The organism is Pseudomonas sp. W2Aug9 (assembly GCF_023127755.1).
Lineage (GTDB): Bacteria > Pseudomonadota > Gammaproteobacteria > Pseudomonadales > Pseudomonadaceae > Aquipseudomonas > Aquipseudomonas synxantha_A.
This window is the reverse complement of record NZ_SPKL01000037.1, coordinates 170,950-215,554: the sequence shown is the minus strand read 5'-3', so window position 1 is coordinate 215,554 and position 44,605 is coordinate 170,950. Positions and strand designations below refer to the sequence as shown.

General features: G+C 61.2%; 38 protein-coding genes (1 of these 38 cut by a window edge). 15 read left to right on the top strand and 23 right to left on the bottom strand.

What is annotated here, in order from left to right; all coding sequences use genetic code 11:
* Positions 1 to 303: 303 nt before the first annotated feature.
* Positions 304 to 2,946, top strand: coding sequence for a bifunctional lysylphosphatidylglycerol flippase/synthetase MprF (mprF, locus tag E3O56_RS25570; protein WP_005791060.1), 2,643 nt, complete (start codon positions 304 to 306; stop codon positions 2,944 to 2,946).
* Positions 2,946 to 4,226, top strand: coding sequence for an AcvB/VirJ family lysyl-phosphatidylglycerol hydrolase (locus tag E3O56_RS25565; RefSeq protein ID WP_103734883.1), 1,281 nt, complete (start codon positions 2,946 to 2,948; stop codon positions 4,224 to 4,226). The genes mprF and E3O56_RS25565 overlap by 1 nt, the downstream gene beginning before the upstream one ends.
* Before the next feature lie 137 nt (positions 4,227 to 4,363).
* Here the strand turns inward: E3O56_RS25565 and recJ are convergent, their stop codons facing one another.
* Positions 4,364 to 6,073 carry a single-stranded-DNA-specific exonuclease RecJ gene (gene recJ / locus E3O56_RS25560; protein ID WP_248129162.1) on the bottom strand — a complete coding sequence of 570 codons (1,710 nt, stop codon included), beginning with the start codon at positions 6,071 to 6,073 and terminating at the stop codon, positions 4,364 to 4,366.
* Positions 6,074 to 6,171: 98 nt separating this feature from the next.
* Positions 6,172 to 6,714, bottom strand: a complete 543-nt coding sequence (locus tag E3O56_RS25555; RefSeq protein WP_003193952.1) for a YaeQ family protein — start codon at positions 6,712 to 6,714, stop codon at positions 6,172 to 6,174.
* A gap of 137 nt (positions 6,715 to 6,851) precedes the next feature.
* On the opposite strand from E3O56_RS25555, the gene E3O56_RS25550 reads away from it, so the two are divergent.
* On the top strand, positions 6,852 to 8,051 hold the full coding sequence (locus E3O56_RS25550) for a CaiB/BaiF CoA-transferase family protein (protein WP_148852652.1): 1,200 nt from the start codon (positions 6,852 to 6,854) through the stop codon (positions 8,049 to 8,051).
* Positions 8,052 to 8,221: 170 nt separating this feature from the next.
* Here the strand turns inward: E3O56_RS25550 and E3O56_RS25545 are convergent, their stop codons facing one another.
* On the bottom strand, positions 8,222 to 8,506 hold the full coding sequence (locus E3O56_RS25545) for a DUF3509 domain-containing protein (protein WP_032803962.1): 285 nt from the start codon (positions 8,504 to 8,506) through the stop codon (positions 8,222 to 8,224).
* Positions 8,507 to 8,712: 206 nt separating this feature from the next.
* Here E3O56_RS25545 and E3O56_RS25540 point away from each other — a divergent pair, with 206 nt between their 5' ends.
* Complete coding sequence (locus E3O56_RS25540; RefSeq protein ID WP_078822230.1) at positions 8,713 to 9,375, top strand: response regulator transcription factor; 663 nt, start codon at positions 8,713 to 8,715, stop codon at positions 9,373 to 9,375.
* On the opposite strand, the gene E3O56_RS25535 is transcribed toward E3O56_RS25540, so the two are convergent.
* The 6 genes from E3O56_RS25535 to xerD all read right to left on the bottom strand — a co-directional run bounded on the left by E3O56_RS25535 (position 9,344) and on the right by xerD (position 19,402).
* Positions 9,344 to 10,588 carry an EAL domain-containing response regulator gene (locus tag E3O56_RS25535; RefSeq protein WP_248129161.1) on the bottom strand — a complete coding sequence of 415 codons (1,245 nt, stop codon included), beginning with the start codon at positions 10,586 to 10,588 and terminating at the stop codon, positions 9,344 to 9,346. The two genes, E3O56_RS25540 and E3O56_RS25535, sit on opposite strands and share 32 nt — an antisense overlap.
* Positions 10,589 to 11,016: 428 nt before the next feature.
* Entirely contained in the window at positions 11,017 to 14,586 is a 3,570-nt protein-coding gene (locus E3O56_RS25530; RefSeq protein ID WP_248129160.1) for a transporter substrate-binding domain-containing protein, read from the bottom strand.
* 129 nt (positions 14,587 to 14,715) lie between these two features.
* Positions 14,716 to 16,125, bottom strand: coding sequence for a threonine synthase (thrC, locus tag E3O56_RS25525; protein WP_122733557.1), 1,410 nt, complete (start codon positions 16,123 to 16,125; stop codon positions 14,716 to 14,718).
* A gap of 67 nt (positions 16,126 to 16,192) precedes the next feature.
* A complete protein-coding gene (locus E3O56_RS25520; protein ID WP_005791086.1) occupies positions 16,193 to 17,497 on the bottom strand; it encodes a homoserine dehydrogenase in 1,305 nt (434 codons plus the stop codon).
* 128 nt (positions 17,498 to 17,625) lie between these two features.
* Positions 17,626 to 18,357, bottom strand: a complete 732-nt coding sequence (locus E3O56_RS25515) for a thioredoxin fold domain-containing protein (protein ID WP_005791088.1) — start codon at positions 18,355 to 18,357, stop codon at positions 17,626 to 17,628.
* A 148-nt stretch (positions 18,358 to 18,505) separates the two neighbouring features.
* Complete coding sequence (gene xerD / locus E3O56_RS25510; RefSeq protein WP_078822235.1) at positions 18,506 to 19,402, bottom strand: site-specific tyrosine recombinase XerD; 897 nt, start codon at positions 19,400 to 19,402, stop codon at positions 18,506 to 18,508.
* A 107-nt stretch (positions 19,403 to 19,509) separates the two neighbouring features.
* Here xerD and E3O56_RS25505 point away from each other — a divergent pair, with 107 nt between their 5' ends.
* Positions 19,510 to 21,318 (top strand): sodium:proton antiporter, encoded by a 1,809-nt coding sequence (locus E3O56_RS25505; protein WP_032879635.1) that lies wholly within the window; start codon positions 19,510 to 19,512, stop codon positions 21,316 to 21,318.
* On the opposite strand, the gene E3O56_RS25500 is transcribed toward E3O56_RS25505, so the two are convergent.
* From E3O56_RS25500 to ffh, 6 genes are all read right to left on the bottom strand, one after another.
* Positions 21,319 to 21,732: an acyl-CoA thioesterase gene (locus E3O56_RS25500; protein WP_005791095.1), complete on the bottom strand. Its 414-nt coding sequence runs from the start codon at positions 21,730 to 21,732 to the stop codon at positions 21,319 to 21,321. It lies immediately after the preceding gene.
* A gap of 81 nt (positions 21,733 to 21,813) precedes the next feature.
* Entirely contained in the window at positions 21,814 to 22,164 is a 351-nt protein-coding gene (rplS, locus tag E3O56_RS25495) for a 50S ribosomal protein L19 (protein ID WP_003175895.1), read from the bottom strand.
* Between the two features lie 45 nt (positions 22,165 to 22,209).
* Positions 22,210 to 22,983, bottom strand: coding sequence for a tRNA (guanosine(37)-N1)-methyltransferase TrmD (gene trmD / locus E3O56_RS25490; protein WP_173664496.1), 774 nt, complete (start codon positions 22,981 to 22,983; stop codon positions 22,210 to 22,212).
* Positions 22,965 to 23,501, bottom strand: a complete 537-nt coding sequence (gene rimM / locus E3O56_RS25485) for a ribosome maturation factor RimM (protein WP_003175898.1) — start codon at positions 23,499 to 23,501, stop codon at positions 22,965 to 22,967. Before rimM ends, trmD begins: the two co-directional genes overlap by 19 nt.
* 5 nt (positions 23,502 to 23,506) lie before the next feature.
* The gene (gene rpsP / locus E3O56_RS25480; protein ID WP_003175899.1) at positions 23,507 to 23,758 is read right to left on the bottom strand and encodes a 30S ribosomal protein S16; all 252 of its coding nucleotides are present in this window, start codon (positions 23,756 to 23,758) and stop codon (positions 23,507 to 23,509) included.
* A gap of 251 nt (positions 23,759 to 24,009) precedes the next feature.
* The gene (ffh, locus tag E3O56_RS25475) at positions 24,010 to 25,386 is read right to left on the bottom strand and encodes a signal recognition particle protein (protein ID WP_017139724.1); all 1,377 of its coding nucleotides are present in this window, start codon (positions 25,384 to 25,386) and stop codon (positions 24,010 to 24,012) included.
* Between the two features lie 241 nt (positions 25,387 to 25,627).
* Between ffh and ccsA the strand changes: the two genes are divergently transcribed.
* From ccsA to E3O56_RS25460, 3 genes are all read left to right on the top strand, one after another.
* Entirely contained in the window at positions 25,628 to 26,431 is an 804-nt protein-coding gene (ccsA, locus tag E3O56_RS25470; protein ID WP_177327411.1) for a cytochrome c biogenesis protein CcsA, read from the top strand.
* A 12-nt stretch (positions 26,432 to 26,443) separates the two neighbouring features.
* Positions 26,444 to 27,682, top strand: a complete 1,239-nt coding sequence (locus E3O56_RS25465; RefSeq protein WP_005791125.1) for a transporter associated domain-containing protein — start codon at positions 26,444 to 26,446, stop codon at positions 27,680 to 27,682.
* A 365-nt stretch (positions 27,683 to 28,047) separates the two neighbouring features.
* On the top strand, positions 28,048 to 29,358 hold the full coding sequence (locus E3O56_RS25460) for an MFS transporter (protein ID WP_005791128.1): 1,311 nt from the start codon (positions 28,048 to 28,050) through the stop codon (positions 29,356 to 29,358).
* A gap of 95 nt (positions 29,359 to 29,453) precedes the next feature.
* Here E3O56_RS25460 and purT read toward each other — a convergent pair whose 3' ends face one another.
* From purT to E3O56_RS25435, 5 genes are all read right to left on the bottom strand, one after another.
* Positions 29,454 to 30,635 carry a formate-dependent phosphoribosylglycinamide formyltransferase gene (gene purT, locus E3O56_RS25455; protein ID WP_019817237.1) on the bottom strand — a complete coding sequence of 394 codons (1,182 nt, stop codon included), beginning with the start codon at positions 30,633 to 30,635 and terminating at the stop codon, positions 29,454 to 29,456.
* A 69-nt stretch (positions 30,636 to 30,704) separates the two neighbouring features.
* Positions 30,705 to 31,172 carry a preQ0 transporter gene (locus E3O56_RS25450; protein ID WP_005791131.1) on the bottom strand — a complete coding sequence of 156 codons (468 nt, stop codon included), beginning with the start codon at positions 31,170 to 31,172 and terminating at the stop codon, positions 30,705 to 30,707.
* Positions 31,173 to 31,323: 151 nt separating this feature from the next.
* A complete protein-coding gene (locus E3O56_RS25445; RefSeq protein WP_032879631.1) occupies positions 31,324 to 31,539 on the bottom strand; it encodes a DUF1289 domain-containing protein in 216 nt (71 codons plus the stop codon).
* Positions 31,536 to 32,060 carry a gamma carbonic anhydrase family protein gene (locus tag E3O56_RS25440; protein WP_032879630.1) on the bottom strand — a complete coding sequence of 175 codons (525 nt, stop codon included), beginning with the start codon at positions 32,058 to 32,060 and terminating at the stop codon, positions 31,536 to 31,538. The genes E3O56_RS25445 and E3O56_RS25440 overlap by 4 nt, the downstream gene beginning before the upstream one ends.
* Positions 32,061 to 32,095: 35 nt before the next feature.
* Positions 32,096 to 32,698, bottom strand: a complete 603-nt coding sequence (locus E3O56_RS25435) for a CoA pyrophosphatase (protein ID WP_078822240.1) — start codon at positions 32,696 to 32,698, stop codon at positions 32,096 to 32,098.
* 147 nt (positions 32,699 to 32,845) lie between these two features.
* Here E3O56_RS25435 and E3O56_RS25430 point away from each other — a divergent pair, with 147 nt between their 5' ends.
* The 7 genes from E3O56_RS25430 (at position 32,846) to nagE (ending at position 41,350) form a co-directional block, all read left to right on the top strand.
* Positions 32,846 to 33,394, top strand: coding sequence for an NUDIX hydrolase (locus E3O56_RS25430; RefSeq protein WP_148852654.1), 549 nt, complete (start codon positions 32,846 to 32,848; stop codon positions 33,392 to 33,394).
* Between the two features lie 37 nt (positions 33,395 to 33,431).
* Positions 33,432 to 33,935, top strand: coding sequence for a L,D-transpeptidase family protein (locus tag E3O56_RS25425; RefSeq protein ID WP_103734891.1), 504 nt, complete (start codon positions 33,432 to 33,434; stop codon positions 33,933 to 33,935).
* Between the two features lie 262 nt (positions 33,936 to 34,197).
* A complete protein-coding gene (locus tag E3O56_RS25420) occupies positions 34,198 to 34,956 on the top strand; it encodes a GntR family transcriptional regulator (RefSeq protein WP_078822243.1) in 759 nt (252 codons plus the stop codon).
* Positions 34,957 to 34,966: 10 nt separating this feature from the next.
* Complete coding sequence (nagA, locus tag E3O56_RS25415) at positions 34,967 to 36,073, top strand: N-acetylglucosamine-6-phosphate deacetylase (RefSeq protein WP_078822244.1); 1,107 nt, start codon at positions 34,967 to 34,969, stop codon at positions 36,071 to 36,073.
* Positions 36,054 to 37,076, top strand: coding sequence for an SIS domain-containing protein (locus E3O56_RS25410; protein ID WP_103734892.1), 1,023 nt, complete (start codon positions 36,054 to 36,056; stop codon positions 37,074 to 37,076). The genes nagA and E3O56_RS25410 overlap by 20 nt, the downstream gene beginning before the upstream one ends.
* Before the next feature lie 30 nt (positions 37,077 to 37,106).
* Positions 37,107 to 39,617, top strand: coding sequence for a phosphoenolpyruvate--protein phosphotransferase (ptsP, locus tag E3O56_RS25405; RefSeq protein WP_248129204.1), 2,511 nt, complete (start codon positions 37,107 to 37,109; stop codon positions 39,615 to 39,617).
* Positions 39,618 to 39,643: 26 nt separating this feature from the next.
* A complete protein-coding gene (nagE, locus tag E3O56_RS25400) occupies positions 39,644 to 41,350 on the top strand; it encodes an N-acetylglucosamine-specific PTS transporter subunit IIBC (protein ID WP_248129159.1) in 1,707 nt (568 codons plus the stop codon).
* A gap of 146 nt (positions 41,351 to 41,496) precedes the next feature.
* On the opposite strand, the gene E3O56_RS25395 is transcribed toward nagE, so the two are convergent.
* The 3 genes from E3O56_RS25395 to purL all read right to left on the bottom strand — a co-directional run.
* A complete protein-coding gene (locus E3O56_RS25395; RefSeq protein ID WP_236708737.1) occupies positions 41,497 to 41,790 on the bottom strand; it encodes a DUF6124 family protein in 294 nt (97 codons plus the stop codon).
* Positions 41,791 to 42,099: 309 nt separating this feature from the next.
* Positions 42,100 to 42,411, bottom strand: coding sequence for an NGG1p interacting factor NIF3 (locus tag E3O56_RS25390; protein ID WP_248129158.1), 312 nt, complete (start codon positions 42,409 to 42,411; stop codon positions 42,100 to 42,102).
* A 4-nt stretch (positions 42,412 to 42,415) separates the two neighbouring features.
* A protein-coding gene (gene purL / locus E3O56_RS25385; protein ID WP_032879622.1) for a phosphoribosylformylglycinamidine synthase crosses the window boundary here: on the bottom strand, positions 42,416 to 44,605 show its 3' portion. 1,707 nt of this gene lie beyond the right edge of the window; the window shows 2,190 of its 3,897 coding nt (coding positions 1,708-3,897); its start codon lies beyond the right edge, outside the window; its stop codon occupies positions 42,416 to 42,418.

Here is a 44,605-nt window from a genome sequence, read left to right as displayed (position 1 = left end):
GTTCAAATCCGGCTCCCGCAACCAAACATCAAAAAAGGCTACTCGAAAGAGTGGCCTTTTTTGTATCCGACGAAAAAGTTCTTCTGAAACAATGGCATGGCATCTTTCATGAAACCGTAGTCGGTTTGTAGAGTCCATCTCATTGCACGCTAGGCTCAATGCTCAAGCGCTACCCTCTACGACCAATGGCCGCAGTCGCCGACCCCGGTGATCCGCGTTAATATTTGTAATTATTTTGTCCATAGGGATTGGTAACTTGGCCGGATACCCCCATCCTGTCGCGCACAATCCACGAGGTGATTGATGCGCGCCAACTCGTCTGAACCACAAGACACCGTCACAGCAGAACAACCGATCACGCCGACCCGCTTGCGATGGCTGGATTTGTTGAGCAAGTATCGCCAGCCCATTGGCCTGGCCGTAACGCTGCTGCTGTTTGCAATCGCCCTGATCGCCTGCCGACACCTGCTGCTGGAACTGGACCTCTACGCACTCCACGATTCGATTCTGGAAGTGCCCAAGCCAGCCTTGCTCGGTGCGTTTGCAGCGGCAGTCGCAGGTTTCATTATCCTGCTTGGTTATGAATTTTCCGGCGCACGCTATGCCGGCGTGAAGTTACCCGCCAAGACCCTGGCCCTGGGTGGCTTCACCGCCTTTGCCATCGGCAACGCCATTGGCTTGTCGATGCTCTCGGGCGGTTCGGTGCGCTACCGTTTATATGCACGCCACGGCATCGGCGCATCGGAAGTGGCGCACATGACCGTGTTCGCCAGCCTGGCCCTGGGCTGTGCCCTGCCGCCACTGGCCGCATTGGCCACGCTGAGCAATTTGCCGGCGGCTTCGACTTACCTGCATTTACCGCAAAGCCTGCTCGGGGGGATTTCCGGCGCCGTGTTGGTGTTGTCGGCCATGCTGTGCATCGGCATCTATCGTCGTCGCCTGCCGGAACAGCCCTACCCCGATAACCTGCTGGTCAAGGCCGGGCGTCGCACCCTGCGCCTGCCGGGCCGCCGCCTGACCTTCCTGCAGTTGATCATCACCGCCCTCGACGTAGCCGCTGCCGCTGCCGTCCTTTATATGCTGTTGCCGGAAGCACCGCCCTTCGGCCCGTTCCTGCTGGTGTACCTGCTGGCACTGGCCGCCGGTGTGCTCAGCCATGTGCCGGGGGGCGTGGGTGTATTCGAAGCGATCCTGCTGGCGGCCTTCGCCGACAAACTCGGTGCCGCGCCCCTGGCTGCCGCCTTGCTGCTGTACCGGATGATCTACGTGGTATTGCCGCTGCTGATCGCCTGTGTGTTCCTGCTGGTCAACGAGGCCCAGCGCCTGTTCCAGACCCAGCAAAGCCTGCGGGTGGCGTCGGGGCTGGCAGCGCCGGTATTGGCCGTCCTGGTTTTTTTGTCCGGCGTGGTCCTGCTGTTTTCCGGCGCCACGCCAGAGATCGACTCACGCCTGGAAAACATCGGCTTCCTGATTCCCCACCGCCTGATTGACGCCTCGCACTTTGGTGCCAGCCTGATCGGCGTGTTGTGCCTGTTGCTCGCCCAGGGCCTGCGTCGACGTTTGTCGGCGGCCTGGATGCTGACCATGGTGCTGCTGCTGGTCGGCGCCCTGCTCTCGTTGCTCAAGGGCTTCGACTGGGAAGAAGCCAGCCTGATGACCATGACCGCGGTGCTGCTGGCGATCTTTCGCCGCTCGTTCTACCGCGCCAGCCGCTTGACCGAGCTGCCGTTTTCGCCGCTTTACCTGGTGGCCAGTGTCTGTGTACTCGGCGCCTCGATCTGGCTGCTGTTGTTCGCCTATCAGGATGTGCCTTACAGCCATCAACTGTGGTGGCAGTTCACCCTCGACGCCAACGCCCCCCGCGGTTTGCGCTCGTTGCTGGGCGCTGCGGTGCTGCTGGTGATCGTATCGCTGACCTGGCTGCTGCGCACGGCGCGCCCGGTCATCCACTTGCCCACCCCGGAAGAACTGGAGCGCGCCAGCAAGATCCTGATGGCCTCGTCCCAACCCGACGGCGGCCTGGCGCTGACCGGCGACAAGGCGCTGCTGTTTCACCCCAACGATGAAGCCTTCCTGATGTACGCCCGTCGCGGGCGCAGCCTGGTGGCCTTGTACGACCCGATCGGCCCGACCCAGCCGCGCGCCGAGATGATCTGGCAGTTCCGTGACCTGTGCGATATCCACCACGCAAGACCGGTGTTCTACCAGGTACGCGCCGAGAACCTGCCGTACTACATGGACATCGGACTCACCGCGATCAAGCTGGGCGAAGAAGCCCGCGTCGACCTGAAACGCTTTGACCTGGAAGCCAAGGGCAAAGAGATGAAGGATTTGCGCTACACCTGGAACCGTGGCACCCGGGACGGCTTGTCCCTGGAAATCTTCGAACCGGGCCAGGCGCCGATGGATGAATTAAAAGTCATCTCCGATGCCTGGCTTACAGGTAAGAATGTGCGGGAAAAAGGCTTCTCCCTGGGCCGTTTCAGCGACGACTACCTCAAGCACTTCCGTATCGCGATCATTCGCTTCGAAGGGCGCCCGGTAGCCTTCGCCAACCTGCTCGAGACCTACAATCATGACCTGGCCAGCCTTGACCTGATGCGCGCCCACCCCGACGCGCCCAAGCTCACGATGGAATTCATGATGGTGGGCCTGATTCAACATTATAAGAACCACGGCTACGCCCGCTTCAGCCTCGGTATGGTGCCGCTGTCGGGCTTGCAACCGCGCCGTGGCGCACCGCTGACCCAGCGCCTGGGCTCGATGGTGTTCCGCCGTGGCGAGCAACTGTATAACTTCCAAGGTTTGCGCCGCTTCAAAGACAAGTTCCAGCCCGACTGGGAACCCCGTTACATGGCCGTGCCCGCAGGACTTGATCCGCTGGTGGCACTGGCCGATACCGCCGCCCTGATCGCGGGCGGCTTGACTGGATTGGTGAAACGCTGATGATTCGACGCTCCTGGCGGTATGTATTGGCCTTTGTAGTGCTGCTCGCGCTGGTCGTGGCGGGTGGTTTTTGGTACTGGAATCGCCCTGCCCCGCAACCGACCCTGGAGCAATTGCCCCAGGCCGATGGCTCGGTAATGACCCGCGTCACCCCCGCCAGCGCCGCCAAAGCCCGTGTGGCTGTGGCCGTGATGGCCGATGAAGCGCTGACCGACAGCCAACTGGTTGCCCTGAGCCAGGGCGGCGCGGCGCAAATCGTTCAGGTGATCCTGCCTAAGGATGACTGCAAGCTGCAGGAACAAGCGCTGCAAGGCGCCCTGGCCCAGCTCAAAGGCCCGGCGACCCTGGTCAGCGGCATCGGCCCTGGCGCTGCGCTCGCCTGGCGCTGGCTGGCCACTCAGAATGATGACAAGGCTAACGCGATCTCCGTCGGCTTTGCCCTGAAACAGGAAGGCTGCAACGACCCGCTGCCCACGACCTCTGCCCACGGCAACTGGCTGGTGGCGTGGAACGACAATCCCGACGATGAAAGCGCCAGCTTCGTACGTGACACGCCGCGTGCCACCACCAGCATCAGCGACTACGACATTCATTACCCGCAAGTGCTGAACAACGAGCTGCGCAAGCAACTGGTCGGTTCGGACAACGGTGGCCTGGCGATTCCCGTGGTGGAAGTTCCTGCCGGGCAGGCCAAAGACACCGTGACCCTGTTCCTCTCCGGTGACGGCGGCTGGCGTGACCTGGACCGCGATGTGGCCGGCGAGATGGCGAAGATCGGCTACCCGGTGGTCGGCATCGACACACTGCGCTACTACTGGCAGCACAAGAGCCCGGAGCAAAGCGCCAAGGACCTCACCGAGTTGATGCAACACTATCGGCAGAAGTGGGGCACCAAGCGCTTCGTGCTGACCGGTTATTCGTTCGGCGCCGATGTACTGCCGGCCATTTACAACCGTATGCCGGAAAACGAACAGCAGCGCGTCGATGCGATCATCCTGTTGGCATTTGCGCGCACTGGCAGCTTTGAAATCGAAGTGGAAGGTTGGCTGGGCAACGCCGGCAAAGAAGCCGCCACCGGCCCGGAAATGGCCAAGCTGCCACCTGAGAAGGTCGTGTGCATCTATGGTGCAGAGGAAGTCGACGAGAGTGGCTGCACCGACAAGACCGCAGTGGGCGAAGCCATGAAGCTGCCGGGCGGGCATCACTTCGATGAAAACTACCCGGCGCTGGCCAAGCGCTTGGTGGATATTATCGTCAAGCACCAGGCCAAAGCCGAGTAGCTCCAGGGCTGTACACAAAACCAAATGTGGGAGGGGGCTTGCTCCCGATAGCAGGGTGTCAGTCAATGATGTATGACTGATCCACCGCTATCGGGAGCAAGCCCCCTCCCACATTTGTTTTGTATTGTCAGTAATATCTAGCGCGGTTCGATGTGAGCAATCATCAGCTGTACAGTCTCATTGCCGCGAAACTCGTTCACATCCAGCTTATAGGCCAACTCTACCCACCGCACGGTCGGGTTCGGCCACACCTCGCGGTCCACGCCGAAGGCGATGCCATCAAGCTTCACTGACCCACACTCGCTCTTGAGCACCACTTTAAGGTGCCGCTCCCCGACCACACGCTGCTCCACCAACTGGAACACCCCGTGAAACAACGGCTCCGGAAAGTGCTGCCCCCAAGGGCCGGCGTGACGCAGGGCGCGGGCCAGTTCCAGGTGAAACTCTTCCACAGCCAAAGTGCCGTCGGAGAGCAAGCGGCCGGTGAGGTCCTCTTCACGCAGCTGCCGACGCACTTCGGCATCGAAGGCTTGCGCAAACAGCGGGAAGTTCGCCTCGGGCAGGGTCAGCCCGGCGGCCATGGCGTGACCGCCGTACTTGCTGATCAGGTTGGGATGCTGGCTTGCAACAACCGCCAGCGCATCGCGGATATGAAAGCCTTGCACCGAACGCCCAGAACCCTTGAGCAGGCCGTCGCCCGCGTCAGCAAAGGCAATGGTCGGGCGGAAGTAACGTTCTTTCATGCGCGACGCGAGGATGCCGATCACCCCCTGGTGCCACTCCGGGTCGAACAGGCACAAACCGTACGGCATCGACTCCACCGGCAAGTCCTTGAGCTGGGCCAGGGCCTCGCGCTGCATGCCTTGTTCAATGGATTTACGGTCCTGGTTCATGCCGTCCAGTTGCGCGGCCATTTCCCGTGCGGCGCCAGCGTCGGTGGTGAGCAGGCATTCGATGCCCAGGCTCATGTCATCCAGGCGCCCGGCCGCGTTCAGCCGCGGGCCGAGGATAAACCCCAGGTCGGTGGAGGTGATGCGAGCGTGGTCGCGCTTGGCCACTTCCAGGATCGCCTTGATGCCTGGCCGCGCCCGACCGGCACGAATACGCTCCAGGCCTTGATGAACGAGGATGCGGTTGTTGGCGTCCAGCGGCACCACGTCGGCGACACTGCCCAGGGCCACCAGGTCGAGCAGTTCACCGATGTTCGGCTGGGGTTTGTTGTCATACCAACCCAGGCTGCGTAACCGCGCGCGCAGAGCCATCAACACGTAGAAGATCACGCCGACACCGGCCAGGGCCTTGCTGGGAAACGTGCAGCCCGGCTGGTTCGGATTGACGATGGCGTCGGCGGCCGGCAGTTCATCGCCGGGCAAGTGGTGGTCGGTGACCAGCACCTTCAGCCCCGCCGCTTTCGCCGCCGCGACGCCTTCGACGCTGGAGATGCCGTTGTCCACGGTAATCAGCAACTGGGGCTCGCGCTGCAACGCCACCGCGACGATTTCCGGCGTCAGGCCGTAGCCGTACTCGAAACGGTTGGGCACCAGGTAATCGACATGGGCCGCCCCAAGCAAGCGCAGGCCCAGGGTGCCTACGGTGCTCGCCGTGGCGCCGTCGGCGTCGAAGTCACCAACGATCAGGATGCGTTGGCGCTGCTCCAGGGCGGTCACCAGCAAGTCCACCGCCGCGTCGATCCCTTTGAGCTGCTGGTAGGGAATCAACCGCGCCAGGCTCTTGTCCAGCTCAGCTTCCGATCGCACCCCGCGTGCGGCATAGAGACGGGTCAACAGCGGCGGCAATTCACCGAGAAAAGGCAGAACGGCGGGCAATGGGCGGGGATCGATACGCATGGGGTGACGGGCGCTTCTCTTCTAATACATCGGTTAAACACAGATATTGAACGCAACAAAGATCAAGTGTGGGAGCTGGCTTGCCTGCTCCCACCTTTTCAACCGCGCTCGCCAACCAGCCATTGCAGTTGCACTTCATGCTGGCCACGGTCGTCGGTCACGAAGATCGTACCTTCGCTGATCATCACATCCCACTTGATCACCCGCGGCATGTCCTTGGCCAGGGTCTCCAACACTTCCTGGGGCACGGCAGCGATGTGCACGTTCTTCAGGTTGTTGGCCACCGGCACTACCTTGCCTTCCCACACACGCAGGCTGCCATAGGCCAGCAGGCTGGTGCGCTCGGTGCGGCGCGAGCACCAGGTCAGGCGATCGGCATCCGGCTGGCCGACTTCGATCCAGTGCAGGACCCGATCATCCAGGCTTTTTTCCCACAGGGCTGGTTCGTCTACATCCGACAGGCCACGCCCGAACGCCAGTTGCTCGTTGTACCAGAGGGCGTAGGCCAGCAGGCGCACGGTCATGCGCTCTTCGGTTTCCGAAGGGTGGCGGGCAATGGTCTGTTTGACACTCTCGTACACCGAACGGTCGAGGTCGGTGAGGTTGAGTTCGAACTTGTAGGTCGTGGACGGCTGGGCCATGAACGGGCTTCTAAAGACAAGGAAAGGCGGCCAGTCTAACCGATGGCGAGGTCATTCAACGAATACTGCGCTGCATCCGGGCGGCTCGCCTATGTTAAAAAGCAGGACACCATCGTCCCGCGCTTGTAAGGATCCCCATGTCGCTCAACGCCAAACCACTTGCCGGCCTGAAAGTCATCGAACTGGGCACCCTGATCGCCGGCCCGTTTGCCTCACGCATTTGCGCTGAATTCGGTGCCGAGGTGATCAAGGTCGAATCCCCGGACGGCGGCGACCCGCTGCGCAAATGGCGCAAGCTGTATGAAGGCACCTCGCTGTGGTGGTTCGTACAGGCCCGTAACAAGCAGTCGCTGACCCTCAACCTCAAGCACCCCGACGGCCTGGCAATCCTCAAAAAACTATTGGCCGACGCCGACATCCTGATCGAGAACTTCCGCCCCGGCGTGCTGGAAAAACTCGGCCTGAGCTGGGAAACCCTGCACGCTCTAAACCCCAAGCTGGTGATGGTGCGCCTCTCGGGCTTCGGCCAGACCGGGCCGATGAAGGATCAGCCAGGGTTTGGTGCCGTGGGTGAATCCATGGGCGGCTTGCGCTATATCACCGGCTTCGAAGACCGCCCGCCGGTGCGCACCGGGATCTCCATCGGCGACTCGATTGCCGCGCTGTGGGCGGTGATCGGCGCGCTGATGGCGCTGCGTCATCGCGAGGTCAACGGCGGCTTGGGCCAAGTGGTGGATGTGGCGCTGTACGAAGCCATCTTCGCCATGATGGAAAGCATGATTCCCGAGTTCGATGTGTTCGGATTTATTCGCGAGCGTACCGGTAACATCATGCCCGGCATTACACCGTCTTCGATCCACACCAGCGCCGACGGCAAGCATGTGCAGATCGGCGCCAATGGCGATGCAATCTTCAAGCGCTTTATGGCGACCATCGGCCGTGACGACTTGGCGAACGACCCGCAATTGGCCAGCAACGATGGGCGTGACAGCCGCCGCGACGAGCTGTATGGCGTGATCGACCGCTGGGTCAACTCGCTGCCGCTGGAGCAGGTGATTGAGCAACTGAACAAGGCTGAAGTACCCGCCAGCCGTATCTACAGCGCCGAAGACATGCTGGGCGACCCGCAATTTCTGGCCCGAGAGATGTTCCTCAAGGCTCAGCTCCCGGACGGCAAGCACTTCAAGATGCCAGGCATCGTGCCCAAGCTTTCGGATACACCGGGCAGTTGTGAATGGGTGGGGCCGCAACTGGGTGAACACAACAATGTGCTGCTCAATGCCCTGGGCTACGACGCGGCGGCTATTGCGCGTCTGCGTGAGAATGGCGCGATCTGAGAATCGCGGGCAAAAAGAAACCCCGAGCAGTGGGGAGACAACTCGGGGTTAAACGTGGCCTTAAAAAGGCACGCACAGCAAGCGACAAACACCGGAGCACAATGATTGCTCTTGCTGTTACGGACTCTGACTGACCGCCGCGTAGGAAGGTTCCGAAGAAAAATAATGTTTCATGCGAGTGCGCCGCCACGGGTTTGGGCAGCATTGCGCAAGGCAGCAATGACCGAGGGTTCCAGGCGCCCTTCGGCGATTTTCACGTCGCGAAGCAGGCAATCCGCGACATCCACCAGCGCACGCTTGTCGGACAATTGCGCGCGATCGACGTCGCGCTCGACCACAATCGCGCCGCCGGGATTCTTTACGGTTACCAGGCAGTCTTCCCGCACACCAGAAGTGGTCAGCGTAACCTGATAAGGGCTCAGTGCTTCACTGAGCAATAGGTGGATACTTTCCATCTCGATCACCACTCAATCATTCGAAAAAGGTTCGAAAAACAAAAATGTCACGAAGAGGCTGACATTCAAGTGACCCGTGCTCAAAGCAGAAAGTTCTACCTTTTGTGTAATCCACTGCTTGAGGAAAACGAGCATGCACGGAAAAGATGACAGAGAAAAAACACAGGCTCACACGCTAGAATCCCTGGATTACCTGGGAGCCTGCCTTGAGAGCTGCGTCTGAAACACCTTTGCGCGTCGTCATTGCCGACGATCATCCGATTTTTCTGATTGGCCTGCGCGCAGTGCTTGAGCGTGACCCGCACATCAGCATCGTCGGGGAGGCCAACTCGCCACAGGCCCTCAATGCGTTGCTGCAAGACTGTGCCTGCGATGTGCTGGTGACCGACTTTATGATGCCTGCCGAGCCCCATGCCGACGGGTTGCGCCTGATCGACCAACTGCGCCGACACTACCCGGACCTGCCGATTGTGGTGGTCACCATGCTCAACAATGCCGGTTTGTTTCACTCGATTCTGACATTGGGCGTGATGGGCCTTTTGAGCAAGGCCAGCCTGGCCGATGAACTGCCGCAGGCGATTCGTCAGGTCCGCCAGCAACGCACCTACGTGGCCCAGACCATTCGCCAGGCGCTGAGCCTGGCCGGAGAAGTCGGTGCCGATCGCCTGCACTCCCAGGAACAGTTGTCACCCCGGGAGCTGGAGGTGATTCGCCTGTTGGCCACTGGCATGACGGTGGGCCAGATCGCCGCGCATCTGCATCGCAGCAAGCAGACCGTAAGTGCGCAAAAAGTCAGCGCCATGCGCAAACTGGGGCTGACCAATGATGCCGCCCTGTTTATTTATGTGCAGGAACACGGGCTGGCCTAGCCTGGAACGCAATCCACTGCTTGAGCGCCTCGGCCTCCATCGGCCGGGCAATGAAGCAGCCTTGCAGCCACGCCGCCCCCAGCTCACCCACAGCGTGGTAGTCGGCAGCACTTTCAACCCCGGTGACGACCACGGCGATATCCAGGCGCGCGGCCATGCTCATGGCCCCCGCCACCACCGCCGCCTTGCGATCGTCATCGGCCATTCCGCAGGCAAACGCCGGGGGGATTTTCAGTTCGGTGAAAGGCAACTCCAGCAAATGTTGCAAGCTGGTGCCACCCATGCCGAAATCCCCGATGGACAACTGGCAACCCAGCATCCGCAGGCGCAGCAAGCCAGTGAGGTGGGCACTGTCGGTTTTCAGCGTTGAGGTTTCCACCAGCTCCAGGGTGAGGCTATGGGCGGGTATGCCGTGAAGTTGCAGCAGCCCCTGCAATATTTGTGGGAAGTGTGTGCGCTCAAGCATACGTCCGGGAATGTTCACCGCCACCGGCAGCACCTGGCCGGTCTCGCCCATGACCTGGTTGGCCAGGCCAAGTGCCTGTTCCAGCACATGCCAGGTAAAGGCCTCTTCCATGCCGGCAAACTCCAACACCGGCAGGAACTCTTCGGGCAGCAGCAATTGAGCGTGCGGTAACTGCCAACGCGCCAGCGCCTCCACCCCTTGCAACACCCCGGCCTGGCTGACGATGGGTTGGTACCAGACCCTGCCGCAGGCCGCGATGGTGGCCTGGCTGACATCCGCCGACGGTGGCAGTTGTTCCCGCGCGCTCAACCCCAGCAACTGGCGCACACGCTCCCAGGACAGCACCGCTGGCCCTGGGCGCAAGTGCCGCTGACAATCGGCCAACACCTGCCCGATCAGCGTTGCCGAGGCCGGCTTGGGCAAGCACGCCAGCACGTTGAGGCCCAATTGCCGGGCCATGTTCGCCACGCCTTCGAGCACATCGGGCTCAGCATTGCTGAGCAGAACCAGCACTTGAGCCAAACGGCGCTCGGCGAGTTCGCGGATCAACTCCAGCCCATCGCCCTGCTCCAGATACAGATCGCAGATGGCGATATCCACCGGGCCTTTGCTGTCCAGGGACTGGCGAGCCGTTTCAACATCTTCAGCAGTCAGTACATTGAACACGCCATTGGCATTGAGCATCTGGTGCAGTGCCATCAGCTGAAACGGGTTGTCTTCGAGGATCAGGACATTGAGAGAGCGCATGGGTCATGGAGTCGGTACTGGGAAAAGTCCTTCACAGTAGCCATAAGACGCGAAGCGTCCCATAGGACGTGTCCGAAATGCTGTCGAGCGGAGCGCACAACTTGGTTGACGCCACCGCTAACCACGATGCGAAGCAAGCCGATCTTGATCTTGACCTGCTTTTGATCTTGATCTTAGGCGCCCCGTCAAACCACGCTGGCCGGAATTCGACAGGGATTTGGGGGGTAAACCGGCAGGGATGCCGGTTTAGCCGCCCCGCGCCATGGATGGCGCGTGGCGGCGGCCCCCCAAATCCATGGCGGATTACGGGCACACCGAGCCGGGCAAGCCCCCTCCCACATTTGGGACCAATACCATCAGTTAGATACTCATCTGCTGCCAAGCCGTCACGGGAGCAAATCTCCTCCCACATTGCATCGCGTCAGCTATCAGTCCAGATAAGGCTGCAGATCGCGACGAAACACCTTCAACACCTCAGACAACCTCAACCACGGCTCCTCAAGCTCAGCCCCACGCTGCTCGCGCGCGCATTGCTCAAGCGCCACACAAGCCTTGGCCAACGGCAACGCATCCACCAGCGAACAAATACCCTTGAGCCGATGCAGCGCCGCATTCAAGCGCGCAACATCACGCTCGGCCAATGCGCCGGCCAATACCTCATGCTCGTGATCCAGGCTTTTTGCCAGTTCTTGCAACATGCTATGCAGCACAGGCCCGTCAGCCTGGGTCATGGTACGCAGGGCCTGGATATCAAACGAACGCTGCGGCGCCACCCGCGCCAGCACGCGCGTCCAATCCTCCAGAGTCACCGGTTTGACCAGCAGCTCATCCATACCCGCGTCCTCGCAGCGTCTTTGTTCATCTTTCATCGCGTTCGCCGTGCAACCGATCAACGCACAACGGGGCCGTTGTTCTTCGGTTTCGATACGCCGGACCGCCTCGCTCAAGGCATAGCCGGACATACCCGGCATCTGGCAATCGGTCACCAGCACGTCGAAACGCTGCTCACGCCAACGCTGCAACGCGGCCTCGGCCGAATCCAGAGCAATCACCTGATGCCCCAGGAACTGCAACTGCTGCGCCAGCACCAAGCGGTTGGCCGCCAAATCATCCACCACCAGCACCGACAGGCTACGCCCCGCTGGGGGCAACGCTGGCGCTGGCGTGGCCGGCACATCGTCGGTGCTGACCCGATCAAGGCGCAGGTCGATGCACACCTCGGTGCCCTCACCCACCACGCTTGCCAAGTGAATGCGACCGCCCATCAACTCCACCAATTGCTTGCAGATACTCAGGCCCAGCCCGGTGCCGCCATGTTCCGCCGCGGTCAATGCGCTCACTTGGGTAAACGGCTTGAACAACCTTGGCTGCTGTTCGGCGCTGATCCCCGGGCCGCTGTCTTCGACGCACAGGTGCAGGTATTCGGTATCAGACTCATCCCGCTGGCAGGTGACGCTGAGCCGCACCCCGCCCTGCTCGGTAAACTTCAGCGCATTACCCAGCAGGTTGTGCATCACTTGGCGTAAACGCAGCGGATCGAACCAGTAATAGCCCTTGGCCGCAGGATCAAACGCCAGGGTCAAATGCAGGCCCTTTTTTTGCGCCGTGGCTTCGAACAGACGCTGGATGCCTTCGAAAAAACCCTTCAACTCGGTGGTTTGCGGAACCAGTTGCAGGTGACCGGCCTCGATCTTGGCCAGGTCCAGGCTGTCGCCCATCAGCGCGATCAGCTCGCGCGCCGAACGATGGGCCACCTGGAATGCTTCAGAGACGGGCTGGCCGCTTGCCAGGCAGCGTTCCTGCTCCAGCTCGAGCAAACCGATGATGGCGGTCATGGGTGTGCGAATTTCATGACTTAGCGCAGAAAGAAATGCACTTTTGGCGTAGTTCGCTTCGTCGGCAGCCTGGCGGGCATCCATCAGTTGGTGCTCCAGGTCTTTGCGTTCGTTGATATCGATCCAGCCGCCCAGCAGCCCCTGCAAGCGGCCCTGGGCATCGAAGAACGGAACCGTCCACTGGTAAACGTGAAAGCTGCCGCCGTTGAACTCCAGCTCGCGATCGACAAACAACGACTGTTGCGTGGCCAGTTGTTCCATATGGCCGGCGTGCAGGCGCGCCGCCGTGGCCTCGGGCATTACCCCACTTTCCAGCAGCGTCAGCCCCTGAATCAGCTCAAGCCGGGTCGCCAGTTGCTGTTCATAGCTTTTGTTGCAGGTCACCAGCCGCCCGGCCAGGTCGCGCACAAACAGCGGGTTGGGCATGCCGTCGAGTAACGCACGTTTGAACGCCAATTGGTCATTGAGCCGCTGCTCGGCCTCCAGCCGCTGGCGAATCTGACGCTTGAGCCGGCTGTTCCACACCAGCGATACCAGCACAAACAGCAGCGCCGTGGCCACCATCCAATACGCCCAGGGCGGCACCCGTTGCCAGGCCGGTAGGGGGATCGCCACAGCGCCGATCCAGCGCAGGCGCAGTGCGCTCAACTCGGCCACCGGCAAGGCTTCCAGGGCCTTGTTCAGGATACTCAGCAGCTCAGGCTGGTCCTTGCGTACCGACAAGCAATTGGATGACCACTTACCGTCGACACTGCGGCCAATACGCAAGCCTTCCTGGGAGTAACTCTGGACCTCCACCTCAGTCTGCAACGTGGCAGCGGCCTCGCCCCGTTGCACCAGTTCGCGGGCCTGGGCGTAATTGTCCACCAGGCGCAGCTTGATCTGCGGGTGCATCTGGCGGATGTAACTCTCCAGCACATGGCGCGCCGGCAGCGCCAGGACCTTGCCTTCCAACTGCTTCAACCCAGTCAGCGGCGTGGCATCGGCGCGTTCGACGAACACCCAGCCGGAGCCGCCAAAGCCATGACTGAAGTCAAGCAGCGCCCTGCGCTCCTGATTCGACGCCAGGGTGGTGTTCATCTGCGCCCTGCCGGTTTCCAGCCATTCCAGGGTTTGCGCGGTGGAGTGCACCTCTTCGAAGACAAACTGCAAACCGGTCATGCGCGAAATGCGGTGCAGCAGGTCGACATTCAAACCCACCCAGTGACCGTCCTTGTCCTTGAATATGTAAGGTGACATCTGCTGCGCCACCACCACGACATGGGGATGCTGCAACAGCCAGGTGCGCTCCGAGGCCGACAATTCAACGCGCTCACCCCTGAAGCCGACGCCGAGCCCTGTGGTCCAGCGGCCCAGGATCTCCCGCTGCACCGACTCGTCAATGCTCGCCAAGGCGCGGTTCATCATCGCCCCCAGGAATGGGTCGGCCTGGCGGGTGGCGAAAGCAAAGCCGATGGGCGCCAGCCGGCTTTGTTCCTTGATCTGCAACCCCAGGTAAGGCCGCAGCGATTTGTAGGCCCGCACAATCACTTCATTGCCGATAAACGCATCGGCATCACCTTGCTTGAGCGCCTCCAGGCCGCTGTAGAGGTTGGGCGCGAGCATGATGTGGCTATCGGGGTAAGCCGCCTGCACGTTGTGCACATTGGCGTAGCCATCGAGCAATACGACTTTCTTGCCCGCCAGGTCGTCCTCTTGAAGCTCATCGCGACGCAGCACCACCACTGACCGATCGGGCATGTAGTCCTGGGTGAACTGCAAGCCGGGCACATCGCGCTCATAGCCGTTGGCGCTGGTCAGGATATCGATGGATCCACTGCGCAGCGCCTCGACCGCCTGGGCCCGCTCGGCAAAGCCCAGCACCTGCATCGGCACCTGCAAGCGCGCGCCGACCAGGCTCAGGTAATCGGCACTGATACCCTGGTAGCGGTTGCGGTCGCGGGTGATATCGATCGGCTGATAGTCATCAATGGAAATACCCACCTTCAACGTCCGATGCGTCGCCAGCCACTGCTGCTCTGCGGGCGCCAGGGGCAAAGGCTCAAGCGGGATAAACGCCGGCACCAGCTTGAAAGGCAGGCTGACGGCCGCCAGGCTTACCGGTAGTTGGGTAAGCCACAGCATGCACATCAGCCGCACTGTCCATTGAATCAAAACCTGCACCGATTTGGCTTCCTTGATTGGGCGAAGGAACAAGTATGGCTCGCCAAAATAAAAAAGCCCGTCACGAGGACGGGCTTGGCCGACTGCAAAAAAGCTAACTGCCGGATGTAATCTGATCAACCGCGGGCATCAGAGCGGCTTGCCACGATTGCCATGCTGGCTGACAAACGCCTGCACCGCCTTCAGGTCGTTAGCCAGCACGGTGCAGCGCTCTTCACGCTCGAACAGGTCGGCCAGGTGCTCCGGCAATTCCAGTGCCTTGCCAACACCGGCCTTCTCCACCGCTTCGGGGAATTTGACCGGGTGCGCGGTACCCAGGATCACCATCGGAATATCCAGGCTACGGCGGCATTCGCGCGCAGCCTTCACGCCGATAGCTGTGTGGGGGTCGAGCACTTCGCCGGTCTGGGCATAGACCTCGGCAATGGTTTCGCACGTCTGCGCATCATCCACGGCCAGGGAGTCGAACAGCTTGCGGGTTTCGGTCCAGCGCTCTTGCTCGACGCTGAAACCGCCACCCTGCTTGAAGCTGCTCATCAACTCGGCCAGCGCCGCGCCATTGCGACCGTGCATGTCGAACAGCAAGCGTTCGAAGTTAGACGACACCATGATGTCCATGGATGGCGACAGTGTGGCGTGCAGGGTTTCCTTGACGTACTGGTTGCCGCTCATGAAGCGGTGCAGGATGTCATTGCGGTTGGTAGCAACGATCAACTGATTGATCGGCAGGCCCATGTTGCGTGCCAGATAACCGGCGAAGATGTCGCCGAAGTTGCCGGTCGGCACCGAGAACGACACCGAACGCGCCGGGCCGCCCAGCTGCAGGGAGGCGTGGAAGTAGTAGACGATCTGGGCCATGATCCGCGCCCAGTTGATCGAGTTCACCGCCACCAGGCGTGTGCCCTTGAGGAAGCTCTGGTCAGCGAAGCTGTTCTTGACCATTTCCTGGCAGTCATCGAAGTTGCCTTCGATGGCGATGTTGTGGATGTTCTCACCGAAGATGGTGGTCATCTGGCGACGTTGCACCTCCGACACGCGCTTGTGCGGGTGCAGGATGAAGATGTCGACGTTTTCGCAGTGCTTGCACCCTTCGATGGCCGCCGAACCGGTGTCACCGGAGGTGGCGCCGATGATCACCACGCGCTCGCCGCGCTTTTCCAGCACGTAGTCCAGCAGGCGCCCCAGCAGTTGCAGGGCGAAGTCCTTGAACGCCAGGGTCGGGCCGTGGAACAGCTCCAGCACCCACTCGTTGCCGTTCAGCTGGCGCAAAGGCGCGATGGCGCTGTGGGCAAACACGCCGTACGTCTCTTCCAGGATCTTCTTGAAGTCCGCATCCGGAATGCTGCCGGTGACGAACGGGCGCATTACCCGGAACGCCAGCTCGTGGTACGGCAGGCCGGCCCAGGAAGCGATTTCCTCCTGGGTGAAGCGTGGCAGGTTTTCCGGCACGTACAGGCCGCCGTCGGTGGCAAGGCCTGCCAGCAGGACGTCTTCGAAATTCAGGGCCGGTGCCTGGCCGCGGGTGCTGATGTAACGCATGACTGGCTCCTCTAAAACATTCTCGAACAGAGGCCGCCGAAGGTGCGGGGCCCCTGGAACAAATCGGTTAGTTCAAGTGCTCGACGCGAATGCGCACCACCGGGCCGACCACACCTTGCAGGGCTTCGAGGGCGTGGATGGCATCGTTGATATGCTGCTCGAGCACGCGATGGGTCAGCAGGATCATCGGCACCTGGCCGTTTTGCTCCTCGACTTCCTTCTGCATGATCGATTCGATGTTGATACCGCGCTCCGACAGAATGCTGGCGACCTGGGCCAGCACGCCCGGATGGTCCTGGGCCTGGATGCGCAGGTAGTAGGCGCTTTCGCAGGCTTCGATCGGCAGGATCGGGTGGGCCGACAGCGAGTCCGGCTGGAAGGCCAGGTGCGGCACGCGGTTTTCCGGGTCGCTGGTCATGGCGCGAACCACATCCACCAGGTCGGCGATCACCGACGAAGCGGTCGGCTCCATGCCAGCACCGGCGCCGTAGAACAGGGTGGAACCGGCGGCGTCACCGTTGACCATCACCGCGTTCATCACGCCGTTGACGTTGGCGATCAGGCGGTCGGCTGGAATCAGCGTCGGGTGCACACGCAACTCGATACCGGCCGGGGTGCTGCGCGCCACGCCCAGGTGCTTGATGCGGTAGCCCAGGGCTTCGGCGTAATTCACGTCGGCGGTGGTCAGCTTGGTGATGCCTTCGGTGTAGGCTTTGTCGAATTGCAGCGGGATACCAAAGGCGATGGAGGCCAGGATGGTCAGCTTGTGTGCCGCGTCGATGCCTTCCACGTCGAAGGTCGGGTCGGCTTCGGCGTAGCCCAGGGCCTGGGCTTCGGCCAGTACGTCTTCGAAGGTACGGCCCTTCTCGCGCATTTCAGTGAGGATGAAGTTACCGGTGCCGTTGATGATGCCGGCCACCCAGTTGATGCGGTTGGCAGACAGGCCCTCACGGATCGCCTTGATCACCGGGATACCGCCGGCCACCGCGGCTTCGAACGCCACGATCACGCCCTTCTCGCGAGCCTTGGCGAAGATCTCGTTGCCGTGCACGGCGATCAGCGCCTTGTTGGCGGTGACCACGTGCTTGCCGTGCTCGATGGCCTTGAGCACCAACTCGCGGGCCACGGTGTAGCCGCCTACCAGCTCGATGACGATATCGATCTCAGGGTTGGTGGCCACGGCGAATACATCGTTGGTAATCGCAATACCGGTCGTTTCGAACTGAGGCTTTGGCGAACGCGTGGCAATTTGCGCCACTTCAATCCCGCGACCTGCGCGGCGGGAAATTTCTTCAGCGTTACGCTGAAGTACGTTGAAGGTACCGCCACCGACGGTCCCTAACCCACAGATGCCTACTTTGACCGGTTTCACTGAAGAACTCCCCATGAAACGGCCGACGCTAGGTCGGCCGTGAAAACAGCCGCACAACTGCGGCTCTCAATTAATGACCCGTCGACAGTTCGGCGGGTCATGATCGTCAAAGGCTCGACGATTAATGCTTACTTGGCACCCAGTGCCAGTTTGGCAACTTGCGGAGCCGGCTGGTAGCCCGGAATCACCTGGCCGTCGGCCAAAACGATGGCCGGTGTACCGTTCACACCAATGGACTGGCCCAGGGCGAACTGCTTGGAAACCGGGTTGGCGCATTTGGCCGATTTGATTTCCTTGCCGTCGACCATCTTGTCCATGGCGGCCTTCTTGTCGGCCGAGCACCATACGGCTTGCAACTGCTCGTCACCCGGCGAACCCAGGCCCTGGCGCGGGAACGCTACATAGCGCACTTCCACACCCAGCTTGTTCAGTGCCGGTATCTCGGCGTGCAGCTTGTGGCAGTACGGGCAGGTGGTGTCGGTGAACACGGTGATGTGGGTCTTGGTTTCGCCGATGGCGGGGTAAACCACGGTTTCAGCCACCGGGATGCCGTTGATCAGCTTTGACACGCCCAGGCGCTCGGCCTTCTCGGTCAGGTTGACCGGCTTGCCGTCCTTGAGCTGGAACAGGTAGCCCTGCACGATGTACTGCCCATCGGCACTGGCGTACAGCACACGGCTGCCCTTGAGCTTGACTTCATACAGGCCGGCCATGGGGCTGGCGCTGATGCTTTCGATCGGGGTGTCGAGCGCCAGGTTGGCCAGGCTCTTGCGAATGGTCTGCTCGGCCGCATCATCGGCGACAGCAAAGGTGGAAACCAACGCAATGGCTGCGGCGGCAATAATCTGGGTCAAGCGCATGGGAACTCCTGAAGGCAGAGGCAGGGACGGGAGCAGAATACTGATCTGGGACACAACGGGTGCCGTCCCCTTTGCGAACCGGCAAAGCCTACCACAGTTGGGCGGGAGGGCAGACCGCGACAAGTAAAATGGGCCATTTCTGACGTTTTTATCCGCGCGGGTGATGCTTGGCGTGCATATCCTGCAAACGTGCGCGTGCCACATGGGTGTAGATCTGGGTTGTGGATAAGTCGCTGTGCCCGAGCAGCATCTGTACCACACGCAAATCGGCACCATGGTTGAGCAAATGGGTAGCGAATGCATGGCGCAAGGTGTGGGGCGACAGGGCCTTGCCGATTCCAGCCACTTTGGCCTGGTGCTTGATGCGGTGCCAGAAGGTCTGGCGGGTCATCTGCTCGCCGCGCAGGCTGGGGAACAGCACATCACTGGGGCGCCCACCGAGCAATTCGTGGCGCGCATCTCGCATGTAGCGCTCGACCCACACAATCGCCTCCTCGCCCATGGGCACCAGCCGCTCCTTGCTGCCCTTGCCCATCACACGCAATACGCCCTGACGCAGGTTGACCTGCTCCAGCGTCAGGCTGATCAGTTCGGTCACGCGCAGGCCGCAGGCGTAGAGCACTTCCAGCATGGCGCGATCACGTTGGCCGATGGCTTCGCTGAGATCCGGCGCAGCCAGCAAAGCCTCCACGTCAGCTTCCGACAAAGACTTAGGAAGAGGCCTGCCTAATTGCGGCATATCGACTTGTAGAGTTGGATCGGTCGCGATGAGCTTTTCCCGCAACAGGTAGCGATAAAAGCCACGCACGCCGGAGAGAAACCGTGCGGTGGAGCGCGGCTTGTAGTTCTGCTCCAGGCGCCAGGCCAGGTGATCGAGGATCAGCTCGCGCCCGGCGTTGATCAGCTCAAGGTTTTTTTCCTGCAACCAGCCATTGAACAGGGCCAGATCACTGCGGTAGGCCTGGCGCGTGTTATCCGAGAGGCCTTTTTCCAGCCAGAGGGCGTCGAGGAAACGGTCGATCAAAGGGTGGTCGATGGCGGGCATGGGTACTCAAAGCGGCGCAGCATGGGGGCTGTGCGAATTATTTAGTGAACTGTGACAAGGGCCGCTAGTCTTTCATAGCCCGCTACTTCAAGGAACAGGAAGCTTCAATGAATGAACAACAGATTTTACTGGCCTTTGGTGGTATTGGAGTAGCGGCGCTGGGCTGCCAATGGCTGGCCTGGCGGCTCAAGTTGCCGGCGATCCTGTTTCTGTTATTGACGGGTATTTTGGCGGGGCCTGTACTGGGCTGGCTCGACCCGCAGGAGATGTTCGGCCCTCTGTTAATGCCGTTGGTGTCCCTGGCCGTGGCGTTGATCCTGTTCGAAGGCAGCCTGACCCTGCACCTTTCGGAGTGGAAGGAAATCGGCAGCGTGGTGCATCGCCTGGTCACGGTTGGCGCCCTGTCGACCTGGGCAGTGATCACCCTGGCCACGCACTGGCTGCTGGGCTTTGACTGGATGCTCGCGCTGCTGTTCGGCACCCTGACCCTGGTGACCGGGCCGACCGTGATCGTGCCGATGCTGCGCGTGGTACGCCCCAAAGCCTCCATCGCCAATATCCTGCGCTGGGAAGGCATCGTCATCGACCCGATCGGCGCGCTGCTGGCGGTAGTGGTCTACAGCTTCATTATTGCCCGGGCTTCGGGCGACGGCTTGAGCCATAGCCTGCTGACCTTTGGCGGCGTCATCCTCTGCGGTAGCCTGTTCGGGATCGCCGGCGGCTGGGTACTGGGGCAGATCATGCGCCGGCAGTGGTTGCCGGAATACCTGCATAACCTCGCGACGCTGGCCGGTGTGCTGGGCATCTTTATCGCTGCCAACCAGGTGATGCATGAGTCCGGCCTGCTGGCGGTCACGCTGATGGGCATGTGGATGGCGAACATGAAGGGTGTGGATGTAAGACACATCCTGCACTTCAAGGAAAACCTCAGTGTGCTGCTGATTTCCGGGCTGTTCATCCTGCTGGCGGCGCGCCTGGACCTGAATGCCTTGATCGCCCTGGGGCCATTCGTGCTGATTCTGCTGGTGATCATCCAGTTTATTGCACGCCCACTGAACGTAGCGCTCTCAACCTTTGGCTCCGGACTGAACTGGCGCGAGCGCGCGCTGCTGGCCTGGATCGCGCCACGGGGCATTGTGGCGGCGGCGGTATCGGCGATCTTTGCGATTCGCCTGGACGAGGCAGGGCATGAAGGCGCGTTATTGCTGGTGCCGCTGACCTTCGCGGTGATCATCGGCACCGTGGTGCTGCAAAGCGCCACGGCACGCCCCTTGGCGCGCCTGCTGAAAGTCGCCGAGCCTGCGCCCAGCGGTTTCCTGATCGTCGGCGCGAACGGCCCGGCGCGGGCGCTCGGCAAGGCGTTGCAACAATTGGGCAGCCGCGTGTTGCTGACGGATTCCAGCTGGGAAAATATCCGCGCCAGTCGCATGGAGGGCCTGCCGACCTACTTCGGCAACCCCGCCTCCCAACATGCCGAGTCCCATCTGGATCTGGTCGGCCTGGGGCATTTGCTTGCGCTCTCCCCGTCCGGCGAGCTGAACGCCTTGGCGACCATGCGTTTTCGCCATGATTTCGGCCATCGTCTGTTCGCCCTGGCCAGCAGCCAGGAAAGCCGTCGCACCGACAAACACAAGGCCAGCCACGAACACCGCGGCCACCTGCTGGGCAGCCAACCCCTGAGCTATACCAAACTGGCCAGCCTGTTGGGCCAGGGCGCCGAACTGTATAGCACCAACCTCACCGACGGCTTTGGCTGGGAGCAGTACCAGGCGTTGCACGGGGAGCGCGCCACCTTGCTGTTTGCCCGGGACACCAGCGGCTGGGTGCATGTGGTCACGCCCGAGAGCAGCTTGAAGCCGGCGGCCGGCTGGACCCTGCTGGCGGTGATTCAGCCGGAGAACGGCAGCGCCACGTAATCAGTCGGCAAACCCAGGCAGTACCGGTACAGGGCGTTTGTCCGCGTCAATCGCGACAAAGCTGAACACGCCCTGGATCGCCTTTTCACGGCCATCAGCGCTCATGCTCTCGACAAACACTTCCACTTCAACCTTGAGGCTGGTGTTGCCGACTTTGATCACTCGGCCGATCAGCTCAACGATGGAGCCGGCCGGGATTGCGTGATTGAAGTCGATACGGTCGGTGGAGACCGTCACCAAAGGCAAGCGACAGAAGCGCGTGGCGGCGATGAACGACACTTCGTCCATCCATGCCAAGGCGGTGCCGCCGAACAGGGTGTTGTGGTGGTTGGTGGTCGGCGGGAACACGGCCTTGGTCACCCGGGTGACGGACAGGTCGGTGCGGCGCTGAATTTCTTCGAGACGGGTGGTCATGGTCAATACCGGCAAATGGACAAATTTCAGACACAAAAAAGCAGCCCGTAGGCTGCTTTTTTCTGCATCGGGAAGCTGGACTTAAGCCAGTTTTTCCTTGATGCGAGCTGCTTTACCGGACAGGTCACGCAGGTAGTACAGCTTGGCTTTACGTACGTCACCGCGACGCTTGACGGCCATGCTGTCGATTTGCGGGCTGTAGGTCTGGAAAGTACGCTCTACGCCAACACCGTTGGAGATTTTACGAACAGTGAAAGCACTGTTCACACCACGGTTACGCTTGGCGATTACCACGCCTTCGAACGCTTGCAGACGCGAACGGTCGCCTTCCTTCACTTTCACCTGAACGACAATGGTGTCGCCCGGGGCAAAGGTAGGGATCTCTTTGGTCATCTGCTCTGCTTCGAGTGCAAGGATGATTTTGTTAGTCATGCTGTGCTCCTAAGGTAAGTCAATGGACCTACCATCGATACGTTGTTAACTATCGTCCCGCGCGAGGATGTATTCCTCGAGCAGCTTCTTCTCTTCTCCAGAAAGCGAGCGGCTTTCCAGAAGATCGGCGCGTCGTTCATAGGTCCGACCAAGGGACTGCTGTAAACGCCAACGCCGGATGTGTGCGTGATTGCCACTTAGCAATACGTCGGGAACACGCTGATCCGCATACACCTCCGGTCGGGTGTAGTGCGGGCAATCCAGCAAACCATCCGTGAAGGAATCCTCCTCCGCAGAGTCCACATGCCCTAAAGCTCCAGGCAGCAGTCGTGTAACCGCATCTATCAGGACCATTGCCGGCAGCTCGCCGCCAGACAATACATAGTCCCCAATCGACCACTCTTCATCGACATGAGCTTCAATAAAACGCTCGTCAATGCCTTCATAGCGACCGGCAATCAGGATCAAACTTTCCTCATTCGCCAGTTCGCGTACCGCCGCCTGTTTCAGCTGACGGCCTTGAGGGGACAGGTAAATTACCTTCGCCTTCTCCCCGGCGGCTGCCTTGGCCTGAACCAATGCATCTTCCAGGGGCTTGATCTTCATCACCATGCCCGGGCCACCGCCAAATGGGCGATCGTCCACAGTGTGATGTCGATCCGTCGTGTAGTCTCGCGGGTTCCAACAGGTGAGCTGCAACAGCCCCTGTTTCACCGCCCGACTGGTGATGCCGTACTCGCTGATGGCGGAAAACATCTCGGGAAACAAACTGATCACTTCAATGCGCAAATTAGCCACGCTTAGAAGTCCGCGTCCCATTCCACCTTCATCTCGCCCGCTGCCAGGTCGACGGCCAACACGCATTGCTCGGTATAGGGCAACAGGCGTTCGCGATCATCCAGGCTGCCAGCGCAAGGCTTGACCACCATTACATCATTGGCGCCGGTTTCCAGAAGATGATCGATTTTCCCCAGCAATTGCCCGAGTTGATCAATAACCTTCAGACCTTCCAGCTGGTACCAGTAGTACTCGCCGTCGGTCAATTCAGGGAACAGGTTGCGCGGCACGCAGATCTCATAACCGGCCAGAAGACGAGCTTCTTCACGATCATCAAGACCCTTGAGCTTTGCGACCAGGAACTTGTCGCTCCCGCGTCCACTGACCAGCTCGACCTGTTTCACACTCCCTTCGCGCTTGAGCGTCCAGGTCTTGTACTGCAACAGGTTTTCAGTCGGATCAGTAAAGGAATACACCTTCACTTCGCCGCGAACGCCATGAACAGAATAAATCTTGCCGATAACGATCAAATCATCAGCAACAGCTGGCGTCGCGTTCATATTGCTCAGGCTGCGGCCTTAGCCGAGTCCTTCAACAGTTTTGCAACGCGCTCGGATGGCTGTGCGCCAACGCTCAGCCAGTAGGCTACGCGCTCTTGGTTCACGGACAGACGAACTTCTTGACCACGAGCAACAGGGTTGAAGAAACCAACCTGTTCCTTGTGCGAACCGTCACGCGGGTTGCGGCTGTCGGTTACGGTCAAGTGGTAAAACGGGCGCTTTTTGGAGCCGCCAAGGGCAAGACGGATTGTTAGCATGTGAACATCGTTCCTGTAGTCGGTGCTGCAAATCTAAATGCACAGCGGGCATAGGTGCCCGAAAGGCCGCATATTCTAAGGAATATCCGGACTTTTGCAAATGTCTTTTTCTGGCGCCTATCAGCGTGCCATTCAGATCTGCTATAGAGCCGTCGGTTAAAACGGCGAGTCAGCCCCCGCCAACGGCGGGTTTGCTGGAGATCCCACATCCCTGTGGGTCGGAGCAGGAGCTGGGCTCCCGCTCGAATACTTTACATTTTCGGCATGCCGCCGCCGGGCAACATACCGCCCATGCCGCGCATCATCTTGGCCATCCCGCCTTTGGCGGAGAATTTCTTCATCATCTTCTGCATCTGCTTGTGCTGCTTGATCAAGCGACCGATGTCCTGCACCTGGGTGCCGGAACCCATGGCGATCCGGCGTTTGCGCGAACCGCTGATCAGCTCAGGGTCGCGGCGCTCGGCCGGGGTCATGGAGTTGATGATGGCTTCCATCTGCTTGAACTGCTTCTCTGCCGCGCCTTGGGCATTGCCCATTTGCGCCAGGTTCACACCGCCGATGTTGGGGAGCTTGTCCATCAGGCCGCCGAGGCCGCCCATGTTCTTCATCTGTTGCAACTGGTCACGGAAGTCTTCGAGGTCGAAGCCCTTGCCCTTCTTCAGCTTCTTGGCCAGCTTGTCGGCCTTGTCCTTGTCGAGCGTGGCTTCGGCCTGTTCGATCAGGCTGAGCACGTCACCCATGCCGAGGATACGCGAGGCGATACGCTCGGGGTGGAACGGTTCGAGCGCGTCGCTCTTCTCGCCCATACCGATGAACTTGATCGGCTTGCCAGTAATGGCACGTACCGACAGCGCGGCACCGCCGCGTGCGTCGCCGTCGACCTTGGTAAGGATCACGCCGGTCAGCGGCAGCGCATCACCAAAGGCCTTGGCGGTGTTGGCCGCATCCTGGCCGGTCATGGCATCGACCACGAACAAGGTTTCGACCGGGTTGATCGCGGCATGCAGCGCCTTGATCTCGCCCATCATCTCTTCGTCGATGTGCAGGCGACCGGCGGTATCGACGATGACCACGTCGATGAACTTGAGCTTGGCTTCTTTAATAGCCGCGTTGGCAATGTCGACCGGCTTCTGGCTCAGGTCGGACGGGAAGAAGGTCACACCCACTTCGCCCGCGAGCATTTCCAACTGCTTGATGGCCGCCGGACGGTACACGTCGGCCGACACCACCATCACGGATTTCTTCTTGCGCTCTTTAAGGAAGCGCGCCAGCTTGCCGGCGGTGGTGGTCTTACCCGCGCCTTGCAGGCCGGCCATCAATACGACGGCCGGCGGCACGGCGCTCAGGTTCAAGTCTTCGTTGGCCGCGCCCATCAGGCTTTCGAGTTCGGCCTGGACGACCTTCACGAAGGCCTGGCCCGGGGTCAGGCTGCGGGACACTTCGGTGCCGACCGCGCGCTCTTTGACCGAGTTGACGAAATCCTTCACCACCGGCAAGGCCACGTCGGCTTCCAGCAACGCCATGCGCACTTCACGCAGGGTGTCTTTAATATTGTCCTCGGTCAGCTTGGCCTTGCCGGTAACGTGGCGCAGCGTCTGCGAGAGACGGTCAGTCAAGTTTTCAAACATGCGCGATCCTTTCAGGCCCTACTCATCGAAATGCAGGTAGACCGAGGTAATGGCGGCCCAGGCTGTGGTCAATCGCTATTAAAAACAGCGCTCGCCGAGCCTGCGGCGTGGGCAGGTCGCGGATTATAGCGAAGACTGCGCCCATGCACACCCGCTGTCTGGCCCGGGAGTCTTTCTTGCAACGCAGGTGTGTGCCAAACTCAACGCCTTTCGGGCTTGCCTACCAGGATTTATGCTCCCCTTGTCACCCAGTTTGCTACCCAGCCTCGCCGCCGCCATTCTGTATGCCGCTGCGACTCTCTATCAGGGCACTCGTCTGGCCCAAGGCGCCAAAGCGGACAAACGTCTGCTCGTCGGCCTTGGCGTGCTGGCCCTGCTGGCCCATGCCGCCAGCCTGTTCACTCACCTGATGACGCCGGTGGGCCTGGGCCTGGACTTTTTCAGCGCCGCCAGCCTGATCGCCGCGGCCGTCATCGCACTGACGTTGCTGGCCTGCTACCGCATTCCGGTCGAGAACCTGCTGGTGCTGCTATACCCCTTGGGTGTGCTGACGGTATTGCTGGCGCAGTTCACGCCCACCGGTACCGTACAGGTGATTGACGAAGAGCCGGGTATCCTTGCCCATATCCTGTTGTCGATCCTCGCCTACGGCATGTTCACCATTGCGGTGTTCCAGGCCCTGCTCCTGTTGCTGCAGGATCACCAGCTCAAGCACAAGCACCCCTCAGGGCTGATCAAGAACTTCCCGCCGCTGCAAACCATGGAAAGCCTGCTGTTCGGGTTCCTGTGGGCCGGCTGGACCCTGCTGTCGCTGTCGCTGATTTCCGGCTGGCTGTTCGTCGAGAACCTGTTCGCCCAGCACCTGGTGCACAAGACCCTGCTGGCGTGCCTGGCCTGGGTGGTGTTCAGCGTGCTGCTGTGGGGCCGCAACCGCCTCGGCTGGCGTGGGCACAAGGCAATACGCTGGACCCTGGCCGGGTTCTGCCTGCTGATGCTGGCCTATTTCGGCAGCAAGCTGGTTCGCGAATACATCCTGCATATCTGACGGGCAGCGATCATGGATAACTTGCCTTTGGAGCCGATGCTCGCCGTCATTGCCTTGCTGATTTTATGGGCGGCGCTGTTTACCGCCATCGAAGCAGCACAACAGCATCTGTTGGCCCTGCGCCCCGGCACCCGCCAGGGCGATAAGGCTGCCGCACGCCTGAGCTTCCCGCGCCATAGCCTGATTCTGTGCAACAGCCTGTGCCGCGCCGCCGTGGTGATCCTTTGCACGCTGCTGGCAATCTATGCCTGGGCGCAGAACGGCCCATGGCTGGGTTGGCTGATCTCTTGTGCACTGCTGCTGATTCTCGCCGACTACCTGCCTCGCATCCTGGCCACCCGCCATCCGCAAGCGGTGTTGGGTTTCGGTAACGCCCTGCTGGGCGTGCCGCTGAAAATCCTCTACCCGCTGGCCTGGCTGCTCAACGGCATCAGCCTGTTGCTGCTGCGCCCGTTCGCGCGCAAGTCCGGTGTGGTGAAAAACAGCGATGAGCCGCTGCCGGACCATGACGACCAAGCCCCGCCCGAGGCCGACGAGGACCGCGCGCCCGGTATGCCCGGCATCCACGCGCTGGATAACATCACCGTCAACGACATCCTGGTGCCCCGCAGTGAAGTGGACGGCATCAACCTGGATGACTCGATCGACGAGATCATCGAGCAGCTGCGCAGTTCCCAACGCACGCGCCTGCCGGTGTTCCACAGTGATATCAACCAGGTCGAAGCGGTGCTCAACACGCGCCAGGTCCAGCACCTGCTCCCCGACGCCAGCCTGACCAAAGAGGCGCTGCTCGCTGCCTGTCACGAACCCTATTTCGTTCCGGAAAGCACTCCGTTGCAGCTGCAACTGCTGAATTTTCACAAGCAGCAACGGCGCCTGGGCATGGTGGTGGACGAATACGGCGAAGTGCTGGGCATCGTTACCCTGGAAGATATCCTGGAAGAAATCGTCGGCGAGTTCGAAAGCGATCAGGCTGTGGATAACCCCCACATCGAGGCCCAGCCCGATGGCCGCTACATCATTGACGGCGCCGCTTCGATCCGCGAACTGAACAAAAGCCTGGGCTGGCACCTGCCCAGCGACGGCCCCAAGACCCTCAACGGCCTGGTGACCGAAGCGCTGGAAACCATCCCCGATTGCGCGGTGTGCCTGAAGATCGGCCGCTATCGCCTGGAAATCCTCGAAACCGAGGACAACCGGGTGAGCAAGGTGTTGATCTGGCATACCAGCCATGTGCCCGTGGCTGCCTGACCTCAGCAGGCTCAACCCGGTCAATGTGGGAGCTGGCTTGCCTGCGATGCAGGCGACTCGGTCCTTCAGTTGAACCGAGGTGATGCTATCGCAGGCAAGCCAGCTCCCACATTGATCCAGTTCCAGGCCATAGATCCTCACCAGCCCCTTGTTGGATCCTTAGCCCCCTTCCTATAATCCATCCGGCTTACCCAAGCCCCGCCCGACCGCGTGCTACCCGCACTCAGCGTGTCCAGGCACCGCTATATCATGTCCGACCGGTGTTTGCTCCCATCCCGAGCCGCTCCGCGCACAGCCCTGATCCATGGGTGTTCGACCAATAATAATCCGCGTCCAAACGCGCAATGACCGTCAGGGATACTGCCATGAGCACCACCTACCAAGAGGCTGCGACCGCCGCCCCGACCAATTCGACCGCCCGCGTCGCCACGGCGAGCATCGTCGGCACCGCCATCGAGTTCTACGACTTCTATATCTACGCCACGGCTGCTGCGCTGGTGATCGGCCCGGTGTTCTTTCCCCAGAGCTCCGGTACGGCGCAGATGCTGGCGTCGTTCCTGACCTTTGGCATCGCCTTTATCGCCCGTCCGCTGGGCTCGGCGCTGTTCGGCCATTTCGGCGACCGTATCGGGCGCAAATCCACCCTGGTGGCCTCGCTGCTGCTGATGGGCGTGTGCACCACCTTGATCGGCTTACTGCCCGGTTATGACAGCATCGGCGCCTGGGCACCGATTCTGTTGTGCGTATTGCGCTTCGGCCAGGGCCTGGGCCTTGGCGGGGAATGGGGCGGCGCGGCCTTGCTGGCGACCGAGAACGCACCCAAAGGCAAGCGCGCCTGGTTCGGCATGTTCCCGCAACTGGGCCCGTCGATTGGCTTTCTGGCGGCCAACGGTTTATTCCTGATCCTGGCCATGAGCCTGAATGACGAGCAGTTCCGTAGCTGGGGCTGGCGTATTCCGTTCATTCTCAGCGCCGCACTGGTGATGGTGGGTCTGTATGCACGGCTGAAGCTGCATGAAACCCCAGTATTCGCCAACTCCGTAGCCAAAGAAGCACCGGTGAAGGTGCCACTGGTGGAACTGTTCAGCCAACATTGGCTGCCGGTGCTGCTGGGCGCTGCGTCGATGGTGGTGTGCTACGCGCTGTTCTACATCACCACGGCGTTTTCCCTGAGCTACGGCGTTTCCACACTGGGCTACAGCCGCGAGACGTTCCTCGGCTTACTGTGCTTTGCCGTGCTGTTCATGGGCTTGGCGACGCCGCTGGCAGCGCTGGCCAGTGATCGTTATGGACGTAAGCCGGTGCTGATCGTTGGGGCGATCCTGGCGATTCTCTCGGGCTTTACCATGGAGCCACTGCTGACCCACGGCTCGACCTGGGCCGTGGCGCTGTTCCTGGCGTTGGAGCTGTTTCTGATGGGTGTGACCTTCGCACCGATGGGCGCCCTGCTACCGGAGTTGTTCCCGACGCGTGTGCGTTATACCGGTGCTTCGGCGGCGTATAACCTGGGTGGGATTGTCGGGGCGTCTGCAGCACCGTTCTTCGCGACCAAGCTGGTGGCGATGGGTGGGCTCAGTTATGTCGGTGGGTATGTGTCGGCGGCAGCGTTGCTGAGTTTGATTGCGGTGCTGTGCCTGAAAGAGACGCGGGATAATGATTTGAACAAGGTCGCCTGATAAACCGCTATTGGGAGCAAGTCCCCTCCCACATTCGACCGCATTCCAAAGGTTATACGCGGTTAAATGTGGGAGGGGGCTTGCTCCCGATGCTTTTAGAGCTCTACAACAACGGCTTGGGAGGCCCGGGTCGCCTTGGCACGAGCCGCTTCAATCGACTCATCCCGCGCCAACGCCACACCCATGCGGCGCTGGCCATTCACTTCTGGCTTGCCAAACAGGCGCAACGCCGTGTCCGGCTCGCTCAATGCAGCGCCGAGGTTGGCAAACGCCGTCTGGGTCGACTGCCCTTCCACCAGGATCACCGCCGAAGCCGAAGGCCCGAACTGACGGATCAACGGGATCGGCAAGCCCAGGATGGCGCGAGCGTGCAGCGCGAACTGCGACAGGTCCTGAGAAATCAGTGTGACCAAACCGGTGTCATGTGGGCGCGGCGACACTTCGCTGAACCACACCTGATCGCCCTTGATGAACAACTCCACACCAAACAGACCACGGCCGCCCAGGGCTTCGGTTACCGCCTTGGCAACGCGCTCGGATTCGGCCAGGGCGATCGGGCTCATGGCCTGTGGCTGCCAGGACTCCTGATAGTCGCCCTTCTCCTGACGATGGCCAACCGGCGCGCAGAAGGTGGTGCCGCCAATGTGGCGCACGGTCAGCAGGGTGATTTCGTAGTCGAAATCGATAAAGCCTTCGATGATGACTCGACCCTTACCGGCACGCCCGCCTTCCTGCGCGTAATCCCAGGCTTTCTGCACATCATCGGTGCTGCGCAGCAGGCTCTGGCCCTTGCCCGACGAACTCATCACCGGCTTGACCACGCAGGGGAAGCCCAGGTCCTGGACGGCCTTGCTGTAGTCTTCGAAGGTGTCGGCGAAGTGGTACGGCGAGGTCGGCAGGTCCAGTTCTTCGGCGGCCAGGCGACGGATGCCCTCACGGTTCATGGTCAACGACGTGGCGCGGGCGGTCGGGATAACCGTGAAGCCTTCAGCCTCCAGTTCCACCAGAGTGGCGGTGGCGATGGCTTCGATTTCCGGCACGATGAAGTGCGGCTTCTCCGCCTCGATGACTGCACGCAGCGCCGCACCGTCGAGCATGTTGATCACGTGGCTACGGTGCGCCACCTGCATCGCCGGCGCGTTGGCGTAGCGATCCACGGCAATCACTTCAACGCCCAGGCGTTGCAGTTCGATCACCACTTCCTTGCCCAGCTCACCGCAGCCACACAGCAAAACGCGGGTCGCGGTTGGCGACAATGGAGTTCCGATTCGGGTCATCTCAGGTCCTCAGGGGAGCGGATCATGGGGAGAAAGGCCGGCATTTTACATGAACTGTAAAAATTGGCCTCAGTTGGCGATGGTGCGGCGGCGGATGCGCCAGGCCATGATCAGCCAGACCACGGTGACACCGGCAAATTTAGACACCAACGCCGTGCCCGCCACCGCCGGTGTGAGCGCGCCGATCAAGCCGAAGAAAATAAAGGTGTCGAGGGGAATGCTCAGTGCCGAACTTATCCACAGGCGATCATGCAGCGGGCGTTTGGTGATGCTGAACACCAGCCAGTCGATGCACTCGGACACCGCGAACGCCGTAGCACTGGCCAGGGCGATGGACGGGTCGGAAGTGATATACGACAGCACCAGCGCCGCCAGCATGGCGATGATCGCGCCGTGGCCGAAGCGGGTTTGCACCATGTCGCGAAGGATAAATACCAGGCCACCCCAGGCGGACCAGATGACATCCAGGTGCGGGGCGGTGGAGAAGGCGAAGTTGATCAGCACGACGCTGCTGATGTAGGCGATCAGGAAAAACATGGATGAATGACCTGTGAACAAGGGACACAGGGTACTTCACAATTAGACATATGTCGTCTGGGAGGGCCTCATCGGGGCCAAGCCCCCTCCCACATTTTGATCTGTGAACACATTCAAGTGTGGGAGGGGGCTTGCTCCCGATAGCAATCGATCAGGCACCCGAGCTTTTGGGCGTCATCCACACCATCCCACTGGCCACCGCCCGCTCATGACACAACCCCAACACCACCCGGCGTTCGGCATTATCCATGCGGCCCCAACGCGTAATCTCGTCCACGTTGCGCTGGCAGCCGGTACAGATATCGTCCTCGTCCAGCGCGCAAATATTCACACAGGGCGAGGCTACAGGCCGTTCAACTGCACTCATTCTTCCTGCTCAACCAAGTCTCGGGCATAGCGCTGCGAATTATGCACATAGTGCGCGGCGCTGGCTTCGAGCATACGTTTCTGCGCCTCAGTCAGCTCACGTACCACCTTGCCCGGCGAGCCCATGACCAGCGAGCCATCGGGAATTTCCTTGCCTTCACCGATCAGCGAGTTCGCGCCGATAATGCAGTGCTTGCCAATCTTGGCGCCATTGAGAACCACCGCGTTAATGCCGATCAGGCTGTAGTCGTCGACGCTGCAGCCGTGCAGCATGGCGTTATGGCCGATGGTCACGCCGGTGCCGAGGGTAAGCGGGTAGCCCATGTCGGTGTGCATTACGCTGCCGTCCTGCACGTTGCTGTTCTTGCCGATCAGGATCAGTTCGTTATCGCCGCGCAACACCGCGTTGAACCAGACGTTGGCGCCCTCCTCCAGCTTGACCTTGCCCACCAGCGTGGCATTGGGTGCGACCCAACTGTTGGGATGGGTCTCGACGCGGGCATCGCCCAGGCGGTATTTCATGGTTTTCCCTCACGGCTTGCCATTCATGCGATGGCTTAGATATTGATAAAACTCTTGGGCGGCTGGTGCAGGCTGATCTTGGCGTCGTCATAGAGCAGATTGATCAGCTCGACGATCATGATCGCCGTCAGCCCCCAGATCTTGTATTCACCGAAGCGGTAGCTGGGCACATACCAACTTCGGCCCTGGTAATCGATCCGGTGGGTATGTTCGCGTGGGTCCTGTCGGAAAAACTCCAGGGGCACACTGAAGACTGCGGCGATTTCGGCGTCGTTGGCCAGGTATTCGACGTAGTCAGGGATCACGCCTACATAGGGCGTTACACGGATGCCGTGCAGGGAAATCAGCGGGCTCAACGGGCCTATGACCTCAACCAGCCCCGGCGGCAGGCCGATTTCTTCTTCGGCTTCGCGCAAGGCGGTAAAGATCAGGTCCGGGTCTTCAGGGTCACGCCGCCCACCAGGAAAGGCCACTTCGCCACCATGGGTCGACAGGCCGCTGGCGCGCAGAGTCAGGATCAGCTCAGGTTCGTCAGTGCGGGTAATCGGCACCAGCACTGCGGCCTCGGGGAAACGCCCGTCAGTTTCCAAGGTGTGAGGGGTGTGATTGCTTACCCGGCGAAGTAGCTCGTCCAGCATGAGTCATCTCGGTCTGTTGGCTACCTTGCATCATGCACCAAAGCGTGCAAGCGCCCAACCCCAAAACCGCAGGGCTGTCGCTAAACGACAACTTGCAGGAACGCCCGGCACCAAGCCAAGATGTGCCCATTCTCCAGGAACCCCAGCATGAATTTCTGCAGCCAGTGCGGTAAACCGGTTACCCAACGTATTCCCGAAGGCGACGCACGCCTGCGTTTTGTGTGTGATCACTGTTCGACCATTCACTATCAAAACCCCAATATCGTCGCCGGCACCGTACCGGTGTGGGGCGATCAAGTGCTGCTGTGCCGCCGTGCCATCGAACCGCGCCTGGGTTACTGGACCCTGCCCGCAGGTTTTATGGAAAACGGTGAAACCGTCGAACAGGCGGCCATGCGTGAAACCCTGGAAGAAGCCTGCGCCCGCGTGCGCAACCTGAGCATCTATACCCTGATCAATGTGTCGCACATCAGCCAGGTGCATATTTTCTACCGCGCCGAGCTGATCGACCTGGACTTTGCCGCAGGCCCGGAAAGCCTTGAAGTGAAGCTGTTCGATGAAGCTGATATCCCTTGGTCCGAGCTGGCTTTCCGCACGGTCGGGCGTACCTTAGAATGCTTTTTCGCTGACCGTCGCCAACAGGTGTACCCGGTGCGCAGCGAGTCGGTCCCGCCGATGACACGCCCAACCAAATAACCTTCCAGGCAGCACCTTTATCAGGGATACCGTTTCAATGCGTTGGTTGCTTGCTCTTATCTGCCTGTCGTTTGCCACGCTGTCCCCAGCCTCTACGGTGGAAACTCTCGGCGGTAAAACCGTCGAAAAAGTCCTGGTACTCAAGTCCGCGCACCAACTGCAACTGATCAACGACGGCAAGCCCCTCAAGACCTATCGCATTTCCCTGGGCAAGAACCCCAAGGGCCACAAGCTGATCGAAGGCGACCGCCGTACCCCCGAGGGTTTCTACTGGATCGACTGGCGCAAGACCAGCGACCGCTTCAACCTGGCCATGCACATCTCCTACCCGAACATCAGCGACGCCGCCCGCGCCCGCCGCGAAGGAGTAAAACCGGGCAGCATGATCATGATCCACGGCACGCCCGACACCGAAGACTACCCGGAACAGTGGTTTCACACCCTGGACTGGACCGACGGCTGCATCGGCATGCGCAACGTGGACATGCGCGAAGTCTGGAGCCTGGTCAAAGACGGCACCATGATCGAGATTCGGCCGTAATCTCGTACCGTTCGTAAATTAATTCGAAAATAATTCCTGCCTCCAGCAGCGCCTGCCGGTGAATACCAGTTCACCGCGCGGGACAGTGCACTTGTGCGCGACGCAAAGACCTCTCTAATACCACTTGATACCAAGCCCCATTAAAGCCCCCTGAAACCGGGGCTCGCACCGTTTTGGCAGCATTGACATGGTATTTAAGTGGTATTAATTTCCGGCCATTACCGGGCGACAACACTCCAATAACGCATCGGAAACCTGACAGATGAATCCCATCCTGGCCCTGCGCCCCGACGACAAGCAATCCACGCCGCTGTACCTGCAACTGGCTCGCAGCCTTGAAGCCGCGATCCATGCCGGCCAGTGGAAATCCGAGCAGGCCCTGCCCTCGGAGCGTGCGCTCAGCGAGCAGTTGAGCATCTCGCGGGTCACTGCCCGTAAAGCGCTGGAAGTGTTGCTTGCCCAGGGCCTGATCCGCCGCAGCCAGGGCTCCGGCACCTTTATCACGCCGCGCCTGGAACAACCCTTGTCGCGCTTGTCGGGGTTCAGCGAAATGCTGCGGCTCAAGGGCTTTGTGCCCACCTCCCAGTGGCTGGAGCGCGACATCACCCCGCCGACCCACGAAGAGCTGATCCGCCTGTGCCTGTCACCCACCGACAAAGTGGCGCGCCTCAAGCGTCTGCGCAAAGCCGATGACACGGTCATGGCAATTGAAATGACCACCATGCCCGCCTCCGTGCTGCCCCAGCCGCAAGCCATCGGCAATTCGCTGTACGAATACCTGGAAGGCATCGGCAAGCCCATCGTGCGCGCCCTGCAACATATCCAGGCGATCAACGCCTCGGACGAGTTCGCCAAGCTGGTGGGCATCGCCCCCGGCACCGCCATGCTGCTGATGACCCGCGTGGGCTACACCGCCGACAACACGCCGATTGAAATCACCGACACCTACTGCCGCAACGACTACTACGACTTTGTCGCAGAGCTGCGCCGTCATGACTACTCCGCCGAATTGCGAATTTAGAGAACTGCCCATGTCAGAAGACAATATCCTCACGCCCAACGGCTGGATGCGCGGCCGCCTGGTGCACGAACACGGCAAGGTGGTTGCCATCGAAGGCACGCCTTGCGACCCGGCTGACAACGACCTGCCCTACCTGCTGCCAGGCTTTATCGACCTGCATGTACACGGCGGTGGCGGTGCCGACATCATGGAAGGGGCGCAGGCCTTCGAGACCATTACCCGCACCCACGTGCGTTTTGGGACCACCTCGCTATTGGCCACCACCATGACGGCGCCGGTGGAAGAAATCACCAGCGTCCTCGGTGAACTCGGCAGGTTCTGCGAGCAACGCCCGACAGGCAGCGCCCGGGTACTGGGCGTGCACCTGGAAGGCCCCTACATCAACCCGGGCAAACTCGGCGCCCAACCCAACTTCGCCCACACCGCGTTGATGGCCGAAGTCGAAGCCTATTTGCGCCTGGCGCCAATTCGGGTAATCACCATCGCCCCGGAAATTGCCGGCCATGACGGCCTGATCCGCGCCCTCAGCCAACGAGGCGTGCGCATGCAGATCGGCCACACCCTGGGCAGCTATGAAGAAGGCGTCGCCGCCCTCGCCGCCGGCGCCACCAGCTTTACCCATTTGTACAACGCCATGAGCCCGCTGCATCACCGCGAGCCAGGCATCGTCGGCGCCGCGCTGGCCCACGCCCAATACGCCGAGCTGATTCCGGATCTGCTCCATGTGCATCCCGGTGCCATGCGCGTGGCCCTGCGCTCGATCCCATGCCTGTACTGCGTGACCGATTCCACCGCTGCCGCCGGTATGCCCGATGGCGAATACAAGCTGGGCAGCCACACCGTGACCAAATGCCTGGGTGGCGTACGCCTGGCCGACGGCACCCTGGCCGGCAGCACGCTGACCATGGACCAGGCGCTGCGCAACCTGGTGAAAATCGGCCTGCCCATCAGCGAAGCCTCACAACGCCTGTCGCAATTTCCTGCGGACTACCTGGGCCTGGAAGAACGCGGCCGCCTGCAACCCGGCAGCTATGCCGACTGCGTGCGCCTGGACCGCTCCCTGACACTCACCGACGTAATGGTCGAAGGAGAAACCATTGACTTCAAAAATGCTTGAAGAGGCCCTGGCCTCCTGCGACGCCGTTGCGGCACAACTGCAACGCCTGAATCCGCTGCTGGAAGAAGTGGCCGGTCGCCTGCGTCGCCAGCCGCCGCAAGTGGCGATGACCATTGCCCGCGGCAGCTCCGACCACGCCGCCAGCTACTTCGCCTACCTGGCCATGCAGCATGTGGGCATCCCGGTGGCGTCGTTGCCGATGTCGGTGGTGACCCTGTTGCAGGCGCCGATGAAAGTCAGCGGCCAGGTGGCGTTTGGGTTCTCCCAGTCGGGGCAGAGCCCGGACCTGGTCAACAGCCTGCGACTGCTGCGCAAGCGCGGCGCCCTGAGCATCTCGCTGGTGAACGCCGAAGACTCGCCGCTGGAAGCCGCCTGTGAATTCCATGTGCCGTTGTGCGCCGGCCCGGAACAAAGCGTGGCCGCAACCAAGAGCTTTATCGCCACCCTCAGCGCCAGCGCGCAATTGATCGGCTACTGGAACCAGGAAACCGAGTTGCTCCAAGCCTGCCAGGCGCTGCCCGACGGTTTGCGTGAAGCCGCCCGGCAAGATTGGACCCAAGCCATCGAGGCCCTGCGCGACTGCCAGCAATTGATGGTAATCGGCCGCGGCGCCGGGTTTGCAATCGCCCAGGAAGCCGCGCTCAAGCTCAAGGAAACCTCGGCGATCCAGGCCGAAGCCTTCAGCAGCGCCGAGGTGCGCCACGGGCCGATGGCCTTGATCGACGAAAACTACCCGCTATTGGTGTTCGCCCCACGCGGCGCCGAGCAGCCCGGCCTGTTGAGCCTGGCCGCCGATATGCGCCAACGCGGCGCCCGCGTGCTGCTGGCCGCACCGGACGATATCGCCGAACGCGACCTGACCCTTAGTCGCGCCGAACACCCGAGCCTGGACCCGATCCTGGCGATCCAGAGCTTCTACGTGATGGCCGCAGGCTTGGCTGAGGCACGGGGCATGGACCCGGACCAGCCGCGCCACCTGAGCAAAGTCACCCGCACGCACTAAAGCGGCGTTTTCCTGATGAGTACCGTGCCCATGCCCAACAACAATAATCCATTGACCCTTAGCGCCCCCTTGAGTGGGCCGGTGCTGGCCCTGAACCGCGTCCCCGACGAAGTGTTCGCCAGCGGCGCCATGGGCGACGGTATCGCTATCGACCCGTTGAACGATTGCCTGCATGCGCCCTGTGACGGCGTGATCATCCACGTCGCCCGCACCGGGCATGCGCTGACCATCCGCGCCGACAACGGTGCCGAAGTGCTGATGCACGTGGGCATCGACACCGTGGAGCTCAATGGCGAAGGCTTTGCCTTGCTGGTGAAGGATGGCGCACGGGTGAGCGAGGGCCAGCCGTTGGTGCAGTTTGACCTGGACCGCATTGCGCGCCAGTGCAAAAGCCTGGTGAGCCTGATCATCCTGACCAACAGTGAGCGCTTCGAGCTGCAACCGATTGCGAGCAAGACAGTGAAGGTCGGTGAAGCGCTGGTGCGCATCGCCCTGCGCACATCCGCGCCGGTTCAAACCGCTGTGGATAACTCGGTCGCGCAAGTGAGCGCCACGGTGCGCATCACCCACCGTGGCGGCTTGCATGCGCGCCCTGCCGCGCTGATCCGCAAGACTGCCCAGGGCTTCAGCAGCCAATCGCAGCTGCACTTCGGTGATAAGACCGCGGCTTGCGACAGCCTGATCGGCCTGATGGGGCTGGGTATTGGCGAAGGTGACGAGGTACGGGTGACCTGCCGTGGCAAAGATTGCGAGGCGGCGTTGCAGGCCCTGGTCGCCGCGTTGTCGGTGGCGGTTCACGAGGAACACCACGCACCAGTCGCCGCCACGCCACGCCGGGCGAATACCGAAGCCAATGTGCTGCAAGGCGTATGCGCGGCACCCGGTCTGGTATGTGGGCCATTGTTCCGCCTGACGGGCATCGAACTGCCGCAAGACAGCGGCAATCATAGCGTCGACGAACAACTGCAACGCCTGGATGCCGCCCTTGAGCAAGTGCGCGGCGAAATCCGCAATACGCTGGACCAAGCGCGCCAACGCAAAAACGTCGAAGAAGAAGAGATCTTTGCCGCCCACCTCGCCCTGCTGGAAGACCCGGCATTACTCGACGCAGCCACCGCTGCCATCGAACAAGGCAGCGCCGCCACCCACGCCTGGCGTGATGCGATCCAGGCCCAATGCGCCGTGCTGCTGGCGTTGGGCAAACCACTGTTTGCCGAGCGCGCCAATGACCTGCGAGACCTTCAACAACGGGTGCTGCGTGCGTTGCTGGGTGAAGCCTGGCATTTCGAATTGCCGGCGGGGGCGATTGTCAGTGCCCATGAGCTGACACCTTCGGACTTGCTGCAACTGAGCGCGCAACACGCCGCTGGCATCTGCATGGCCGAAGGCGGTGCGACCTCCCATGTGGCGATTTTGGCCCGGGGCAAAGGCCTGCCGTGTCTCGTCGCCCTGGGCAATGAAGTGCTTGATGTGCCCCAAGGCCAACGGGTAGTGCTCGATGCCGCCAACGGCCGCCTGGAACTGGCCCCCAGTGAAGCGCGCCACGCCGAAGTTCACCAGATTCGCGAAACACAGAAATTACGACGCCAGCAACAACAGGCCCAAGCCCGGCAACCGGCACTCACCACCGACGGCGTGACGGTTGAAGTCGCGGCGAATGTCGCCTCCAGCGCCGAAGCCCAAATGGCGTTTGACAACGGCGCCGATGGCGTCGGCCTGCTGCGCACTGAATTTCTGTTCGTCGACCGCCGTACCGCGCCGGATGAGCAGGAGCAACGCCAAGCTTATCAGGCCGTGCTGGATGCCATGGGTGACAAGTCGGTGATCATCCGCACCATCGATGTGGGTGGCGACAAGCAGCTCGATTACCTGCCGCTGCCCGTCGAGGCGAACCCGGTGCTGGGCCTGCGCGGTATTCGCATGGCCCAGGTGCGCCCTGAACTGCTCGACCAGCAACTGCGCGCCCTGCTGCAAGTCTCGCCGTTGGCGCGCTGCCGCATCCTGTTGCCGATGGTCAGCGAGGTGGATGAACTGCTACAGATTCGCCAGCGCCTGGATGAACTGTGCGTGGAGCTGGAGCTGACGCAGCGCCCCGAGCTGGGCGTGATGATCGAAGTGCCCGCCGCCGCGCTGATGGCCGAGCAGTTGGCCGAACACGCGGACTTTTTATCCATCGGCACCAATGACCTGTCCCAGTACACCCTGGCGATGGACCGCGACCACGCAGGCTTGGCCGCCCGCGTTGATGCGCTGCATCCTGCCTTGCTGCGGCTGATCGCCCAAACCTGCACCGGTGCGGCGAAACACGGGCGTTGGGTCGGCGTGTGCGGTGCCTTGGCGTCTGACCCACTGGCCACGCCAGTACTGGTCGGCCTGGGGGTCAGTGAGCTGTCGGTAAGCCCGCCGCAGATCGGCGAAATCAAGGACCGCGTCCGCCACCTGGACGCGGCGCAATGCCGGCAACTGAGCCTTGAGCTGCTCGACCTGAGCAGCGCCAAGGCCGTTCGCCAAGCCTGTCAACACCACTGGCCGCTGAGCTGAAAACAACAAGAATAGGGAGACACGCCATGTACCAACACTTTATCGAAGGCCTGCAACGCCTGGGCCGCGCGCTGATGCTGCCGATTGCGATCCTGCCAATCGCCGGCCTCTTGCTGCGCCTGGGCGACACCGACTTGCTCAACATCGCGGTGATGCACGATGCCGGGCAGGCGATCTTCGCCAACCTGGCGCTGATCTTCGCCATCGGCATCGCCGTGGGCTTTGCCCGCGACAACAACGGCACCGCCGGCCTGGCCGGGGCGATTGGCTACCTGGTGATGATCTCGACCCTCAAGGTGATGGATACCACCATCAACATGGGCATGCTCGCCGGTATCGCCAGTGGCCTGATGGCGGGCGGGCTGTATAACCGCTTCAAGGACATCAAGCTGCCGGAGTACCTGGCGTTCTTTGGTGGGCGACGCTTTGTGCCGATTGTCACCGGGTTTTCGGCGGTGGGCCTGGGCGTGATCTTCGGTCTGATCTGGCCGCCGATCCAGCACGGCATCAACAGCTTTGGCGTGTTGTTGATGGAAAGCGGCAGCCTGGGTGCGTTCGTGTTTGGCGTGTTCAACCGCCTGCTGATCGTCACCGGGTTGCATCACATCCTCAACAATATGGCGTGGTTCGTGTTCGGCAGCTTCACCGACCCGGTAACCGGCGCGGTGGTCACGGGCGACCTGACGCGCTACTTTGCCGGCGACCCCAAAGGCGGCCAGTTCATGACCGGCATGTTCCCGGTGATGCTGTTCGGCTTGCCGGCTGCGTGCCTGGCGATGTACCGCAATGCGTTGCCAGAGCGCCGTAAAGTCATGGGCGGGATCTTTCTGTCGATGGCGCTGACTTCGTTTTTGACCGGGGTGACTGAACCGATTGAATTTGCGTTCATGTTCTTGGCACCGTTCCTGTACCTGATTCACGCGCTGCTCACCGGCCTGTCGATGGCAGTCACCAACATGCTGAACATCCACCTCGGGTTTACCTTCTCCGGTGGGTTTATCGACATGGTGCTGGGCTGGGGCAAGTCCACCAATGGCTGGCTGGTGGTGCCGGTGGGCCTGGCCTACGCGGTGATCTACTACAGCGTGTTCAGCTACTGCATCCGCCGCTTCAACCTGAAGACGCCGGGGCGTGAAGATATCCAGGTGGTGCAGGCTGAAGCGATGAGTGATAACCAGCGTGCTACGGCTTATATCCAGGCGTTGGGTGGTGCTGAGAACTTGCTGAGTGTGGGTGCATGCACCACGCGGCTGCGGTTGGACATGGTTGATCGCAACAAGGCGGTGGATGCTGAACTGAAAGCACTGGGCGCCATGGCTGTAGTGCGCCCGGGTAACGGCGGGAGTTTGCAGGTGGTGGTTGGGCCGATGGCCGATAGCATTGCTGATGAAATTCGCTTGGCGATGCCGGGGTTTGTTGCTGCAGCGCCTGTAGCGGTTGCGCCTGTGGGCAAGCCCGTGACGGTGAATGTGCAGGAGGCCGAGCAATGGCTGAATGCGCTGGGTGGCCGAGGGAATTTGCGCCAGCTGGAAGCTGTGGCGATGACCCGGTTGCGGGTGGAGTTGGGGGATGATTCGGGGTTGTCTGAAGCTCAGCTCACTGCGCTCGGTTGCCAAGGTGTGAGTCAGCTTGAGAGCGGTGTTTGGCACTTGTTGGTTGGTGACAAGGCCTCTGGCTTGGGTGAGGCGTTGGAGCGGTTGGTCAGTGGCCGTGAGGTCGGCGCCAGGGTTTAGAGCTGTAGTGGCTTTTCTGGCCTCATCGGGAGCAAGTCGAATCGTCGCACCGCCCCTCCCACATTTGAACGTATTCACAATTCAAAATGTGGGAGGGGCGGTGCGACGATTCGACTTGCTCCCGATTGGCCCTTACAGGCGCCTGATTACTTCTGCTCAGGCACCTCAACTAAATCCAGCACCCGATCCACCATCAACTGAATGCCCTCTACCATCCGATGAATGCCCAGCACGACATCACGCTGGGGGCCATCGACATCAAAAGCCAGATTACCCGCCAGTGCCTGTACGGATGCCAGGTCTTGGGAAGCATTGGCGAGCAGGGTTTCGCTGTTCAGACTGGGTATTACGGTGAAGATCTGGTCGGACGGTAAATCACCAGCTTGGCGGGACTCGGCTTGAGATGAGATTGAACCAGTTAGCAAGTTGTCGCTGATCATCATTAAACTCCATATGGAATAGGCTCCTAGTGATTTTTCAGGCTTGCAGTCCCGGTCACTGAATTGGCAGCGACTCGAGAAGGTTAGTTGTGCGAGTTCCGACGGACAACCTGAAAGGCTTGTCGGAAAGTTCTGAGGCGCTTGCACCGACGCCATCGCAGGCAAGCCAGCTCCCACATGGGATTGATGTACGGTCTGACAACGGGGTCAAATGTGGGAGCTGGCTTGCCTGCGATTGGCACTTACAGCCAACAAAAAACCCGCTGACCAAACTGGCCCAGCGGGTTTCTTGTTTATGCAGCCAGCCGATCAAAAATCCGCCAACGGCCACACCTCATACGCCGGTGTCTCATACGGGTGGCTAAGTTTGAGAGCAGCCACAACAGCCACAATCAACTCATCCGCCACCACCAGCTCAACCTTCCATTCCTCAACCACTTCAACCTGGCCGACCTGCCCGATAAACGGCTGACTGCCGTCCAACGCGCGGAATTGGCCCTGGCCCAGCACTTGCCAGGCGCAGCTGTCGTAGTCGCCGATGCGCCCGCCGCCGGCTGCGAAGACGGCGGTTTTCACCGTCTCTACATGGCTGTCGGGCACAAAGAAGGCGAGCTTGTACACGGCCTTAGTTCACCCACACGCGAGCGTTGCGGAACATGCGCATCCAGGCGCCGTCTTCGTTCCACTCTTCCGGGCGCCACGAGTTCTGCACGGCGCGGAATACGCGCTCCGGGTGCGGCATCATGATGGTCACGCGGCCGTCGCGGCTGGTGAGGCCGGTAATGCCGCGTGGCGAGCCGTTCGGGTTGGCCGGGTAGCTTTCGGTGACCTTGCCGTGGTTGTCGACGAAACGCAGGGCCACGGTGCCGGACAGGTCGGCTTCAAGCAGCGCTTCTTCGCTGGCGAACTCGGCATGGCCTTCACCGTGGGCGATGGCGATTGGCATACGCGAACCGGCCATGCCTTGCAGGAAGATCGAGTTGGACTCCTGCACCTGCACCATGGCGACACGGGCTTCGAACTGCTCGGAACGGTTGCGCACAAAGTGCGGCCAGAACTCGCTGCCCGGGATCAGTTCGCTGAGGTTGGACATCATCTGGCAACCGTTGCACACACCCAGGGTGAAGCTGTCGTTGCGTTCGAAGAAGCCCTGGAACGCGTCGCGAGCACGGCTGTTGAACAGGGCCGACTTGGCCCAGCCTTCACCGGCACCCAGCACGTCGCCGTAGGAGAAACCACCGCAGGCCACCAGGCCTTTGAACTCGTTGAGATCAACGCGACCGGCGAGGATATCGCTCATGTGCACGTCAATCGCATTGAAACCGGCGCGATCGAACGCCGCGGCCATTTCCACCTGACCGTTGACGCCCTGCTCACGCAGTACGGCAACCTGTGGGCGAATGCCCTTCTTGATGTAAGGCGCGGCGATGTCCTGGTTGACGTCGAAGCTGAGCATGGTGCTCAGGCCCGGGTTGTCTTCTTCCAGGATCACGTCGAATTCCTGCTCGGCGCAGTCGGCGTTGTCGCGCAGGCGCTGGATCTGGTAGCTGGTCTCGGCCCACTGGCGTTGCAGCAAGCGGCGCTGACCGGTAAAGACCGTGTCGCCGTTGAACGAGATATTGACTTCGCCGTTGTTGATCGGCTGGCCAATCACCGCCACGCATTCGGCAAGGCCGGCAGCGCTGAACTGGGCGAGTACATCAGGGGTAGCGTCCTGACGCACCTGAATCACGGCGCCCAACTCTTCGTTGAACAGGATGCCGTTGATTTCGGCAGCATCCTCGGCAACGCTGTCGAGCACGATATTCAGGCCGCAGTGACCGGCGAAGGCCATTTCGACAACGCTGGTCAGCAAACCACCGTCGGAACGGTCGTGGTAAGCCAGCAGGTGGCCGTCGGCGTTGAGGCCCTGGATCACGGCGAAGAAGGCTTTCAGGTCTTCGGCGTCATCGACGTCCGGTGCCTGTTTGCCCAACTTGCCATGGGTCTGCGCCAGGATCGAGGCACCCATGCGGTTCTGGCCACGTCCCAGGTCGATCAGGATCAGGTCGGTGGTGCCCTTGTCCATGCGCAGTTGCGGGGTCAGGGTCTGGCGGATGTCGGTGACCGGTGCGAAACCGGTGACGATCAGCGACAGTGGCGAGGTGACGCTCTTGTCGGTGCCTTCATCATTCCAACGAGTGGCCATGGACATGGAGTCCTTGCCCACCGGAATGGTGATACCCAGTTCCGGGCACAGCTCCATGCCGACAGCCTTGACGGTGTCGTACAGGCGCGCATCTTCACCGGGGTGGCCGGCAGCGGACATCCAGTTGGCCGACAGTTTGATGTCGGACAGCTTGCCGATACGCGAGGCGGCGATGTTGGTGAGGGTTTCACCAATGGCCATGCGGCCCGACGCCGGTGCGTCCAGCAGGGCCAGCGGCGTGCGCTCGCCCATGGCCATGGCTTCACCGGTATACACGTCGAAGCTGGTGGCGGTGACGGCAACGTCGGCCACCGGCACCTGCCATGGGCCAACCATTTGGTCACGGGCAACCAGGCCAGTGATGGTGCGGTCGCCGATGGTGATCAAAAAGCTTTTGCTCGCCACGGCCGGGTGGTGCAGCACGCGCTCAATGCTGTCGGCCAGCTCCAGCGTGCTTGGGTCGAAATCATCGCCCAGTTCGTTTTCACGTACCGCCGAACGGTGCATGCGCGGGGCTTTGCCCAGCAGCACTTCCAGCGGCATGTCTACCGGGCTGTTGCCGAAGTGGCTATCGGTAACCGTCAGCTGCGGCTCGGCAGTGGCTTCGCCGACCACGGCAAACGGGCA

Coding starts and splice junctions, on each gene's coding strand:
- mprF (WP_005791060.1), top strand. CDS start 304: ATGCGCGCCAACTCGTCTGAACCACAAGACACCGTCACAGCAGAACAA.
- E3O56_RS25565 (WP_103734883.1), top strand. CDS start 2,946: ATGATTCGACGCTCCTGGCGGTATGTATTGGCCTTTGTAGTGCTGCTC.
- recJ (WP_248129162.1), bottom strand. CDS start 6,073: ATGCGTATCGATCCCCGCCCATTGCCCGCCGTTCTGCCTTTTCTCGGT.
- E3O56_RS25555 (WP_003193952.1), bottom strand. CDS start 6,714: ATGGCCCAGCCGTCCACGACCTACAAGTTCGAACTCAACCTCACCGAC.
- E3O56_RS25550 (WP_148852652.1), top strand. CDS start 6,852: ATGTCGCTCAACGCCAAACCACTTGCCGGCCTGAAAGTCATCGAACTG.
- E3O56_RS25545 (WP_032803962.1), bottom strand. CDS start 8,506: ATGGAAAGTATCCACCTATTGCTCAGTGAAGCACTGAGCCCTTATCAG.
- E3O56_RS25535 (WP_248129161.1), bottom strand. CDS start 10,588: ATGCGCTCTCTCAATGTCCTGATCCTCGAAGACAACCCGTTTCAGCTG.
- thrC (WP_122733557.1), bottom strand. CDS start 16,125: ATGCGTTACATCAGCACCCGCGGCCAGGCACCGGCCCTGAATTTCGAA.
- E3O56_RS25515 (WP_005791088.1), bottom strand. CDS start 18,357: ATGCGCTTGACCCAGATTATTGCCGCCGCAGCCATTGCGTTGGTTTCC.
- xerD (WP_078822235.1), bottom strand. CDS start 19,402: ATGCCCGCCATCGACCACCCTTTGATCGACCGTTTCCTCGACGCCCTC.
- E3O56_RS25505 (WP_032879635.1), top strand. CDS start 19,510: ATGAATGAACAACAGATTTTACTGGCCTTTGGTGGTATTGGAGTAGCG.
- E3O56_RS25500 (WP_005791095.1), bottom strand. CDS start 21,732: ATGACCACCCGTCTCGAAGAAATTCAGCGCCGCACCGACCTGTCCGTC.
- rplS (WP_003175895.1), bottom strand. CDS start 22,164: ATGACTAACAAAATCATCCTTGCACTCGAAGCAGAGCAGATGACCAAA.
- trmD (WP_173664496.1), bottom strand. CDS start 22,983: ATGGGACGCGGACTTCTAAGCGTGGCTAATTTGCGCATTGAAGTGATC.
- rimM (WP_003175898.1), bottom strand. CDS start 23,501: ATGAACGCGACGCCAGCTGTTGCTGATGATTTGATCGTTATCGGCAAG.
- rpsP (WP_003175899.1), bottom strand. CDS start 23,758: ATGCTAACAATCCGTCTTGCCCTTGGCGGCTCCAAAAAGCGCCCGTTT.
- ffh (WP_017139724.1), bottom strand. CDS start 25,386: ATGTTTGAAAACTTGACTGACCGTCTCTCGCAGACGCTGCGCCACGTT.
- E3O56_RS25465 (WP_005791125.1), top strand. CDS start 26,444: ATGGATAACTTGCCTTTGGAGCCGATGCTCGCCGTCATTGCCTTGCTG.
- E3O56_RS25460 (WP_005791128.1), top strand. CDS start 28,048: ATGAGCACCACCTACCAAGAGGCTGCGACCGCCGCCCCGACCAATTCG.
- purT (WP_019817237.1), bottom strand. CDS start 30,635: ATGACCCGAATCGGAACTCCATTGTCGCCAACCGCGACCCGCGTTTTG.
- E3O56_RS25450 (WP_005791131.1), bottom strand. CDS start 31,172: ATGTTTTTCCTGATCGCCTACATCAGCAGCGTCGTGCTGATCAACTTC.
- E3O56_RS25445 (WP_032879631.1), bottom strand. CDS start 31,539: ATGAGTGCAGTTGAACGGCCTGTAGCCTCGCCCTGTGTGAATATTTGC.
- E3O56_RS25440 (WP_032879630.1), bottom strand. CDS start 32,060: ATGAAATACCGCCTGGGCGATGCCCGCGTCGAGACCCATCCCAACAGT.
- E3O56_RS25435 (WP_078822240.1), bottom strand. CDS start 32,698: ATGCTGGACGAGCTACTTCGCCGGGTAAGCAATCACACCCCTCACACC.
- E3O56_RS25430 (WP_148852654.1), top strand. CDS start 32,846: ATGAATTTCTGCAGCCAGTGCGGTAAACCGGTTACCCAACGTATTCCC.
- E3O56_RS25425 (WP_103734891.1), top strand. CDS start 33,432: ATGCGTTGGTTGCTTGCTCTTATCTGCCTGTCGTTTGCCACGCTGTCC.
- E3O56_RS25420 (WP_078822243.1), top strand. CDS start 34,198: ATGAATCCCATCCTGGCCCTGCGCCCCGACGACAAGCAATCCACGCCG.
- nagA (WP_078822244.1), top strand. CDS start 34,967: ATGTCAGAAGACAATATCCTCACGCCCAACGGCTGGATGCGCGGCCGC.
- ptsP (WP_248129204.1), top strand. CDS start 37,107: ATGCCCAACAACAATAATCCATTGACCCTTAGCGCCCCCTTGAGTGGG.
- nagE (WP_248129159.1), top strand. CDS start 39,644: ATGTACCAACACTTTATCGAAGGCCTGCAACGCCTGGGCCGCGCGCTG.
- E3O56_RS25395 (WP_236708737.1), bottom strand. CDS start 41,790: ATGATCAGCGACAACTTGCTAACTGGTTCAATCTCATCTCAAGCCGAG.